This is a genomic window from Marinobacter pelagius, from assembly GCF_003315345.1.
Lineage (GTDB): Bacteria > Pseudomonadota > Gammaproteobacteria > Pseudomonadales > Oleiphilaceae > Marinobacter > Marinobacter pelagius_A.
Genome location: NZ_QNRO01000004.1, coordinates 57,672 through 115,342 on the forward strand (window position 1 = coordinate 57,672; position 57,671 = coordinate 115,342).

Below are 57,671 nucleotides of genomic sequence, written 5' to 3' on the forward strand. Positions count from 1 at the left end.
GATCACCGGCTACAGCCGGGATGAAGTGCTGGGTCTGAATCCGGGAATCCTCAGCTCGGGCCGGCATTCGGCGGAGTACTACCAGTCCATGTGGCGATCCATCGAAAAGACCGACCACTGGCGGGGCGAGATCTGGAACCGGCGCAGGAACGGCGAGGAATTCATCGAACTGCTGTCCATCAGCCGGGTTCACCTGGACGAGCCCGGGCAGTATTACCATGTGGCGGCCTTCTCGGACATTACCACCCTGAAGAATCACGCCCGGGAACTGGACCGAGCCGCCAACTACGACGATCTCACCGGTCTGCCCAACCGCCAGTTGCTCGAGGAGCGCCTGCGTTCGGCCTGCAGCCATGCCGAACGCCATGGCCGGCGGCTGTCGGTGTGCTGCCTGGATCTGGACGGGTTCAAGGTCATCAACGATCGTCTTGGCCAGAGCGCCGGCGACCAGGTGCTATGTACCCTCGCCGAGCGGCTGACCCACACCCTCCGCAGCGGCGATACCGTGGCCCGGGTCGGCGGCGATGAATTCGTCCTGTTGCTGCAGAGCGACAACACCAACGCGGTTTACCATCGCATTCTGTCCGCCATCGGCGAGCCGGTAGCAGTCGGGGGCGAGCAGGTAACCCTGACCGCCAGCCTGGGCATCACCCGTTACCCGGAAGACCAGGCCGACGCCGAAGGCCTGATTCGCCACGCCGACCAGGCCATGTATTCGGCCAAGGAAAAAGGCCGCAACCAGTTCCATTTCTTCGATCCGGATCTCGATCAGCACCGGCGAAAACGGCGGCAACAACTGATGGAGTTGACCCGGGCCCTGGAGAACCAGGAATTCGAGCTGTACTTTCAGCCCCAGGTCCGGATGTCGGATTATTCCCTGGCCGGGTTCGAGGCCCTGATCCGCTGGAACCGACCCGAATCGGGACTGGTCAGCCCGGGCGAGTTCCTGCCCTATGTGGAGAACAGCCACCTGGAAGTGCCCCTGGGCCAGTGGGTCCTGAAAGAAGCCATCCACCAGCTGAACACCTGGCAACAGGCGGGTGAGGATCTGACCGTCAGCATCAACATCACCGCCCGACATCTGCTGGACCGGAGTTTTGCCGACTACCTGGAAAGCTACCTGCACAGCCACCCGGAGCTGGATCCGGCCCGGGTCACCCTCGAAGTGCTGGAGTCCACCGCGCTGGAGGATACCCAGCAGGCCAATCACGTACTGACCCGGTGCCGCAGCCTCGGCCTGCAGGTGGCCCTGGATGACTTCGGTACCGGGTTCTCCTCCCTGAGCTATCTGCGGACCCTGCCCATCGACCTGATCAAGATCGACCAGAGTTTCGTGCGCAACATGATGGACAGCCCCAGTGACAAGGCCATCGTCGAAAGCGTGATCTTCCTGGCCCAGCGCTTCGAACATCCGGTGCTGGCCGAAGGAGTGGAAACCGGAGACCAGGCCCGCACCCTCGCCCGGATGGGCTGCAACCAGATCCAGGGCTATGGCGTTGCCCCGCCCATACCCGCCGGAGCAGTTCTGGAGTGGGCCAAAGGCTGGGGCGCCCGGAAACAGCGAGGACTGGACCACGACCCGCTCACCCTGGGCGACGGTATTTAAGGCAACGGGCACTAGGGCCGGTAGCGGCGCTGATCCAGAGTTGTGAGCCGGTCCGGATGGAACACCATCAGGCCGGTCACGAAGGTGCCGTTGACGAAGCCTTCCGGCAGCATGATCAGGGGCAGGTAGCGGAGGTACCCGTGGATCAGCTCGTCGAAGGTATAGACCCCGCTGGACCACAGCATCAGGCACATCACCACCCCGGCCGCAGCTACTGCCAGCCCGGCCCCGAAGAATCCGCAGAAGAAAATATAGGCGAAGAAATTGCGGAAGTTGCGGCGGCGCTCCCACACCATGATCCCGTGACTCACCAGCGCTGGGACCATGACGGTCACCAGCCCGTTGGCCGCGAACATGATGACCGGTTCCCGCCCCGTAATCACGGTAATCACCAGCGCCAGAAGACCACTGAATACCGCCAGTGCCCAGCCCAGCATCAGGGTGATGACGGTAATGCCGAAGATATGGATCGAGAGACCGGGCGAGATTCCGGCCCTCAGTTGCCACAGGAACCCCAACGCCACGGCGGCCCCGAAGAAAGAATGCTGGAGGGCATTATCTCTCCGGAAAGCCCCCCAATCGACAGTGCGGGCAGCCGCCGCCAGGATCAGCAGAAACAGCACTGCGGTAACCAGCCATTGGCCGGTTGATAACAGGTTTTCCGTCATCCCCATGGCAACCACATCCCCGGACAGTCAGTTCAGGACAGACACTGGGACAATGATAACGGGTAAGCCCGCCCTGTTACCAAGGCGGGCTTGATTCAGGCAGTCTGAGCCACCGGCTGCCGGTGATTGGTGAGTGTGGTCCAGGCATCGAAGGTACTCAGGAATACCTCGCCACTGAGGTGGGCCAGGAATTCTGTATCCCTGAGCCGGTCCATCACCGGGCCCTTGACCTCGGACAGGTGCAGCCGCACTCCGGCATCCTTCAGACGCTCGTTGATGGCCTCGAGGCTTTCCAGGGCCGAAGCATCGATCAGGTTCACCGCCGGGCAAACCAGTACCAGCTCCCGGAGTTCCGGCTCCCGGGTCACCAGATCCATGACGGTCTCCTCCAGGAACCGGGCATTGGCGAAATACAGGCTTTCATCCACCCGCAGGAAGGTCACTTTCGGGCACAGCTGCACATCATGGCGCAGAACATTGCGGAAATGCTCGGTACCCGGAACGCGGCCCACCACCGCACTGTGGGGCCGGCTGGTGCGATACAGGAACAGGCCGATGGACAGCGCCACGCCGGCGATGATGCCCGCCTCGACGCTGTGTGCCAGAGTCAGCAGGATGGTAGCCAGCATGGCACCGAAATCGGTGCGCGAGTAGCGCCAGGTACGGGACAGCGCCGGCAGGTCGATCAGGGTGGTCACCGCCACAATAATAGTTGCAGCGAGGGTGGCCTGAGGCAGGAAGGCTATCGCCGGCGTCAGGAATAGCGTAGCCAGGGCAATACCGATGGCGGTGTAGGCGCCGGCGGCCGGGGTTTCAGCACCGGCGTCAAAGTTGACCACGGACCGGGAAAAACCGCCGGTGACCGGCATGCCACCCGAGAAGCCGGCACCGAGATTCGCGGTGCCCAGCCCGATCAGTTCCTGGTCGGGGTCAATCCGTTGGCGACGTTTGGCGGCCAGGGTCTGACCCACCGACACCGATTCGACAAAGCCGACGATACTGATCAGCAAGGCGCTGACCGCCAGTTGCGACCACAATCCGGTATTCATGGGCGGCATGGTGAATTCCGGCAACCCGGAAGGCACCTCACCCACCAGGCGCACCCCTTTCTGGTCCAGCTGGAGGTACCAGGCCACCAGGGTAGTCACCACCACCGCCAGAATCGGGGCCGTTTTGGTCAGGATATCCGCCAGCCTGGGCTGTATCCCGAACTTCATCAGCAGCGGTTTCAGATGCTTGCGCGCCGCCAGCAGGAACACCAGAGCACCGACACCGATGGCCAGGGTATAGAGGTTGGTGGTACCAATCGAGGTCAGCAGAGACTCTACGATCTCCACCAGGTTATGCCCGGAGGCCTGGATACCGAAAATATGCTTGAGTTGGCTGGCCGCAATGACGATACCGGAGGCGGTGATAAAGCCGGAAATTACGGGATGACTCAGAAAGTTGGCCAGGAACCCCAGCCTGAGCACCCCCATCAGGGTGAGCATCAGACCGGACATCACCGCCAGCAGCACCGCACCCGCCACGTAGGCGGCGGTACCGGCCTCGGCAATGGGTGCGAGGGCCGCGGCGGTCATCAGCGAGGCTACCGCCACCGGGCCGACCGACAGGGTCCGGCTGGTGCCGAACACGGCGTAGATCACCAGCGGCAGGATACTGGCGTAAAGCCCCACCTGGGCCGGAAGCCCTGCCAGCAACGCATAGGCCAGGGACTGGGGAATAAGCATGACGGTGACGATGACCGCGGCCACCAGATCACTGGTGGCCTGATCACGACCGTACTGGGGTGCCCATTGCAGAATGGGCAGGTACCGCTTGATCAGATTCATGCGGTGCTCAGAACAGGTTGACCGGAACTTTCAGGTAGACCTGCCCGTTATCATCGGCCGGGGGCATGTGACCGGCACGCATATTGACCTGTACCGACGGCAGGATCAGCCGTGGCATGTCCAGGGTCGCGTCCCGCTCCGTGCGCATTTTGACGAAATCGTCTTCACTGACCCCTTCATGCACGTGAATATTGGCTTTACGCTCCTCAGCCACCGTGGTCTGGAACAGGAATTCGTCACGGCCGGGCGCACCGTAGTCATGGCACATGAACAACCGGGTTTCCGGAGGCAACGACAGCACTTTCTGGATGGAGCGGTACAGCGTGCGGGCATCGCCACCGGGGAAATCGCAACGGGCGGTGCCGAAATCCGGCATGAACAGGGTGTCCCCGACGAAGGCCGCATCACCGATCACGTAGGTCAGGCAGGCCGGCGTGTGACCGGGAGTGTGCAGAACCCGGCCTTCCAGGTTGCCGATACGGAAAGTGTCGCCCTCACGGAAGAGTTGATCGAACTGGCTGCCGTCACGGGCAAACTCGGTACCGGCGTTGAAGGCCTTGCCGAAGATCTCCTGGACATCGACGATCTTCTCACCGATACCGGTCTTGCCACCGAGTTTCTCGTGCAGGTAGGGCGCCGCGGACAGGTGATCGGCGTGCACGTGGGTCTCGAGGATCCACTCCACCGTCAGGTCGTTGTCGCGGACATAGCGGATGATCTCGTCCGCGGAACGGACGTCCGTGCGGCCGGCGGCGTAGTCCAGATCCAGGACCGAGTCCAGAATGGCACAGGCCCGGCTGTCCGGATCACGGACCACGTAGCTGAAGGTATTGGTAGGTTCGTCGAAGAAATTCTGGACGACGGGATTGCTCATGACACTCACCTCGTACATCGATCCTTTTGGTTTTGATTCTAAGGATATACTAAAACGTAATATTGGGTGAAATGCCAATTTATTCTATGGGATTCTTCCCTGATAGCTTCCCGGAGAACATCTGCCCCCGGGATCTTCTCTGCCGTTCAGAGCACCTCCAGCTTGCTCCGGATCTCCTTCCGGCGACCGGCATCCGCCAGCGGTCGATTCGGACGTTCGGGGGCATTAAGCGCCTTGTGGAGATATTCCCGCGCCCGCTCGGGCTGATCCTGCTCGATCAGGAAATCACCATAGAAGTAGTTCGGGTCGATGCCATCGGGGTTCAACTCCAGGGCCTTGAGCAGGTATTTGCGGGCCTTGTCATCATCCCCGAAACCCAGAGGCCAGCCCGGCACCTTGTAGTAAAGACTTCCCAGGGAGGTATAGGCCGAACCCTCCAGCGCTGCCGGATCAATGTCCAGCGCCTTTTCCAGAGATTTCCGGGCGTCCTTGACCAGACCCAGAGCGCCCAGGCCGCCCTTGGCACCAGCGTAGGTGCTCAGCACGATGCCTTGCCAGATCAGGGGTTCGGCACGGTCAGGATAGGCGTCAACGAGAGCCTGTGCCTGATTGGTCAGGTCCTCGAAGGCCTTTTCCTTTTTATCTTCTGGCAACTGGTACTGGATTTCCGCCCAGCGGGCCTGGATACCGGCCAGGTCGGAGTCGAGACCGCCCGCCCAGACCGGCGCGGCAATGATCGACGCCAGCAAAAGGATCATCCACTTCATGACAGTACTCCCGAATTCAGAAAACGCCGGATCACCGGCAGCTGTTTCAACATGGCCTTGTCGACGATCCGCGGCAGGATACCGTTGATCACCACAAAGAGTTTTTCCGGCCAGCCCAGGAACCGCCGGCGATCGTCGTTTTCCATCGCCTTGAGAATCTCGGCCGCGACTGCCTCGGGGGCATCCATGGTGTTACCGAGCACCCGGTTCAGCTCGTTGACCTGTTCCGGGTTCATATCAGTTGCAGTGGCCCGGGGCGCGACATACAACACCTGCACCGGGGTATCCGCCAGCTCCCGGCGTAGCGCTTCGGTGAAGCCACGCAGCCCGAACTTGCTGGCGCAGTAGCCGGTATAGCCCGGGAAGCCGATGCTGCCGAAGGTGGAGCCGACAAACACCAGAGCCCCGTAGCCGTCCTTCTCGAACCTGGGCGCAAAATGCCGCGCCACCAGCATGGCCGAGCGCAGGTTCACGGTGAGCTGGGCATCCAGTTCACTGACGGCCATGGCTCCGAGAGCGGCAAAGCGGTTCTGACCGGCGCAGTGGATCACCCCATCGATATCCGGATAGGCCTCGCTCAGGCGTTCCAGCTGCTGATCCAGGTCCTGAGCGGCAAGATCCAGGTGCACTGCGGATACTCCCTCCCGGTGACCCAGCCTGTCTGGCTGTCGGGACGCGACAATGACCCGGGCGCCAGCCCGGACCAGCGGGTCCACCAGCGCCTTGCCGATACCTCCGGTTCCACCCAGCAGGAGGAACACCCGATCATGCAGCCTCATGGCGCGACTCCTTGCGACCAGCCGGCAGCGGAATGCTGTGCAGCATGTCACCATAGAGCCGGTACACCATACGGGCGGCCTCGATGATGGCCTGCTGGTCATCCGGATCGGTGATCTCGTTCATCAGGCCGCGGAAGAACTCGAAGTGCTCCTGGTCCAGTGCACCGTGGGAATACAGGTAGCTGAACGCCGCATCGGGCAGACCCAGCTGTTTCTGGATAGCTTCACCCAGCGGCGTAGCCAGTTCGATGGAGGTGCCTTCCAGTACCTGGACCATGCCGAAGAACGCCGCCGGGTTGCCGCGATGGATCCGGTCGTACAGGTACGCAACCATCAGTTCGATGGAGGTGTCTGGGGCGCCATAGCGAATGGCGTCCTTGTCCGCGCCACAGGCTTCGAGGTCATTGAGGATCCACTCGTGGTGACCGTATTCCTCCTCGATGTATTCCACGAGGGCCTTGCGGACAAATTCCAGGCGCTCCGGCAGACGGCCGCCACAGGCCATCATCAGCGGCACCGTATGCTTGACGTGATGATAGGCCTGGGTCAGGAACCAGGTGTAGCCGGTCAGATCGAAGCGGCCCGCACGGATGGCTTCAATAACCGGTGCGCTCGTCACATGGGCCCGTGCTTCAGCGGTTTCGGATTGCAGACGATCGAAAAATGCCATGACAGTGTCTCCTGGCGTGTTTGATGAGGTTGAACGGGTCGTAGAAAGGTTCATGAAAATGGGAAAGGCACCGGCCAGCAGCGCGGGCAGGTCCGACTGAATTTTCTGGCGCATGGGCCGACCGTTGGCAGTGACGTGCCCCTCGGCATGGGTCAGGAACTGACGGCGGATGTATACCGCCGCCAGCCGGGCATAGTCGGGCAGACTGGCGTTGAGTCCGGCCAGTGCCGAACGCAACTGCTCCGGCGAGCGGCCATCGCGGATCACGATCAGAGCGCTGGGATTGGGGTCCCCGTCACCAAACACCACCGCCTGCTGGGCGCCCAGGGCCTGGATCAGTTCACTCTCGAGCCACTCGGGGCTGATGTTGCGACCAAAGCTGGTGATGAGCAGATTCTTGGCGCGACCATTCACCGTGAGGAATCCCTCCGGGGTCAGGGCACCGAGGTCCCCGGTGTCGAGCCACTCGCCGCCCTCGGGCTCATCGCCGAGATACCCCAGGTGGGTATTGCCACGAACCAGGATGTGGCGGTCCGGATCCACCCGGACCTCGACGTGGGACAGCGGCTTTCCGACGGCACCTTCACATTCGTCGCCGGGAACATTCAGCGCAACCACGGAACTGCACTCCGACAGCCCATAACCCTCATACAGAGGCAACCCGACAGCCCGGCCACGGGCCAGCAACTCCGGTGACACCCGCCCACCGCCCACCGCGAGGAACCGGAGAGACCGGCTCTCGAGCTGCCCCTGTTCGGCGGCGGCCACCAGCGCCATGGCCAGTTCCGGCACCAGAATCAGTGACTGCGGTTCGCTTCGGTTGATGCCCGCCACGAGGCGCTCCAGGTCCAGGCCACTGCTGCCGTTCATTCCCAGGGTCTGCAACGGTGCGACATTCACCGTGGCTCCCATCAGCAACGGCAGATAAACGCCGGCAATATTCTCGAGCAGAGTCGCCAGTGGCAGGATGCACAAATGCTGCTGCAACGGCACATCCGCCAGCCGTGCTTTCAACGCGAGGGTTGTCGCCGCCATCTGCGCCTCGGACAGGCAGACACCCTTGGGTGTGCCGGTGCTGCCAGAGGTGAAAGTGATCTTGGCGGTTGCTTCCGGCATCCACGCCCCGGCGCCGGTTACCGGCAAATGCCGGAGCCAGACGCCATGGCCGATGTGTTCACCGAAAGCTTCCTGTTCGCCGGAGAGAAGGCAGTCCAGACCGGCCCGTTCGATCAGGTGCGCAGCCTGGGCTTTGGAGAAGAATACCGGCACCGGCACGCACACCACGTCTGCCAGCAGGCAGGCCAGGTCGGCCAGAATCCAGGCCGGGGAGTTGTCCCCACACAGGCCAACACGCTGCACGCCCAACCGGCGCAGCTGATCGGCCAGAGCCCCCGCCGCTTGCAGCATCTCGCTGTAGCTGAAGCCCGAGTCCGGGCCCTGGAGGGCGATACGGCCGGGGTGAAGCATCGCCTGCTGCTCGAGCAGGTCAGGCAAGACGGCCATAGGCTCCTCCCGCTACGATGTTGGCATCACCAGCACCCCCGGTTACCGGCTGAATCAGACGCATAAGGCCCGCCTGGCGCATGGCGGACATGCCCTCCGCAACGTTAACCGCCATTACCACCGGGTGGTGGTCGTAGTACCGGCCCCAACCGGCGCCGCTGTCGGGCAACCGGGCCGGATCGGCGTTGGCCAGCACCTGGGTGCCGATACCGAGCCGGTGAAAACTGTTGCGCAGCTGATCGGTGCCGGTGCACACCACCCACTCATAGCCCGCTGCGTTCAGCCAGACCGACAGGGACGCGAACAGGTACCGACTTACCCCCGCCTCAACCCCGGCAAGGTGGGCAATTTCCGCAATCTCCTGGCGCTCGGTGCCTGGTAACGGCATCACCGCTTCCACCGGAACCGACAGGTAATCCTCCAGGAACAGGCGTTCCCGGCCGGCATTCCTCACACCCACTGCTGCCAGCAGCGAGCCCTGGGCCGTGGTCAGGGCCAGCAACTCCGGAATACGCAGGGCGGGATCAGCGCCATAGGCCTGCATGAACCGCCTGCGAATGAAGCCGGCCACCGTCTCCGCCATGGCTGTCTGAGGTGCAATCCGGCTTAACCATCGACCGGCACAACGGATGACCGGAACCACCTCCCCGGAATCCGGGGGACAACAGGTGGACATCGTCAGCGGGTCTGTCATAGGTGCTCTCCAGCAGAATTCGGGCGCAATGGCCACTGAACATGACTGCCAGAGTAGAGAGCGAGGCTTAATTGAGCCTTAAGCCAATATCGCAGAATTCTTAAGCCGACCTTAAGGTTTTACCGGTCCGCCGGTTAAGGCTCGCTTAAGAAAGCATGCGTAAAGTGCCGTGGCAATTGCCGGACAGGATCTAACGCACTATGAAGCCAGCCAAACCGCAGACAGATCGATGGCAGAGGCCGCTCCGGTTTCTGGCCGGAGGCGGCTTCGCGACCTTGGTGCACTGGCTGACGATGTTGATGCTGATCCAGTCAGGTACCGACGCCCGGGTCGCCACCGCGACCGGTGCCACGGCCGGACTGGTCATCAATTACCTGGCCCAGTACCACTACACCTTTCAGTCCCGGCTGCCTCACCGGAGGGCGTTTTCACGCTATCTGGCCAGTGCCGGCCTGGGATGGAGCCTTAACCTGGCAGGTTTTTCGGCCATCTACGCCGTAACAGGCGCAGTCCTGGTTTCCCAGGCTATCGCCACAGCTACTGCGACCGCTGCCAATTACCTGCTTGCCGAGAAGTTTGTTTTCCAGGGGGAATCAACCGATGACATCCACTAATCCGCAGCTCAGTGTTGTGGTGCCGGTTCACAACGAAGCCGATGTCATTCCGACGCTGCTGAACCGCCTCGTGCTGGTGTTCCGCAAGCTGGAAATGACCACGGAGTTGCTTTTCGTGGACGATGGTAGCCGCGACAACTCAGTCGCACTGCTATTGCAGGCACGGCGACGGTACCCGGATATCAGGGTGCTTCAGCTTTCCCGCAATTTTGGCAAGGAGGCAGCGGTAACCGCCGGACTGACCCATGCGAAAGGCGACGCCGTGATTCTGATGGACGCCGACCTGCAGGACCCACCCGAGCTGATCCCGGACATGGTGGCGCAGTGGCGCAAAGGCACCGACGTTGTCCTGATGAAACGACGTTCCCGGGCCGGAGAGAGCTGGCTCAAGCGCGCGACCGCGTCCTTGTTCTACCGACTGATCAATCGTATCAGTGACGCCCCCATTCCCGTGGACACCGGGGATTTCCGGCTGATGAGCCGGCGCACCGTGGACGCCTTGAACCAGCTGCCGGAGCGCAATCGCTACCTCAAAGGCATGTTCGCTTGGGTTGGCATGCCCACCGTCACCCTGGAGTTCGACCGTGACCCGCGTCTGGCGGGTAAAACCAAATGGAATTACCTGAAACTGGTGCACCTGGCGATGGAGGGTATCACCTCGTTTTCCACGCGCCCGCTGCGCATTGCACTGGTCCTGGGTCTGCTGGCTGCGGGCGCCGGCGGCCTGTTCGGCACCTGGGAGGTACTGAAAGCACTGGTGCTTGGCATCTCCACCCCTGGTTATGCCTCCATGATCGCCGTCGTCACCTTTCTATCCGGGGTGCAACTGCTGTGCGTCGGATTGCTTGGTGAATACGTGGGCCGCATCTACATGGAAACCAAGCAACGACCGGTCTTCATCCTCGCGGAGGACAGTGACGACCGGATCCGGGATTATCAACCAACGCTGAGAGTGGCGGGGGAGAGCAACGGACAATGACCAGAACCATCAACACCCTTCTGTGGCTGCTGATCACCGTGCTGGCCATCCGGCTGGGACTCACAGCCATACTGCCCTTTGCCGATACCACCGAACCACGGTACGCGGAAATCGCCCGGATCATGGCAGAGACCGGTGACTGGATTACCCCCTGGTTCGATTATGGTGTGCCCTTCTGGGGCAAACCACCCCTGTCGTTCTGGACCCAGGCACTGTCCTTCCAGCTGTTCGGAGTCACTGAATTTGCCGGCCGGCTGCCCTCCTGGCTCGCCAACGCCGGAGTCATCTACCTGGTATATGCCACGACCAGATCGCTGCACGCCGCATCCGTTACCGATGCGGCGCGGGTCAACGGCCTGTGGGCCGCTATCATCTATAGCACCACCGCACTCGGATTCCTCAGTGCCGGGACCGTAATGACCGATTCCTTCCTGGTACTGGCCACCACCCTGGTGATTGCCAGCCTGATCATCCGGATACAGGGCGGCGGGGAACTCTGGGCTTGGGCCTTTTTTATCGGTCTGGCCCTGGGCCTGCTGGCAAAAGGCCCACTGACCCTGATACTGACCGGTGCTCCGGTATTCGTCTGGGTCGCTCTGACCCGCCAGTGGCAGGTCCTGTGGTCAAGCCTGCCCTGGGTTCGCGGGACCCTGCTCATGCTCCTGCTGGCCCTGCCCTGGTACATCCTGGCGGAGCTGAAAACACCCGGGTTCCTGGATTACTTCATCGTCGGGGAACACCTCAAGCGCTTTCTCGTCAGTGACTGGCAGGGCGACCTGTACGGCAACGCCCATGACTTTACTCGTGGCACTATCTGGCTCTACCTGATCCTTGCCAGCTTCCCCTGGGGCGTCATCGCGCTGGTCGGCTGGGGGCTCTCCCGCCGGCGCGGAGCCCGGCCAGACAATACATGGCAGCCGCAGCGTCGCGGTCTCAGCGGCCTGATCCTGGCAGCGGCCCTGACACCGGTGGTGTTTTTCACCTTTTCCGGCAACATCCTGTGGACCTATGTTCTGCCGGGCCTGCCATTCCTGGCCATCCTGACATCCGCCCTTTTCAACGGTACAGGCAGGCAATCCGTGCAAAGATATGCCCTCGCGGCAGTACTGCTGGTACCCGTAGTAGGGACTGCAACCGGCAGCTGGTATGCCCTCAATCCGGACCAGCTTAAAACCGAGAGGGAGCTGATCGCACGGGTGGATGCCCTGCCCGGCGTTTCGCCCGATGATCTGTTTTACCTGGACAAAGCGCCCTTTTCGGCCCGTTTCTACAGTCACGGCGAGATCCGGACCATGACTCGCGAGGCCCTCGAACGCCGGCTTTCTGAAGGCGCCGGAGTCAGGCCGGTTTTGCTCGCGGTGGACAACCGGAACAACCCCGTGATCAAGACCCTGGAGACAGAGGCGGAAGCCATTGACCACAGTAGCCGCTATACCGTGTTCCGTCTGGCGCCGGCTCCGTCCCGGACTGCGGACTCGGATTCCATCAGGAAAGAGCGGCAAAGCAGCTGAGATCCTTTACACTCTTCTGAACCTTTTTTCGAAACGGATTCTGTTCGATGCGCATACTGCTGGTAGAAGATGACCACCCGCTTGCCCGCACCATGCTGGACATGCTGCGGGAAGACCAGGACACCGTGGACTGGCTGGATGATGGCCAGCAGGCACTCAACGCCCTGGCCGAGGAGCATTTCGATCTGGCCATACTGGACCTGACCCTGCCACGGGTGGATGGTCTCGATATCGTCCGGCGTACCCGGCAACGGGGCAACCAGACGCCGATTATTATCCTCACCGCCCGGGCCGACCTCACCGAGAAGCTGCAGGGGCTGGATGCCGGTGCTGACGACTACCTGACCAAGCCTTTTGCGATGGCAGAGCTGAAGGCACGCATCCGGGCCGTCACCCGCCGGGGGCGGACTGACAGCTCATCCGCCGGGCTCCGTGTTGGCCGTCTGACCCTGAACCCGGACACCGGACACCTCGCTATTGACGGAGACAGCGTCACCCTGCCCCGCAGCGAATTCCAGATCCTGCACTACCTGATGCGCCATCCGGATCAGGTTGCCACACGACGACGGCTTGAGGAGCAATTGTACGGTTGGGAGCAAGGTGCAGAGAGCAACGCCCTGGAAGTCCATATCCATCACCTCCGACGCCGGGTTGGCAAAGCGACCATCCGCACCGTGCGCGGCGTCGGCTACCTGCTCGACAGCCAGGCGGCGGGAGAAGCTCAATGTCCCTGACCCGTACCCTGACGTTGTTGATCACCACCACCGTGCTGTTCATCGCGCTGGTGGCCGCGGGATGGAGTTATCTGGAAAGCGATCACGAACTGGAGGAACTGTTTGACGCGGAACTGGCTCAAAGCACCCGAATCGTGCAGGGTCTGGTTCAGCATCTGGCGGATACCCAATCCCTCGATCAACTCTCGTCGATTCTGGAAGAAACGCTCCGGCTACCTGACAACGGCGTTCCCGACGCCGAGCTGGACAGCGATAATGACGAGATCCTGCCTGGCGGGATCGGGCACAAATACGAGAAAAAAATTGCCTTTGAAGTCTGGTCACAACAGGGCAATCCGTTGCTTGATACCCTGACTGCAGACGACAGCCTGGGCCTGGATCCCGGTTACGCCTGGGTCGAGTCCTCCGGTCATCGCTGGCGCACCTTCACACTAAAGGATCCGGCAACCGGATTCTGGATCCGTACCGCCCAGCGCGAGGACATCCGTCAGGAACTGAGCCAGGAACTCGCCCTCGGCAATGTCCTGCCCCTCTTGTTGGCGCTGCCACTGATGGTGCTGGCCGCCATTTCAGCCATTCAGTTCAGCTTCCGCCCCCTGCGCCGGCTGGAAAAACCGGTGCGCAACATGGCCCCCGAGCGCATCCATCCCCTCGATGACCGTCAAGCGCCCCGGGAAGTGGTCGGTCTGGTTCAGGCAGTCAATGGGCTCCTGAAGCGGCTGAACCAGGCCCTGGAGCGGGAACGGAGGTTCTCCGCCGATGCCGCCCATGAACTGCGCACCCCATTGGCGGCTCTGCGTCTGAACCTTGAAAGACAGGCCGAACGTCACCCGGGTGAATTCGACGAACTCACCGCCGCCGTTGACCGGATGGTGCACCTGGTGGAACAGATGTTATTGCTGAGCCGGGTCGACGCCGGTACCGACTTCGTGCCGGAGGACCGCAACCTGGCCGAAATTGTGGAGCAGAGCATCGCCGACGTGGCACCACTGGCGCTGAAAAAGCAGATCGAGCCGGAGCTGGATAATGAGTGTGTGCTGGCGATGGTGTCCTGCCACAGCGCCCTGATCAACAGTCTGATGCGTTCACTGCTCGCCAATGCGATCCAGTACAGTCCCGAACACACCACCATTACCACCCGCCTCACGCCCTCTGGCAACGGCTTTCATATCGCGGTTTGTGACCAGGGACCGGGCATTCCGCCGGAAGAGCGGGAGCGCGCCCTCAGCCGGTTTGTCCGGCTGGACCAGCGGCTTGGTGGCGGCGCGGGGCTGGGGCTGGCCATTGCCCGCCGCATTGCCGAGCTCCATGGCGGCCAACTGACCCTGAGCGACCGGCCGGACGGAAAAACGGGCCTGTGCGTCAATATCTGGCTGCCGGCAAAATCTGCCTCTGAAGATACGGGGTTCCGGGATCAAAGGCCGTTGGCCAGCCGTTGATTGAGGGTCAGTTGTCCACCGTAAACGAGACAATCCGGGACAGATGACTCACCGGCAGACCGGTCTCCCGGTGCCACCGGTTGAACGCTTCCTGAACCTGGGTCAGACCTTTCTTGCTGGTTGGTGAGGCATCGAGGATACCGGCGCGGGTCAGTGCCGTGACCACATCCCGGGACAGGATGAAGCCATCCCAGCCGACCCGTCGGAGAAAGTACTGGGCGGTATTACCACCCAGACGGGCACCGTTGCGTTTGAGCCATATGAGCAAACCGACCTGATCGTCCTGGGGCCATTGAGCCAGGAAGTTGCCGAAGCTGCCGTGATCCCGCGCGGCGTCCATGATCATCCTTGCATTCTCCGGCACGGTCCGGATTTTCTGCATGTTGCGCACGATGCGATCATCGGCGGCCAGCTCCTCCAGTACTTCCGGCGGCACCTGCTGCCAGTAGGCCGGCACAAAGCCATGAAACGCCGCTTCAAAGTCCGGCCATTTGTTCTCGATAACCCGCCAGACAAAGCCGGCCTTGAACACGCACCGGGTCACCTCGGACAGGTAGCGATCATCACCGGTGGCTTCCAGCACACCCGGCCCCGGCAGTTTCGGCAACCGTGCCTTCAGGGCCTGTTCACCACCCTTGCGCATCAGTGCCTGGTCATGGAACTCCGAGAATGGCGGAATCTTTGCGGTACTCATTGTTGTCACACTCAACGGGGAAATGATGGTCAGGAACGAACCGGCACGAACACCGGGGCGCCGTCGACTTCGACAGTCATCAGGGTCTGGTTATACAGGCTCTCCAGCGCCGACGGTACCAGCATTTCCCGGGCCGGTCCCCAGCATGCCTCACCGGAGGGATACATCAACAGCAGATGATCGCACCAGCGGGCGGCCAGGTTCAGGTCATGCAGGCACATGAACACCGCCCGGCCCGCTTCGGCATGCCCGGAAAGCAGGCGCATCACCGCCACCTGATGATGCAGGTCCAGGTGGTTACTCGGTTCGTCCAGCAGCCATATATCGGGCGCCTGGGTCATCAGGGTGGCAATGGCAACACGCTGGCGCTCACCACCGGACAGGGTACTGACCAGCCGGTCCCGAAGGTGCCCGACATCCAGTGCCTGCAATGCCCGTTCGGCAATCGCGATGTCCTCGCCGCTTTCCATTTGCCAGGAAGACAACCAGGGGTGGCGGCCGATCAGGGCGGTCTCCAGTACTGTCGCCGGGAAGCCATCCTGCCGGTCCTGGAACACCAGGCCCAGCTGCTGTGATACCGACTTCCGTTTCAACGAACCCAAAGCCCGGCCATCCAGCAGGACCTCGCCACGGTGGGGCGCCCGCAGTCCCGCCAGCGTATGCAGCAACGTTGTCTTGCCCACGCCGTTGGGACCCAGCACGCCCCAGACCTGACCGGGCTGGACCTCCAGGTTCAGGGGAGATCCCGGGGCGCGGCCGGGGATATCGATGATGAGGTTGTCGGTGGTCAGCGCAGTCATTACCGGCTCCGGTACAGCAGATACAGAAAGGTGGGAACGCCAATCAGGGCGGTGATCACACCCACCGGCAACTGCTCCGGGGCAATCACCACCCGGGCCAGGGTGTCCGCCAGCACCAACAATGTGCCGCCCGCCAGCGCACAGGCCGGCAATATCATCCGCTGGTCATTACCCAGCGCCAACCGGAGCATGTGCGGCACCACCAACCCGACAAAACCGACCGCCCCGGCCATGGTCACGGCGGTGGCGGTCAGCAGGCTGGCAACCAGATAGATCAGCCACTCCAGCGACCGGACCGACACCCCGAGGGCCGCCGCCTGCAAGGATCCCCGGGCCAGAACGTTGAGGCTTCGGCCCAAGGGAAACACCAACAGGCAGACCAGAACCAGCACCGCCAGGCCCGGCCAGGGTTGGCCGGCATGGGACAGATCCCCCATCAGCCAGTACAGCATACCCGGCAAACGACTCGCCGGTGACATGGCCAGGATCAGGGTAATCATCGCGCCCCAGCCGGCGGCCACCACCACGCCGGTGAGCAACAACCGTGATGGTGTCCAGCTGCCGCTGCCATGGGCCAGGCCAAACACCAGCAGGGTTGCCAGCATGGCGCCGGCAAAGGCAGACCCTGAAATGAGGAATCCGGCTGCTCCGGCCAGCATGGCCAGTAACGCGCCCACGGCGGCGCCACCGGAGAGGCCGAGCACGTAGGGATCGGCCAGGGGATTACGGAGCAACACCTGCATCAGGGCACCGGCCACCGCCAGCAGGCCGCCAGTGGCAAAAGCGCTGAGGGTTCGTGGCAGCCGGAGATCCAGAATCAACGTCCGGTGTAGCTCACTGCCGCCACCGACCAGCACCGACAGGGTATCCCCGATGCCAAGATCGGCACTGCCGACGCTCACCGAAACCAGCATGGCGGCCAGCGCCACCAGTGCCAGCGCGGCCAGCGGCCGGAAAAGATCAGAGACGGGCACGAGCCTGCTCCAGGATGCCACATAACTCCCGGGCACCTTCCAGCATGCGGAAGGTGGGACGTTGCAGAAGCGACGGGGACACAAGGTAGAGATTATCGCGGGCCACGGCAGTAACAGATGGAAATCTCTGCCAGCTTGCCAGCCAACCGCGATCGGAGTCACCGCGACCGGCGGTGACGATCACCTCCGGCTCGGTAGCCAGCACCGTTTCCACGGAGATCCGGGGTACCAGCCTGGGCAGATCGGCAAACACATTGGTGCCGCCGCACAGAGCAATGGCCTTGCTGATCAGCTCGTCGCCGTTGATGGTCATCAGCGGCTGGTCCCAGACCTGGTAGAACACCCGCACCGAAGCTGAGTCCCGGTAGGTTGCCTGCAGCGTGGAAATACCTTGCCGGAACTCCGCCGCTGCGCGCTCGGCAACCGGCGTATGGCCGGTCAGCCGGCCCAGGCTTTCCACGGCCCGGGCGATGTCCTCGAACTCCCGGGGGGCGAGCCAGAACACCGGTACACCCAGCTTGGCAAGCCGGTCCAGCTGGGCCCGGGAATTGCCGTCGATCCAGGCCACCACCAGATCCGGCTTCAGGCTGACGATGGCTTCGAGGTCGAGGCGATTGCTGTCGCCCACCTGCGGCAGCTCCGCCGCCGGCGGCGGATAATCGCTCCAGGCACTGACGGCGACCACCGAGTCGCCGGCACCGGCGGAGAACAGCAGTTCCGTGGCGCCCGGAGAGAGAGAAACGACGCGCTCGGCCGGCTCAGGCAGGCAGACGTTCCGATCAAGAGCATCCTCGGAGCACACCTGCGCCGCAGATAAACCCCCGGGCACCAGAAAAAGCGACGCAAGAAGACTAATTACAGCTTTGCGTATACGCATTGATCGTCAAGTCCCCGAGCCGAGAAAGCCGTTACCGAACAAAGTCGTATCGAACGGAAAGTAACGCCGTTCGTCCTGCACTGATGTAATTACGGCTGCCGTCGTACTGAGCCAGCGCATACTCATTATCCAGCACATTGTCGATGGAAGCCGAGATCTGCCAACCTCCGTCGAAACTTATACCTGCTCGCACATTCCAGACAGCATAGCCGGGGATCCGGATACGACTGAACACTTCATCAAACCGGTGGCTCTCAGCCCGGACACTCGTTCCTGCATACCAGCGACCAAAGTCCTTATCAACATCAACTCGAATGCTCTGCTCGGGACGGCGAATCAGTTGAGAGCCATCCTCCCGATTGACGAAGTCACCCAGGCTGGCTACTGCTTTCGTGCGCCAGCCATCCCGTTGCCATCCAACCAGAAGCTCCATACCCTTTAGCCGGGCCTTCTCTACGTTGAGTGGCTTCCCAGCCTGACTGTCATAAACAATCAGGTTGTCGACCTCGCTGTGATAAATCGCTGCATCCCAAAACCAGTTCTGGTAGTTACCTTCCAGGCCAGCTTCAAAACTAATCGACTCCTCGGGTGCGAGATCGGGATTACCGAACCCGAAAGGGTAATAAAGGTCGTTGAATGTCGGCGCCTTGAAAGCAGTTCCCGAACTCAACCGAATACGGTGATGGGAATCAAATTGGTAGCCATATGCGACACCCCAGGTTTCATGAGTTCCATAGGCTTCGTTGTCATCACGTCTTGCGCTCAGATGCAGGTCCGATGGCCCGAAGGTCAGAAGGGCCTGGCCAAATAAGGCATCATTGGCCCGGCTCGTCTCGACATAATTGGTCGAAGCTTCAACCTGGTCGGTCATGGTCTCGGCACCGACAACGAACTCGTGTACCCCTGCAGTCAGCCAGTTTTCAATACGGGATGTGCGGGTTTTGGTCGTGACCTCAAAGGGAAAAGCACCGTAATCGTCAAGGACATCCCTCGCGTCCGAAAATTTCAGCGATGTGCGCCAGTTCTCCGTAACCGGGACGTCAACTCCAACCCCGGCGACTTGAAGCACAAAGTCGTTGTAACCACCCTCATACTCTGCGGAGCCCTCGGCACCAAGATATGTGACATTGGTGCGAATACCATTGGTGAATTCATGGCTGGCGCTAAAAGTCCCCGAATTACTGTCGTAGGGCTTATCCTCACCTCCTTCGATAACTGGAGCGCCTTCTGTGCGAAAGCGGTTAACCCCGACATTCAGCGCGCTGTGGTCATCTATGGAAGAAAAGCCCGCCGAATAGTTTTGCGTATCCAGATTGCCAGCACTGGTCTCCACCCAACCCCGGGTTCCTTCACTCTCGGGCATCGTAAAGGCCTGAACAACGCCACCCATGGCATCCGAGCCATACAAACTGCTGCTGCTCCCCCGGACAATCTCCACTCGGCTGATCAGCTGGGGGGGCAGAAACTGCCAGGCAGGAGAACCGGTTGTTGCTGATCGGATGCGAATCCCGTTTACCAGGAGCACCGTGGCATCGGATTCATGGCCCCGAATAAAAACCGTAGTCTGTTTTCCCAGCGCACCATTACCGGATATCGCAATGCCCGGCTGGGAAGCCAGTACATCCTGGAACTCCAGTGGTTGCCACTTATCGATCTCTCGCTCACTGATTTCAGCGACAGAAGACAGGCCTTCACCAATGGTTTCAGGCCCCACTGTGGCAGTCACCACAATCGGATCAAGCGCCTCATCGTCCGAGGACTGGGCGGAAACCGCCATTGGCAATGCAGCGATGGACACACCGGCCACCACGACAGGAAAAGGAAACTTCAACATAGGGTTTTCTCCGCAAACCGCGCGCACCCGCACGGGAATCAGGTTTCGGTTGCGGAAAAGACATGGGGCAGGCGGAGACGGATTGGGACTGGAGCTACCGGAATTCGCCCACCCAAGCCGCCCACCGCAACTCCTGGTGTTTTTCCAGGCCGGTCTCCGGGCTTGCAGGCGGAACCCAAGTGGTTCCCGGACAATCACCTTCCCATGCCAGAGGCACAGTGGCGCATTTGATTGCCGTTTTCCTGCTTACCGTTGCGGGGGCAGCATCGGAATTGCCCTGGCGAACCAGGCTCACCGATTTCCCGTTTCACCCGTCGCGCTTCGCGACGGACACCTGAAAAAAGTGCGGCAAGGCTAGCAACCCTCCGCAAAGTGGTCAACGAAATCTATCAAAGGCTGTCGTGGCCAGCTCCTCTGCCGGTTGCTATAGTCCTTGATTAACAATAACTTTCAGACTTCATCCAGGGCGCACCAGGGAGCAATATGCAGGCGGAACTCATTGATATCCGGAACCACATGGCCCAGTATCCTCCGTTCGATGAAATGCCGGAAGAACTGATGGATCAGGTGGTCGGTGGCGTTGAAGTGGAGTATTTCCGTGCCGGCACCCAGATTCTGGAATTCGGACAGGACAACACCTGGCTCTACTACATTCGCAGCGGCGCCGTGGAGATTTTCCGGCGCTCTGGTGAACTCTATAACCGGATCGGCGAAGGTGACATCTTTGGCCAGTTCGGCCTGTTAATGAACAAGACCGTGCGTTTTCCCGCCAAGGCGCTCGAAGATACCCTCGTCTACCGGATCCCCGAGGCCACATTCCAGTACCTGTTCGAGAACGATGACGGCTTCGCCGACTTTGTCGAGACCGAGGACCGGAGCCGCCTGCGCTCGGCGCTGTCCCGGCGGGAGAAGTCCAACGACCTGATGACCTCCAAGGTCACCCGGCTGATTGCCCGCACTCCGGTCTCGGCGCCTTGCACGGTTCGGCTGCAGGAGGCGGCCCGGATCATGACCGACCAGGGTGTTTCCGCGCTGCTGCTGATGGACGAGAGCGGCGAACACCCCATACTCAAGGGCATCATCACCGACCGGGACCTGCGGACCCGGGCCGTTACCGAAGCCCTCCCCTCGGAAACTCCCATCAGTGACATCATGTCCGAGGGTCTCATCACCATTCGCGCCAGCGCCTACATATTCGAAGCCATGCTCATGATGCTGCACAACAACGTGCATCACCTGCCGGTCATGGATAAAGACGAGGTGCGGGGCGTGATTGCGCTATCTGACATCGTGAAATACGAGAGCCAGAGCAGCCTGTACCTGGTCAGCAATATCTATCACCAGAATGACGTCAAAGGCCTGAAGAAAATCAGCCGGGATGTGCCGGATACCTTTGTGCGCATGGTGAACGAGGACGCCAACTCCCACATGATCGGCAGCGCCATGGCCGGCATCGGCCGGAGCTTCACCCAGCGGCTGCTGGAACTCGGCGAGGAAAAACTGGGGCCACCGCCGATACCTTACTGCTTCATGGCATTGGGCTCCATGGCCCGGGACGAGCAGCTGGTGGTGACCGACCAGGACAATGCCATGATCCTGGACGACAGCTTCGTGCCCGAAGAACACGACGAATATTTCCTGGCGCTGGCGAAGTTTGTCAGCGACGGCCTCGCAGAGTGCGGCTACACGTACTGTACCGGCGAGATCATGGCCACCAACCCGAAGTGGCGTCAGCCGCTGCGGGTGTGGAAGGGCTATTTCACCGACTGGATCGAGAACCCCAAGGCCGAAGCGCTGCTGAACAGCAATATCTTCTTTGACCTGGACGGCATCCACGGCAACACCGGGTTCGCAGAAGAACTGAAAGCGCTGGTGGCGGAGAAGGCCAGCCACAGCCAGCGCTTCCTCACCCTGTTGGCGCGCAATGCCCTGAACCGCACGCCGCCTCTCGGCTTTTTCCGCACCTTCGTTCTGGAGGAGGACGGTCAACACCGCAAGACTTTCAACCTGAAACGGCGAGGCACTGCACCGCTGTCCGACCTGATCCGGGTCCATGCCCTGGCCTGCGGATCCCGGGCCCAGAACTCGTTCGAACGTCTCAAGGTCATCGGCCAGACCAAGCTGCTCTTGGAAGATGATCTCGGCAACCTGCGGGATGCCCTCGAGTTCATCTCCATCGTTCGTATCCGGCATCAGGCCCTGGCCATCGAGGATGGCCGGAAGCCCGACAATAACGTGCGACCCGAGGACCTGTCACCGTTCGAACGCAGTCACCTGAAGGACGCCTTCCAGGTGGTCAGCAACGCCCAGAAGTTCCTGCGTTTCCGCTACAACGCCCAGGTAGGTCGCAATGCCCAGTAATCCGGAAGGCCAGTCGAACACCCCGAAACCCACCTGGCCGGAGCAGTACCGGGAGCTCGCCCAACAGGCAAAGTCACCATTGCTCAAGGCCTTCTACGAAGCCGGCTGCGTCGACCCGGACATGCCGATGTCGGACGTTCCCCTGGTGGCGCTGGATTTCGAGACCACGGGACTTGATCCGAACGAACACTCCATCGTCAGTGTCGGGCTGGTGCCCTTTACCCTGGGCGGGATCCAACTGGGCCGTTGCTGGCACCAGGTGGTGCGCCCGCAACTGCCCCTGCATCAGACCTCCATCGAAGTGCATGGCATCACCCACTCCGACATCGACAAGGCCCCGGACCTCAACGAGGTATTGGACAAGCTGTTCAGCTACCTGAATGGCCGCATCCCGGTGGTCCATTACCGGGACATCGAGCGGCCGTTTCTCAATGTGGCACTACAGTGGCGGCTGGGCGAAGGCATCCGCTTTCCGGTCATCGATACCATGGCCATCGAGGCTCACCTGCACCCGGACCGGCGACCGACCCGCTGGCAACGGTTGCTGGGGAAGAAGCCGGTATCGATCCGGCTGGCTGACAGCCGTCAGCGCTACGGACTGCCCCATTACGCCTCCCACAATGCGCTGATTGATGCCATTGGCACCGCAGAGCTTCTACAGGCCCAGATTCACCACCATTTCGGACCGAACACGCCGGTCAAGGACCTGTGGCTCTGACCACACCATCAGGCGTTACCGCCGGTGACTTCGTCAAAATAGTCCCCGTAGCCTTCAGCCTCCATCTGCTCCAGGGGAATGAAGCGAAGCGCCGCTGAGTTCATGCAATAACGCAGTCCGGTGGGAGCCGGTCCGTCATTGAAGACATGCCCCAGGTGCGAGTCGGCATACCGGCTACGGATCTCGGTGCGGGTCATCCACAGTGTCCTATCCTCCTTTTCCACCACCGCATCCTCGTGAATGGGCCTGGTGAAACTGGGCCAGCCAGTACCCGATTTGTACTTGTCCCGGGATGAGAACAACGGCTCCCCGGACACAATATCGACATACAGTCCCGGCTGCTTATTATCCCAGTAGGGATTGTTAAAGGCCCTTTCGGTTCCGTCTTGCTGGGTAACCTCGTACTGGATATCCGTGAGGCGCTTTTTCAGGGTTTCCTGATCGGGCTTCTCAAAGGTTTGCGGGTCAAAGCCTTTGCCCTTGGTATCCGGTTCCATGGCTGCTGCGGGCCGGAACTTCGAGAAATCCAGCTCATAATTCTCGCCATAGACCTTCTCGATGAACTGATAGCGGCCGGAGTTGAAGGTATAGAATTTGTAGCGCAGCGGGTTTTTCTTGTAATAGTCCTGGTGATACTTCTCTGCCGGATAGAAGGTTTCCAACGGGACGATTTCAATCACCACCGGCTTGTCATAGATACCCGAAGCCTCCAGTTCCTGCTTGGCGGCCTCGGCCAGACGCTTCTGCTCGTCATTGTGGTAGAAGATCGCTGGCCGGTACTGTTTGCCCCGATCGACGAACTGGCCATTGGCGTCGGTGGGATCCATCATCCGCCACAGGCCCTGCAACAGCCCCTCGTAGGTCATCTCATCCGGATCGTAGTAGACCTGCACCGCCTCGGTGTGACCGGTGCTGCCAGAAGATACCTGCTCATAGGTGGGATTCTCGACACTGCCGCCGGCGTAACCGGAGACGGCCTCCACCACCCCGGGCACTTTCTCGTAGCCCGCCTCCACACACCAGAAGCAGCCGCCGGCAAACGTGGCCACAGCCAGGTCCGGATCGTCGGGGGCAAACTCGGTATCGTGCTTGTCTGCTGAGGCAAGAGACGTGTAAGCCCCCCCTGCCACAACCAGGGACAGCACGAGGGCAAAACCTGAGATCCTGCGTTTCATGGTGTTTCTCCTGTGATTGAAGCCATGCTGTCAGGCTAAACCTGTGACTTCACGAAATCGTTCACAGAGTATTACGAATCTATAACAGCGTGGATTTTCGAGGCATTACCTGGTTTCGGCAGCCGGCAACCAGACCTGAAACTCGGCACCGGTTGGCTCAAGGTTACGGACGTCGATGCGGCCCTTTTGAAGTTCCACCATACGACGGGCGATGGCCAGGCCCAGGCCCGCATGACCGGCATTTACTGCCCCGGTACCCTGGTAGAAAGGCTCGAACAGGTGGGTTCGATCTTGCGGGTGGATGCCGGTACCGGCATCCGCGACCGTCAGCATTACGGCATCGCCGTCCTGACGAACAGCCAGGGCAACGTCGCTGTTGGAAGGGGCGTGGGCGATGGCGTTACTAATCAGATTGTCTAGGACACGCTCAGTCATGGCAATGTCTGCCAGCGCCATGACCCCGTCAGCATGGGTAATTCGAAGCCGTACCGAGGTACGCTCCGACTCGGGCTGATGTTTCTGGACCACATCATGCACCAGTTCAGCCATCATGAAGGGTTCCGGCGACGGCTGTTTCTCCCGCGCTTCAAGCGCCGCCAACTCGAACAATTCTTCCACCAGCCGGCCCAGTCGCCAGGTTTCCGCCAGTGCCACGTCTAGGAAACGGGCTCGCTCCAAAGGCTCCAGATCCGCCTGTTTCATCTTCAGGGTCTCCAGATAGCCCTGAATTGACGCCAGTGGCGTGCGCAGGTCGTGGGAGACCTGAGCCACCATCTGGCGACGCTGGTGATCCTTTTCTTTCAGCAGGTCGACCTGGGCAGCGATACGGCTGGCCATGTGTTCAAACCGTGCCGCCAGGTAATCGATGTCGTCCCCGGCGGAGACTATGGTTTCCCTGTTCTCCGTAACCAGAACCTCGCCGTTTATTTCGAAGTTTTCCACCCGTTCGGTCAACCGGGACAGTCTCCGGGTCAGCAAGTGGAAAAACACCAACCCTGCCAGCAGACCAACGACCAGACTGATTGCCAGCGCACCCGCCCCCATCTGCAGCAACTGATTGCTATGGACCATGCTCTCGGCAAGGTCATATTCCTCGCCCCGGAGCACCACATACAGATAACCCGAACGATCATTCTCAAAGGGCACGGTGGTTACCGAAAATACCTTGCGGCGATCGTGACTGCGAGGGTCATCACCCGGCAGTGGAAACGCGTCGGGGTGCGCCAGCAAAGCCCGGATCGGCTCTAGTGACACGCGATTGCGCTTGATCTTGTTGGGGTCGGCGGAGTAGGAAAGAATCCGGCCATCCGGGCCGAGCAGGTAGATCTCGATGCCGGGATTGATGGTCATGTACAGGTCGAACAGTTCTTTCAGAGCTTCCTGGTCGAGCTGACCATCAGTCACCAGATTACGGTCGGCAACCAGATTGCGGGCCAGGTCGCGATTAAGTTCCTGATTGACCGCTGCGGTGTACTCGCGAACGGAATAAAGGCTAAGGACCGTGAACAGGCCGCCAACAATGACCAGCAGCAGAAACAGACCCAGCGCCAGCCGGGCGTAAAGTGTGCGGAACAGTGACAGGGCCATGGATCAGTCCATAAACCGGTAACCGACACCCCACACCGTCTGAATGTAACGGGGCTGGGCGGGATCGGCCTCGATCTTGTTCCGGAGCCGATTGATGTGGGTGTTTACGGTATGCTCGTAGCCTTCATGATTGTACCCCCAGACTGCATCCAGCAGCTGGGCGCGGCTGAATACCCGGCCCCGGTGGCGGGCAAAATGCCAGAGCAGATCAAATTCCCTGGCGGTCAGGTCAACTTCCCGGCCCCGGACAAAGACGCGGTGTCGCACCGGATCAATACAAAGCTCCTCGATAACCAGCTCCTCCGCCTCGGGTTGTTCTGACGTTCCCACGGACATGGCATCGACGCGCCGGAACAGGGCCTTGATGCGGGCCGCCAGTTCCGCCACGCTGAATGGCTTGGTCAGATAATCATCCGCCCCCATCTCAAGGCCCAGGACCCGGTCCAGCTCGGAACTCTTGGCCGTGAGCATCAATACCGGGACATACCCGGCGCCAGACCGGATTTCCCGGCATACCGCGAGCCCGTCCATCCCGGGGAGCATCAGATCCAGGATCACAAGATCTATCCCGCCCTGGCGGAAACGCTCCAGTCCCTCGTCGCCCCGGCCGACAAGAATGGCCCGCATGCCCAGGTCGGTCACCTGCATACGCACTAGCTCGCCGATACCGGGGTTATCCTCAATGATCAGTACGGTTCGTGTCATCTCGGCCTGGTCCTTTCACTCCATGGATACCAGTGTAGCGCCAAGAATTCACAAAACCTTCACGCAGAGACTGGCGACCTCAATTCTCCAGAAAGCCTGCCAGTCGCTCTCGAACAATGGCATGGGCTTCGGTCATGATCCGGTCGATCAGTTCGTCGCAGCTGGGAACATCGTGGATCAGTCCGGCCACCATGCCGCAACTCCAGGCCGCCTCGTCCATGCGCCCCTCATGCAGTACCAGCTTGCCCTTGGCGCCGGTCACCAGATGGCGGATATCGTCGATCTTGGTGTCGTTGCCCTTCTCGGCTTCGATGCGGATGATTTCATCCACGGCCCGGTTGCGCAGGACCCGCTCGGTGTTCCGGAGCGGCCGCATGATCAGCCGGGTCTGCAGTTCGTCCGAGTCGACGATGGTCTGTTTCACCCGCTCGTGGATCGGGGCTTCCCGGGTGGCCAGGAAGCGGGTCCCCATGTTCATGCCCTCCGCGCCCAGCGCCATGGCCGCCACCAGGCTGCGGCCATCGGCCATGCCACCGGAGGCCACGAAGGGAATGGTCAGCTCCTCCGCCGCCCGGGGCAGCAGGATGAAATTGGGAATATCGTCCTCGCCCGGGTGCCCGGCGCATTCAAAGCCGTCAACGCTGACCGCGTCACAGCCGATGCGCTGGGCCTTCAGGGCGTGGCGCACCGAGGTGCACTTGTGAATCACCTTGATACCGGCACTTTTCAGCTGCTCCATGTATTTTTCCGGGCTACGGCCGGCAGTTTCCACGATCTTTACGCCACCGTCGATGATCGCCTGGATGTATTCCGGATAGGGCGGTTCCTTGAACGACGGCAGAAACGTGAGATTGACGCCAAAGGGCTTGTCCGTCATTTCCCGGCAACGGGCAATCTCCCGTGCCAGATCTTCGGGTGTCGGCTGGGTCAGGGCCGTCAGGATACCCAGGCCACCGGCATTGGATACCGCCGCTGCCAGTTCGGCATAACCCACCCAGTGCATGCCACCCTGGATGATGGGGTGCTCAATGCCGAACAGTTCAGTAATTCTGGTCTTCATAGCAGCGTTCTCTTTTTGTCGTTAGAATGAAATCGAATTTGCATAAGAGGTTCCAGTGACAGCCAGAACAACAACCAAAGCGACACCGGCCGACGCGTTCAAACGGGCCCGGCGCATGTGGCTCAAGGGCGAGCGTATCCACCTGGCATCCCTGTCGGACGAACTCCATATCGGCCGGGCCACCCTGTTCCGGTGGGTGGGCAACAAGGACCTACTGATCGGTGAAGTGCTGTGGTCCCTGTACGAACCACTGCGCCTGGAAGCTCTCGCCACTACCCCCGGTGAGGGGGTCGATTACATTGTTGGCGTCTACCGGAAAATCAATTCCACGATCCTGCACTTCGAGCCGTTAAGGCGGTTTATCAACCAGGACCCGGAGTACGCGCTGAGAATCCTCACTTCGTCCCAGTCCACCCTGCACGCCCGGACAGTGGAAGCGAACACCCGCACCCTCAAGGACCAGATCGCACAAGGCAAGATCAACCCGCCCATGAGCGTGGACAGCCTGTCCTACTTCATGGTCCGCCTCGCGGAATCCTGCCTCTACAGCGACATCATCGGCGGGCGCGAGCCCCGGGAGGAAGAGCTGGAGGATGCCTGTACGGCGGTAAGGATTCTGCTTGGGGGCAAGGCCTAAGAAGGGGTCAGAAGAAGGCTTTCTTCAGACCCCGGGCCCGCCCCGGGTTCTGCGTGAAGTCGGGGTCTGATGAACGCTTTCATCTGACCCCTTGTTCAATCCCCGGGTTCAGCGCCCACTCCGCCTCACAGCTGCAGCGACCGCACCTCCAGAAATTCCTCCAGGCCCCACTTGCCGAACTCCCGGCCCAGGCCGGAATGGCCGAAACCGCCGAACGGTGCCAGGGCGTTGAAGGCACCACCATTGACGGTCACCTGACCGGTGCGCAGCTTGCCAGCCACCTGCTTGGCATGAGCATCATCGGCGGACCAGACCGCACCGGACAGACCATACGGTGTGCCATTGGCAATACGGATCGCTTCGGCCTCGTCGTTATACGGAATGATGCTCAGTACCGGGCCGAAGATCTCTTCCTGGGCAATGCGGCTGTCCGGCCGGACGTTGCCAAACACGGTGGCCTTGACGAAGTAGCCCTTGTCACAGCCTTCCGGTGCTTCCGGTCCACCAGCCACCAGGGTGGCACCTTCCTCGATGCCGAGCTTGATGTAATCGATCACCCGGTCACGCTGCTGGGCAGAAGACAGCGGACCCAGGCGGGTGGTTTCCTCGAGGGGGTTGCCCGGGGTCATCTTGGCCACAGCAGCTGCCGCCAGTTCACAGGCCTCATCGTGCTTGTCCGCCGGGACCAGCATGCGGGTCAGGGCGGTACAGGTCTGGCCGGAGTTGAGCAGGCAGTTGTTCACGGTGCCCTTGACCGCACCGGCGAGGTCGGCGTCCGGCAGAATGATCGATGCGGACTTGCCGCCCATCTCCAGGGCAATGCGCTTGAAATCATCGGCCGCAGCATGGGCAATCAGGTGGCCGGTACGGGTGGAGCCGGTGAAGGACACCATGCGCACGTCCGGATGCTTGATCAGGGTATCACCCACGGTCTGGCCCAGACCGCACACCATGTTGAATACACCCTTGGGCAGATCGGTACCGTCCAGGATTTCCGCCAGGATATAAGCGGTCTGGGGGGCGATTTCCGAAGGTTTGAGCACCACGGTGCAACCAGCCGCGATTGCAGGGACGATCTTCAGGATCACCTGGTGCAGCGGGTAGTTCCAGGGAGTGATACAGCCGACCACACCCACCGGTGCGTGTTGCACCTCAGAGTTGCCGGACTGTTCGGTGAACGGGAAATCCGGCAGCAGTTTCAGGTAGGTCTTGGTGACGGCCGCCGGCATGCCTGCCTGGATGGGGGTAGCCAGCTTGATCGGCATGCCCACTTCCCGGCTCACGGTCTCGGCAATCTCCGGCGCCCGCTCCTTCAGCCCCGCGTGCAGCTGTTCCAGCACTTTCAGGCGTTGCTCCAGGGTGCTTTCAGACCAGCTCTCGAACGCGGCATCCGCTGCGGCGATGGCCTGCTCCATTTCTTCACGACCGGAAGCGGGTACGCGGGCAATGACGTCACCGGTGCCGGCCTCATGGACATCGATCAGCTCGCCGCTCCAATCAACCCACTGACCGTTGATGTAATTCTTGCTCAATTCGTTCATGTTCTCCCCCTCAATCAAATACGATCACGCCACGGGCGTTCTTACCGGCCACCATATCATCGAAAGCCTGGGCAGCCTCTTCAATGGGGTAGGTCCGGGTAATCAGTTCATCCAACTTGAGTTTACCGGCCTTGTAAAGCCCCAGGATCCTGGGGAAATCGTGTTGCGGCCGGGCCGAGCCGAGCCAGCTGCCTTTCAGGGTGCGTTCATCGGCGGGCAGCGTCAGGGTGGTCAGTGACGTCTTGTCCTTTGGATCGGCAACCCCCACTACCACGGCGGTACCACCGCGACCGAGACACTTGTAGGCCTGCTCGACGACCGGGCCGGCGCCCACACATTCAAAGGCGTAGTCCACACCGCCGGTGAGTTTCTTAACCGCCTTGGCTGCGTCGTCCACCTCGTTGATGTTGACCGTATGCGTGGCACCAAATTCCCGGGCCATCTCCAGCTTCTTCGGGTTGCTGTCCACCGCCACGATCATCTCGGCGCCGGCAGTGGCACAGCCCTGGATGGCATTCAGACCCACGCCGCCGATCCCGAACACTGCGGCCCGGGAACCGGGTTCCAGTTTCGCGGTGTTGAACACGGCACCAACGCCGGTCATCACCGCACACCCGACCAGGGCGGCGTTCTGCATGGGCACGGTGTCATCCACTTTCACACAATTATCCACATGCATGGTGGCGTATTCCGCCATCACACCGCAGGCCCCGAACACGTTCAGCGACTCACCATCGGCGCCCTTGGTGCGCACGGTGCCATCCGGCAGGGTGAACATGGCCTTGCGGGCGTTCTCACACAACACCGGGCGACCCCGGACACACTGCCGGCACTTGCCACACATGGAAATGAAGGAGCTGACCACGTGGTCACCCTCCTGGAATTGGGTCACCCCTTCTCCCACTTCCACCACAACGCCCGCAGCCTCATGGCCCAGTACCAGGGGCGGCGGATAGGGGATCTTGCCAGTGGTGGCGGACAGATCACTGTGGCACACACCACAGGCCGCAATCTTGATGGTGATCTCACCCCGCTTGGGGCCTTCGACGGTGATGGTCTCGACCTGAACGGGCTGGCCCCATTCCCGGCAGACCACGGCTTTGGCTTGTCTGTCCATTGTTGTTCCCCTTTTTTGTTTAAGGAGGGGTCAGATGAAAGCGTTCATCAGACCCCGGTGGGGTTGGTGAAGGTGAAGATGGGGTCAGATGAAGGCTTTCATCTGACCCCGGATTTAACGTCAACCACTGGGGTCTGAAGAACACCTTCTTCTGACCCCGTCTTCAGGCCTCAGAACGCGTCCTCAACCATGCTCAATGCAGTCTCGTCGACCGCCTCCAAAAGCTCGGCCACATTCACCACACCCGGCAGTTCATACCGGGAAAAATACTCGCAGGCCCTGAGCTTACCCTCATAGAAGGCATCGTCCTGCCCATCCGAGCTTTCCAGGCCTTTTAAGGCCTTCAATCCCTGCCGCAGCCACAGCCAACCCACCACCACTTGCCCTAAGGCATCCAGGTACAGGGTGGCATTGGCCAGCGCTTTTTCCTTGTCGCCATTGGCTTTGACGGTATTGATGACCTTGGTTGCGGCATCAATTGCCTTTACAGCCTGCTCAAGGCGTTCGGCGCTGGATGCCAGTCGCGAATGCGCTCGAGCCTCACCAATGGTTGCTTCGATGCGATTCATCAGCTCCTGGTAAAACCGGCCATCCGCCATGGAGACCTTCCTGCCCAGCAGGTCCAGACCCTGAATGCCGTGGGTGCCCTCGTGAATGGGGTTGAGCCGGTTATCCCGGTAGAACTGCTCCACCGGGTACTCCCGGGTGTAGCCGTACCCGCCGTGCACCTGGATGGCCAGGCTGTTGGCTTCCAGGCAATAGCGGGATGGCCAGGACTTGATGACGGGCGTCAGCAGGTCCAGCAGGCCGGCAGCCAGCTCACGCTGCTCGCCGGTTTCCGCAAACTTCTTCTCGTCCACCAGCATCGCGCCCTGCAGGCACAGCGCCAGGCCACCTTCCACGTAGGCCTTCTGGGCCAGCAGCATGCGCCGGATATCGGCGTGGCGGATCAGCGGCACCTGCGGACTTTGCGGGTCTTTCTCACCAATCGGGCGACCCTGCCGCCGCTCCCGAGCGTACTCCAGGGCATGCAGGTAGCCGGTGTACCCCAGCATCACTGAACCCAGGCCAACCCCGATCCGGGCCTCGTTCATCATATGGAACATGGCGGCGAGGCCCTGGTGTGGCTTGCCCACCAGGTAGCCAACAGCCCCATCCTGCTCGCCGAAGTTGAGCATGGTGGAGGTGGTGCCGCGATAGCCCATCTTGTGAATGAGACCTGCCAGGGCCACATCGTTGCGCTGGCCCAGTGAGCCATCCTCGTTCACCAGGATTTTCGGCACCAGGAACAGGGAAATGCCCTTCACGCCCGGTGGTGCATCCGGCAAGCGGGCGAGCACCATGTGGATGATGTTCTCGCTCAGCTCGTGATCACCGCCGGAGATGTAGATCTTGTTGCCGAACAGCCGGTAGCTGCCGTCGGCCTGGGGCTCGGCACGGGTACGAAGATCGCCGAGAGACGAGCCCGCGTGGGGCTCGGTCAGGCACATGGTGCCGAAGAACCGGCCCGCGAGCATCTGGTCGGCGTAGCGGCTCTTCTGCTCCTCGCTGCCGTGAGCCAGGATCAGGTTGGCGGCCGCAATGGTCAGGCCGGCGTAGCCCTGGGTACCCACATTGGCGCCCTTCAGCAAACCAACGCACATCTGCGCCACCGCTGCCGGCAGCTGCATGCCGCCCCGTTCGTAATCCTGGCTGGCTGCCATCAGGCCGGTACCCTTGAGCACATCCAGAGCCTTGCGGACTTCCGGTCGCATCTCTACTCGGCCGTTTTCAAAGGTGGGTTCTTCCTCGTCCACCAAGCGGGCGTGCGGCGCAAATTCCTCCGCCGCCACCTTCAGGGCCAGGTCCAGCGCCGCCTGCAGGGTCTCGCGATTATGCTCCGAGTACCGTTCAAACCGCAGCACCTGCTCCACGTCGTGCAGCTCATAGAGCTGGAACGCCAGATCCCGGGTGTTGATGATTTTCTGCTGCATGGCGACGCTCCCCCGGATTACACCACTTCAAACAGACCGGCAGCACCCTGGCCGCCACCGATGCACATGGTGATTACCACGTACTTGGCACCGCGACGCTTACCTTCGATCAGGGCATGGCCGGTCTGACGAGAGCCGGTAACACCGAAAGGATGACCAATGGAGATGGAACCACCATTCACGTTCAGCTTCTCCATGGGAATGCCCAGGCGGTCACGGCAATACACCACCTGGGATGCAAACGCCTCATTGAGTTCCCACAGGTCAATATCGTCCATTTTCAGGCCGGCACGCTCAAGCAGACGGGGAATGGCGAAAACCGGACCAATGCCCATCTCATCGGGCTCGCAGCCGGCCACGGCGAAACCACGGAAGATCCCCATGGGCTCGATGTTGTGCTTCTCGGCGTAGGTGCTGTTCATGACGGTACACACCGACGCACCATCAGACAGCTGGCTGGCGTTACCGGCGGTGATGAACTGGTCCGGCCCACGCACGGGTTCCAGGCCAGCAAGGCCTTCGAGGGTTGTGTTCGGACGGTTGCACTCGTCACGGTCCAGGGTCACCTGCTTTTCGCTAACCTCGCCGGTTTCCTTGTCCTTGACCAGCATGGTGGTGTCGAACGGCACGATTTCATCGTCGAACTTGCCGGCTTGCTGGGCGGCCGCTGTACGCTGCTGGGAGATCAGGGAGTACTCGTCCTGGGACTCGCGGCTGACGTTGTAGCGCTTGGCCACAATATCCGCCGTCTCGATCATCGACAGGTACAGCTCAGGCTTGTGCTTCATCAGCCAGTCATTGGTGGCATGAAAACTGTTGATCTTGTCGTTCTGCACCAGCGAGATGGACTCGACGCCCCCCGCGACCATCGCCGGCACCTTCTCGGACACAACGCGCTGGGCGGCAAGGGCAATGGACTGCAAACCGGAACTGCAGAAACGGTTAATGGAAAAACCGGCGGTGGTCACCGGAAGGCCGGCGCGAATGGCCGCCAGGCGGGCAATGTTCCGGCCCTGGGCACCTTCCTGGAAAGCAGCACCCATGATGACATCTTCAACAATGGCCGGATCAATGCCGGCTCGCTCGACCGCATGCTTGATGACATGGCCGGCCATGTCCACGCTGTGGGTGTTGTTCAGGGAGCCCCGGTAGGATTTACCAAGGCCGGTGCGGGCGGTGGAGACGATGACTGCTTCGGACATGATTGTGTTCCCTTGAAGGAGGGGTCAGAAGAACGCGTTCTTCTGACCCCGGAGTTTGGGTGAAGGTAGGGTCAGATGAAAGCTTTCATCTGACCCCGTTTTCATGAGACTCCGGGGCGGGGCCGTGAACCTGGGGTCAGAAGAAAGCTTTCTTCTGACCCCGTCTTCAGCCCCACCCCGCAGTCAGATCAAAGGTCGCCGAATTTCTTCCCTTCGCTGACCAACTTCTCCAGCAACGCCGCCGGCTGCCACTGCTCACCACCGACGGTGTCCTGGTACTTCTTCACAGCGGCAAGAATATTGTCCAGACCTTCCTGATCGGCCCAGAACATGGGGCCGCCGCGGTAGGCCGGGAAGCCGTAGCCGTAGATCCAGACGATGTCGATGTCGATAGGACGGTCGGCAATGCCCTCTTCCAGGATCTTGGCGCCTTCGTTGATCATCACGTACATGCAGCGCTCGAGAATTTCCTGGTCGCTGATCGCGCGCGGGGTAATACCCTGCTCCTTACGGAACTCCTCGATCAGCTGCTCCACCTCAGGATCAGGAATCGGCTTCCGGCTGCCTTCTTCATATTTATAGACGCCCGCCTGGGTCTTCTGGCCAAGACGGCCCTGCTCCGCCAGCTTGTCCATCCAGCTGGCCGGGATATCCTCACCGGCCTTGCGGCGCTCTTCACGGATGCGGTAACCCACGTCGATACCGGCCAGATCCGACATGGCGAACTGGCCCATGGGGAAGCCCAGGTCGGTCAGGACCTTGTCCACCTGCTGCGGAGTGGCGCCTTCGTCCACCAGTGACATGCCCTCGGTGCCGCGCTTGTGCAGCATCCGGTTACCGACAAAGCCGTAGCAGTTGCCGACCATGACGCCCACTTTCTTGATCTTCTTGGCGACCGCCATGACCGTGGCCTTCACTTCATCGGAGGTCTTGGTGCCACGCACGTTTTCCAGCAGCTTCATGACGTTGGCCGGGCTGAAGAAGTGCATGCCCACCACGTCTTCCGGACGCTTGGTGGCGGAAGCGATCTCGTCGATGTCCAGGGTGGAGGTGTTGGAAGCCAGAATGGCGCCCGGCTTGCAGACTTCATCCAGCTTGGCAAAGATCTCCTTCTTGATGGCCATGTTCTCGAACACCGCCTCGATCACCAGGTCAACATCCCGGAAATCGTCGTAGGTCAAGCTCGGAGTAATCAGGGCCATGCGCTGCTCCACCTGCTCCTGGGTCAGCTTGCCCTTCTTCGCAGAGTTCTCATAGTTACGGCGGATGATCGCAAGACCCTTATCGAGCGCCTCCTGTTTCACCTCGACGATGGTGACCGGAATGCCCACGTTGGCAAAGTTCATGGCGATGCCGCCACCCATGGTGCCGGCGCCAATGATACCGACGCTCTTCACGTCACGGACCGGGGTGTCCTTGGGCAGACCCTTGACCTTGGAGGCTTCACGCTCGCCAAAGAACGAGTGAATCAGGCCCGCGCGCTGGGGCGATTCCATGCACTCCATGAACAGTTCACGCTCACGATTCATGCCTTCCTCGAACGGCAGGTTAAACGCGGCTTCCACGGCATCGACACACTTGAACGGGGAGAACAGGCCGCGAGCGCGCTTTTTCAAACCTTCGCGGAACTGGTCGAAGACATCGCTGCCCTTTTCCGCATCGATCTTGTCGGTGATGTCACGCACCCGGCGTACCGGCTTGCCTTCATCCGCGATCTTCCGGGCAAACGCCAGGCCCACGGCACGGATGTCGTCGCCCTCTTCCACGGCATCGACAATACCCAGGGCCAGGGCGTCCTTGGCACCGACGAACTCACCGGTGGTAATCATTTCCAGCGCCTTCTGGGCACCGGTCAGGCGCGGCAGCCGCTGGGTACCACCAGCCCCCGGCAACAGGCCGAGCTTCACTTCCGGCAGGCCCACTTTGGCGCTGCTCAGGGCCACCCGATAGTGGCAGCTCAACGCGGTTTCCAGACCACCACCCAGCGCGGTGCCGTGAATTGCTGCAATCAGGGGCTTGTCACTGTTTTCAAAAGTATTGACGACGTTCGGCAACGACGGCTCCTGCATCGGCTTGCCGAATTCCCGGATGTCGGCGCCGGCAATAAAGGTGCGACCTTCGCACACCAGTAGCAGTACCTTGGCGTCTGTGTCCTTCTGGCCTTGCTCCAGGGCTGCAAGCAGACCCGAGCGAACAGCGTGGCCGAGGGCATTGACCGGCGGATAATTCACGGTAATAACGCCGACACTGCCTTCCCGGTTATAGCTAACGACCTCAGACATATTCTCTCCTCGCCTTAATTGAAATGACATTTTAACTAGCGAAACATGCGTACGATTTAATACAAGTTTCTGGTTGGTTTCAACCGTCCATTAAACTACAGACACAAAAAAACCGCAGAATTTCTTCTGCGGTTCGGGTTACCTCCACAACTCGTGGAGGTAACCAGATCAAGCATTCAGCCATTCGCTGTCGGAATTCATCCGCGACAGTGTGTTAGATGGCAACGCAACTCTGAACAACTATTGGCAGCCGGGGGGCACCACACCACCCTTGCCTCTGGCCACAGAACATCCGAACCCCGGGCCTCTACCGGGACCATTGTCCCCGATCACTGGCTCATTCTCGGATGGTGCATCCGGCACTGTTATGGCAAAGTCATTTGCATCGGTGTACCAAACCCTCGCATAGCGAGCGTCGGAGGCAGGCTCACCTTCCGGCAGTGGATCAGCGGTATTGAACTGTGCCCAGCTCGCATAAAGCGTATCACCTGCGGGCGTCATCACCAGACTGGATTCCTCTGCAGACACATTGGTTCCAGTGGTCAACCGGTCGAACTCGTTACAGAAGGTTGCAGTACAACCACTGATAAGCACATCTTCACTGCTTGCGACCTGATAATGGTCTCCGAAGTTGATACCTCGGCCATAGAACAGATCCAGGGCTTCCGCCTCACCTTCTTCAACCGTTGTGTTGTCACCGGTCTCGTAGACGACAAAGAACCTGGAAGGATTGAATACATCCGAGTCCGGATCGGTAGCACCTTCAAGTTCTGACTCGATAGACGGCATGGTGGGAGGATCCGGCGCATAGCGGGGATCAAGGATCGTAAACCGGTAGGTAGACGTGCCATCCGCGCTTTGCAGCTGGGAAACGTTCCGAGCCTGCTCCGGCGCGCCAGCCATGTAATCTGTGCAGACCTGGGAATCACCGGCAGCATCTTCTCCGTCACGCATGAACTCGCAAGTGCGGGTACCGGCGCCACCCCAGTCTGCTGGCGTAGTGGTCCAGGTACGACCGCCATCGAATGAGCGACGAATGTACAGGTCGTAACGATCAGAACCGACGGCATTACGCTTCCAGTTCGGTGACCAGGCGTACATCACCACCGCCAGATCACCCCACAGGTAGCCACGATGGCCCTTGGCAACGTCCAGCGGGTTGTACCAGGACTGGTCATCCAGATTGCTTCCCAGGAGGTCTTCTGTGCAGTCGGGAGAACCGGGACACTGAATCCAGGTAGCCACTTTGTCGAAGCCAACCTGGTCTTCAGGATCATCCGTCGCAATACCATCTTCTCCAACGGTCGGACAGACCCCATCACTGGTGTCATTGTCACCCCCACCGCCGGATGCACAAGCGGTCGGAGTCACGCCCGACACGTTGACGGCCGGATCCATACAGATCCCTTTCGGATAATAGGGGTTCGATCCGTCATTGAACAAACGGAATCCACACACCATGTTCGAGAAGTCGTACGGATTCTCAGAGGCACCGGCATTAACAATGCGCCGGGCCATAATGTCTGCCGGCCCCCCCTGCTGCAGCAATCCCTGCTTGAACATTGGCATGGCCGTGAGCTGGGTTCCACTCTCAACGGCGGTCTCAAGCGGCTGAACCAACAAGCTTCCGCGCCGGGCAATCTCAGTGCGATAGATTTCAAAGTTGTAGTCGCCACCGCTTCCAACAAAGTTCCACATATCCGCAGTATCCATGGGCGGATAGGTCAGACCGGTACGCCAGTCAACCTCGGGCTGGTTCAGTAGGTTACCCTGGCTGACGAGGTTCCTGACCAGGCTGGTCTCGGAGGTGTCCGCGCTGGTGTTCGGCTTACCCATGTCGAAGGAAAAGTACCAAACGTTCTTGCCCAGGTCCGCCACGACGCAATTCTCGTCATTGTCGACATCCTCACAACGGACGGTCGGATTATCGACCTGGTAACCAAAGCGCCCGAGCCCCTTGCTCTCCTCAGCAACCACGACCACCCAGGCTCCAATGGTATTGCCTTGCGCATCCTTGCGAGCCTGCAACGACATACGAGCGCGGGTCGCCGCTGTGTTGGCAACGTTCGGAATACCGTCTTCACTGACACAGATGTCGGTACTTTGATTATTCTGCCCCGTCGGGATGGAAACCGTATCAACACATTGATCTTTCAGTGCAAACACCGGCCCAAGTGTGCAGTACAAGTCATCTTCAACGTCCGCATTGCACCGGGCATTGTTGGTAAGCCGCATCGGAACGGCGAACGGGACATAGGGCTTGGGCTTCGCTGCATCTGCTACCCAATACTCTTCCAGAGTTGAGTTCCCACCGTCTGCCGTAATCACCGTATCGAAATGCTCGTACGGCAGGAACGAATACCAGATATCCGTCTGATTGGAGCCGATGGCTCCACTCCACCCCTCACCGGGTCCCTCACCCTGTCCCGGCTGCAGTCCTGCGGGATCCTCCTGCCAGGTGATGGCGACACCGGCGCCCTCGACCATCGCGATTTCAGCACGGTTTACATCGCGACGCCCGGAAGTGAGTCGCTCTGGCTTGTACCAGACAATGTGACTGGCTTCCTCTACATCTGCGGTACGGGGGTCGTCCTGCTCAAGCATGACCCCACGAGCGGTCCAAAGGCAGTGGTAGGGCACCTCACCAACTGAGGGATAATCATCTGAGTAATCAACCGTTCCCTGTGAGCCCGCGACACCAAACACGTCTGTCAGGTAGAGGTCCGTTAACAGATCGACGCCAAGATCCGTGGCCACGGTAGGGATGTCGCGAGTATATTCACCATCCCCATCAACCGCGTAGGCTGGCGATCCCGTCTCGCAATAACGGCTTTGCCAGGCTACTGCGATCTTATTTCCTGCTACGGCGTGAACGATGTTGGTTACATCGCCCGGATATCCTCCTGCGAGATCCACGATTTTGTCCGCAGATTCCGACAGATTTGTCGTTTTCCAGGTGTTTCCGTCATCAAAACTGACAGCTGCGTATGCATCACGCTTGCCTTTACCCGTAAATCCTCCGGCATTTTCGTCGCCAACCGGCTCTGCACCTTCCACCGGTCCATACAGGAAAACCCCAACCAGAGGTTTGGCGACATCACGAGTCTTGAGGGTAGTGCCGTCAATGGCATTGTACGAAACAGTGGTAGCCTCGCCTGATGAAGTCTGCGCTGGTACGTAAGTACGCAAATACTTGATGAATGCGTGCTCAGCTTCTGGCGGAATCCCATTAAGAAGCTCAGCATCGAGATTGATGTTCTGGGACATGCTTTTGGATAATTGCTCGCCGACTTCGGCCAGCGCCGGCAGTGCCACCCAAGGACTGGCCACCAGCGCCACAGAGAGCGCCATCCTTTTGATTTTAAAAACCATTCCTAACTCCTTGTCCAGAAGGGACGTTCTTGTAATGCCCTATTCCTTGAACTGCAGGAAACCGATGTTTCGTTCTCGAAACACGGTTTAGAATAGTACTGAGACACCAAAAGCAATAAGCTTATTTCGATTATTTTTTATACAATTTTGAGCTTAAAATCGTCTGATTATCGACGCTTTGAACTTAATGAGAAGGTTTGAAATTAAAGCCCGCGACAGACTTTACAAGCAGGTATAAAAGTGGAGGAGATTCGTTTCAGAGCGCGCGCCAATTCAATGACTGAAAACACGCTGGCAGGGAGGGGGAGCAGAGCCCACTCAAAGAGCGGACCCTGAGAACTGGATACTCAAACGCCCAGCGACTCAATATCACCCGCCAGCATCGCCAGCTGATGGGCAATGGAACCACGAAGCTTCTCACCAGGCACCAGGTAGGATGGCGCGGCGCAAGTCAGCGCCATGATAGTGCCATCCTGCAGATGAATCGGCACGCCCGCGGAGTTGATGTTTCGGTCCCACTCACCGAGGGACAGGCAGAAGCCATGCTCCTTGTAGTCCTTCATGGCCTGTTCCAGACCTTCTTTCTTTTCCGGCCAGGCATCGCCGTACTTGTCGGCCATGGCCTCGTCGATCATGGTGCGGGCCTTGTCGCTGATGGCGCAGTAGTAAGCACGACCGGCGGAGGTGGTGGCCATGGGCAGTTTCAGGCCGATCTCCATGCGCAGAAGCGAAGCCTCCGGCGGCAACCGGTTTTCCACGTAGATCATATGCAGGCGGTCCCGGCAGGTCAGGCCAACGGACATGTTGGTCTGGCGGGCAAACTCGTCCATGTACGGCTTGGCCAGTTGACGCACCTTGAGGTTGGACACGTAGGCATAACCCAGAGCCAGTACCCCGGAGCTGAGCTGGTACTTTTCCAGCTGGGTGTTGTAGCTCAGGTAACCGAGCTTGGTGAGGGTGTAGGTCATCCGGGACACTGTCGGCTTGGGCAGGCCGGTGATGCGGGCAATATCCTGGTTGCCGAGGATAACCGACCCCTGGCTGAACGCACGGAGCACATCCAGGCCGCGGGACAGGGCCTCGACAAACTTGCGGTCCTTTTCCGGCTTGACCGGCTCGCCATCACCGGATGCAACTCTCAATTCCGGTGAATTTTGTTTTGTTCTTGCCATAGTGGGGCGTCCTCCAACCGCGTCGCCTGCTCCGGTGTCCGGGGTATCAATCTGATGAATGACTAAACATGCGCCATTTTAATCGCTGAGCAAATCAAGTACCAGAAAGTCTTTTCAAAACCCGTGCCAAATATGAAACACTCTCAGGTAATGTTTCAAAACAAAACTCGCAGGGCGATACCAGATACCGCCTTTACGCGTTTTGCTCGATATCTTATTCTGCATTGCAAAACAAGTTAGCAGTGTAAATTGCCAGTTACGACCCCGGAGGCGAAATGAAGGTTCTATTTGTCGCAGGTGACCCCAAGCCGGAACGCTGGACAGTTCCCATCAAGGAGCTGCTGCCGGAGGCGGAGGTTCACGTCTGGGACCCCGAGGGCCCGGCTGTCGATGCCGACTATGCCATCGTCTGGCAGCCGCCGGCGAGACTGTTCGAGCGGGAGAAGAAGCTCAAGGCAGTGTTCAACCTCGGTGCCGGTATCGACGGGTTGCTGAAAGTGCCCAACCTTCCCACAGACCTGACTGTGGTGCGCCTGGAAGACGCCGGCATGTCGGTGCAGATGGCCGAGTACGTGCTGCACCAGTTACTGGAAGCCAGCCGTGGGATGGAAACCTATCGGGAGCAGCAGCGCCAGGGCATCTGGAAGATTCATCGCCCGATCAAGCGCAGCGAGTGGCCCGTGGGTGTCATGGGGCTCGGGCATATCGGCAAGCGGGTGGCGCGTACCCTGGCGGATCTGGACTACCGGGTGAATGGCTGGGCCCGGAGTGAGCACGACCTCAACGATGTCAGCACCTATGCCGGTGCGGACCAGCTCGGTGAATTCCTGAAATCCACCCGGGTTCTGGTCAACACCCTGCCCCTGACCGATGAAACCCGGGACATCATCGACTATGAACTGCTGAGCCAGTTGCAGCCTGGCGCGGTGCTGATCAACGTTGGCCGGGGCGAACACCTGGTCGAGGACGACCTGCTGAAAGTCCTGGACGAGGGCAAGCTGGTCCGGGCCTCCCTGGATGTGTTCCGCAAGGAGCCGCTGCCCGAGGGGCATCCGTTCTGGCAGCGCCCTGAAATCACCATCACCCCGCACATCTCCGCCAGAACATTGCGGGATGCCACCCTGGAACAGATTACCGGCAAGATTCGGGATCATGCCCGGGGCCTGCCCATTACCGGGATCGTCGATACCAGCCGCGGTTACTGATCTGAACGGCCGGCACCGATCATGACACGGTCGGTGCCAGCCAGGCCACCAGAGCCGTCAGCACCAGCAGCAGGGGGATGGCGATCAACACGAACCGCCCATTCCAGCGAAACGCCACAACCCACCGGGATACCTGGCCAAACCGGGAAAGCAGCATCACCGAGGGACCAAAGGGCGAGAGCATCATGGCCAGGGAAAAGCCGATCACCAGGGCCACGGCCACCGGCAACGGATTCATCCCGCCAGCCACCAGCTCCGGCAGCAATCCGGCCTGAACACTCAGCACTGTGATCGGAATGACCCCGATCATGGAGAACATGGGCATCATCAGCATACCCAGCACCGCCAGCAGGAAAACACCGCTACCGCTCTGGAGCAGGCCGGCAAGCGCATCGGCGGGAATCACGGCTGACAGGGCCACCCCGAGAATGGCCGAGGCCGCAAAAATGGCCATTTCGTTGTTCATGGTCCACACCTGCTCCGCACCCTCCTGCAAAACCGGTAACAACTTCCAATCCTGCGCGAGCATGTAAAGCACGGTCACGGAAGGTACTGTCAGCATGGCTGCCACCGATACCTTGAGGCCGGTACTCGCCACCAGGGCCGCCATCACCGCAAAGACCACCAGAATGAGCACCAGCAAACGCCCTGTGCCCGCCGGCCAACCCTCGAGGGCCATTCGTTCACTGCTGACCCTGCGGAACCGGCGCTGCTCCAGCACCCAGCCAACGGCCACCAGTACCAGCGCGGCAATCACTCCGAATGGCAATAACAGTGACCAGCTCAGCTGGGGCAACTCGCGGGTAAGGATGGCCACCGCCACACTGGTCGGCGCGACCAAAGGCACCAGGGCAAAGCCCCGGAGGGCGCTGATCAACACACTGCGCAACCACTGCAAACGTGATTCACCGGTGATGCCGCGCTCACGCAGGGTCTCCGAGAGCGTGCCACAGAGCAGGCTCATCATGCCGAAACTCAGCACCGAGGCGATGCCGCAGCTGACCAGGGCGTATTTCGGATAGAGCCAGCCTGGCCGGCCGCCGAGCAGCACATCGTGGATCCGGCGCAGCACTTCGAATCGGCGCACCAGGCACTGCATCATGCCCAGGCTGCCGAGGAACGCCGAATAGAACGCCGCATCCGAGGCCGCTTTCATCAGCTGATCCGTCCCCAGCGCGCCATAGCTGGCGAGGCCACCGAGCACCGCAAGGGAGAGCAACAGTAACATACGGGCATAACCCTGCAGGCGCCCGGCACCGATCAGGAAGGCAGCCACAAAGATACTGCCGGCAAACGCGCTCAACTCGCGGTTGCCGAGGCAGATGGCGACCAGTTCGGTCAGCGCCGCCAGCGATACCAGCCATTGCAGAATCGTGTTCATAGTCGCCCCGACCAGCGACGCTTGATCACTGCTTGCATTTCCATAATACCCGGATTAGTCTTTTGCCATTCATTTACAAAACTGTGTTTCGCTAAACGAAACTATATTAACACACAACGCCGGGAAATCTCATGACCGGGCTTCCCGCTCATTGCCTGCAGGAGAATACGAATGGCTTCCGCACCCTGGAATGACCTGCTGAATTTCGACGCACAACTGGACGAGACCGAGCGTCAGGTCCGCGACAGTATCCGCAGCTTCTGTGACCAGCAGCTGATGCCGGGCATCATCGAAGCCAACCGGCACGAGAAATTCGATCGCAACATCTTTAACCAGATGGGTGAACTGGGCATGCTCGGCGCTACCCTGCCGGAAGAGTACGGCGGCCCGGGTCTGAACCATGTCTGCTACGGCCTGATCGCCCGGGAAGTGGAGCGAGTGGATTCCGCCTACCGTTCAGCTCTGAGTGTGCAGTCTTCCCTGGTCATGTACCCGATCTTCTCCTACGGCAAGGAAGCACTGAAGCAGCGTATCCTGCCAAAGCTGGCTTCCGGGGAATACGTGGGCTGCTTCGGCCTGACCGAACCCAACCATGGTTCCGATCCCGGCGGCATGGAAACCCGTGCGAAAAAGGTCGACGGCGGTTATCTGCTGAGTGGTTCCAAGACCTGGATCACCAACTCACCCATTGCCGACATCTGCGTGGTCTGGGCCAAGCTGGACGGCAAGGTGAACGGCTTTGTCATCGAACGGGAAGGTGCCAAGGGACTGGACACCCCGAAGATCCAGGGCAAGTTCTCCCTGAGGGCTTCCGATACCGGCTCCATCTTCATGGATGAGGTGTTCGTGCCCGAGGAAAACCGTCTGGACGTGGAAGGCCTGAAAGGCCCGCTGAGCTGCCTGAACAAGGCCCGGTTCGGCATCAGCTGGGGTGCCCTGGGCGCGGCGGAATTCTGCTGGCACGCCGCCCGCAACTACACCCTCGAGCGCAAGCAGTTCGGCAAGCCCCTGGCCGCCAACCAGCTGATCCAGAAAAAGCTGGTGGATATGCAGACCGAGATCACCATCGGCCTGCAATCCGTACTTCAGCTCGGTCGCATGATGGACGCCGGCATTGCCACTCCGGACGCGGTGTCACTGCTCAAGCGCAACAACTGCGGCAAGGCCCTGGACATCGCCCGGGTTGCCCGGGACATGCATGGCGGCAACGGCATTGCCGACGAGTACCACGTGATCCGCCACGTCATGAACCTGGAGGCGGTGAATACCTACGAGGGCACCCACGATGTGCATGCCCTGATTCTTGGCCGGGGCCAGACCGGGATTCAGGCGTTCAGCTGAATCGCGGTCTCCACCGGCAATACTGCCAGCAGGTCGGCGCACAGATCGCAGGCCGGCTGGCAGCACTTCTGGACGGAGTGCGCCATGAACGCGGCGGCTTCGGCATGGTTGCAATGACTCAGCCTGCCGCTACAGATCGCCACATGGCGATACAGACCTTCTACAGCCTCGAGGCGGGTATCATAGGGTCCGCGCTCGGGGATCTCCCGGGTCCGGACGTACCATTTGCCACGGCGGTACACGAGGCGGTTATCGATCTCGAGCAATCCTATCCGGGTCAGAATATCAATCACCTGAAAAGCCTCCATAAGACCTCCCCGGCGTCTGGCCGGAGAGGTGGGTCTCATCCCATCGCCACCATTTAACGGACACCCGCGCGCCGGAGCGCAGCTGGCGTGTATTCCCGGGAACTGCGTTCGGTGCCGTACTCGTAGGGATTGTCTTCCTCGTTCGTCAGACCCATCACGAGGTACCGGCCAGAGAGCAGGTCGTACAGGGTTTCGAAGGCATAGGCCGGGATCTTCGCGTCGTAGATCTGCATGGCATGGGCTTCGGCCACCCGCCAGAGATTGCCCTTGCCGTCGTAGTGATCGACCACGGCAATCTGCCAGGTATCCTCGTCGATGTAGAAATCCCGGACCTGATAGATATGACGCTCGCCGTCCTTGAGGGTGGCGCGGACATGCCAGACCCGGTGCAGTTCATAGCGGGCCAGGCTCTGGTCCACATGGCCTGGCTTGATGATATCGGTGTAGCTCAGATCGGCACTGGCGATCCGGTAGGAGTTGTACGGGATATACAGCTCCTTCTTGCCTACCAGCTCCCAGTTGTACTTGTCCGGTGCGCCGTTATAGAGATCCAGGTTATCCGAGGTACGCTGACCATCGGCAGCAGTGCCCGGCCCGTCATAGGCCACATTGGGCGCCCGGCGCACGCGGCGCTGCCCGGAGTTGTACAGCCAGGCCCGGCGTGGCTCCTTGACCTGGTTGATGGTCTCGTGCACCAGCAGCACGTTACCGGCCAGGCGTGAAGGCGCGGTGATGGTCTGCTTGAAGTAGAACATCACGTTGGGATCTTCCGCCGGGTCATAGTCCTGCAGCGCTACCCGTTCGGTGAAGGATTCGGTGAACTTCACCGGGCTGAAATCACCATTGGGCTGGGGCGTCACCTGGGCCACGTTGCGGGTGAAGGAGCCGCCCCGATAACGGGTGATGTGATTGAAGATCGCCTCCAGTCCATTCTGTGGAATGGGGAACGGAATGGCGGTCTGGTAGTTCTGAAGGCCATTGCCGCTTTCCACCAACTCCACCGAGGTGGCGTTTTTCTTGCTCTTTGCCTGGATAAACTCCGGATAGGTCGCTGTCCGCCGGGTTTCGTATACCGGCATGAAGTAGTCGTCGTACTTCCTGATCATGGCGACCTGGCCGGGGGTCAGGTTGTCGCTGTACTGGTCCACGTTGCTCTGGTCAATCCGGAACAGCTCCTGATCGCCCGGGAAGGGGTCAACGTAGCGTCCATCGCCCTTGTATCCGGCCGGCGCTTCGGTCAGCCCGCCGGTCCAGGCCGGGATCTCGTCGCCATTGCCGGCTTTCTCGGCGCCGATCGGGGTCAGGGTGTCACCCAGTTTGGAAGCCTCTTCAGCCCCCACTGCGGCCCCCGCGTTGGCGGAGGCCATCATCGCTGCGGTTACAGCTCCGTAGATCAGGGTTCTTGTGGTCTTCATGTTGTTCACCTTTAAAGTCACGTGTTGTTTCAGAATGAGTAGGAAACGGAAGCGGCAACGAAATCCCGGTCATTGGTCTCGTTGTAATCGCCGCCGAAGTAGGTGGTGTAACTCAGGGATGCCTTGTAGGAATTCTGATAGGTGGCATCGAGGCCCAGGCCCACGGACTTGTTGCCTTCCTTGAAGTTGCCGCCCGGATCCGGCGCATAACCCTTCACGTCGTGGGTCAGGAACAGCTTCGGACGCAGGTTGACCCCGGCAAAGGCGCTCGGGTAATCCCAGACAAACAGGGTCCGATAACCCCAGGAAAAACTGGTGGTAAAGCCGTCGCCGCCGCAGTTGGTGGGGTTGATGTTCAGGCGTGGAACGTCATCGGTGCCCTGGCTGCAGAAATCACCCGTGAAGCTCTCACCATCCAGAGGTACCGGACCAACACCCCAGATACCGGAGCGGCCATAACGGGCCTCGGACTTGTCCGGAAGGTCGTGGACATAAGTGGCGCCGACTTCGCCAACGATGATAAAGCGGGCCGCACCCATCACCCGGTCAATGAAGTGGATGAAAGTCGCCTGGGCCTGGGACACGCCGAACCGGTCGTATCCCTCCACGGCCTTACCAGCGTAGTTGTAGCCTTTCTCGATTTCCCGCTGCTCAAGCTTGCTTATGACCTGGCCGTCCGGGCCGCGCTGCTGAAGGCCCCCGTAGATCAACTCAAAGGTATTCCACTGGATCGGCATGTTGGGACGGTAGCTGTATTCCGCCCCAAGAGAAGTCCCGGTGGGAAGCGTGGTGTTGACGCTTACACCGAAAAGCTCGATGTCCTGCGGGTACTCAATGAAGTAGCTGGGGAAGCGCGCATCCGGAAGGGTGGGGTCCCGCATCTGGGTTTCATCGGCATCGGCGGGGTTATTCACCACACCGCTGATGTAGGGCAGCCGGCTGTTATAACGGGTATAGAAGAAGCCCAGTTCGGCGCCCAGATCGGTCATGTACCACCGGGCAGCCATACCATATTGGTCGGTGTCTCCCGGTTCCTTGTCACCGATGCGCGGGGCGACAAAACCCTCCTCCAAGGCCTGGGAGTCAGGCACCTGGCCAGCCAGCAATACCGGGCCACAGCCGTCAGCCGCCACATCCGCGCTGGAGAAAAAGGTGCCGCAATCATCAATGCGGAACGGCTCCCACTCCGTCTGCACGAATGCCTCCAGCGTGACCTCCGGCGTAATCCCGACTGAGCTGTACAGCATTTCCACCGGCAACAGCACGTCCTTCAACTCTGCACCCGGGGCGCGGAATGCGGGCACGTCAATGGGGTTGACCGCATTGATACCACCGAGGATGAACGTACTTTCGCCCCAATTCACCACCTGCCGGCCATAACGGACGGACACCGGGGTATCCCCGAAATACCAGTCGGTGAACACGTAAGCGTCCAGCAAATCGGCCCCGGCGGCATTGTCCAGGGCCTCCTCGTTGAGCTCCCGGCGCTGGCCGACCGGATCCACCGCCCGTGGGTTATCCTTCAGTTCGTAGTCGTAGTAGTAAGTGCCACGGACCAGGGCGCCGACCCGGGTTAGGGTATCGCTGTCTGGTGCGTAATCCAGGAACAGCTCCGACCGACCCCGCAGAATCTGGGAATACGGTTCACCCTTTTCGAAGTTGAGGTTGCCATCGTCAAAGTTGTTGGATGAGGCACCGGTGTTGCTGAACGCAAATTCCGGCCCCAGGTTGCCCTGGGAGATCAGGTCCTTGTCCTGATCCTCAAGGCGGTAGGCCATACCCGCTGTGAGCGTCGTGCTGAACGAAGCGTCAATTTCGTAGATGCTGAAGTCGAATGCCAATGCAGTCCCGGAAAGACCGGCAAGTTGCATGGCCAACGCGAGCCGCAGCGGTGTATGCAAGGTCGGTTTTATTGTTTTCATTGCGTGTTACTCCGCAAGTTTCAGGCAAAGCCTCCCCGTCTGGCGAGGCTAACGCCATGTTTTAATTGATATTATTTGAACACTTGGGCACCACCCGAAGGGGTGCCCGCCGATAGCATCAGGTCACAGGCCGAGCACTCCGTCGAGAAGTCCGCCACCGCCGTCACCACCATTGTTGGGGGTATCGCCGGCGTCGGTGTTGCCACCGCTGTCGGTGCAATCGGTACCGCTGGTATCGGCATCCTGGACCACGCAGGGGTTGATCACGGCCACCGTTCCGTCGGTGAACAGCTGCAACATCTGGGCGGTCATTTCGTCAAAGACCGCGCGGGAGGAGAAAGGGTCGGCCTCTTTCTGACCCGCGGAAATCGGGTTGCCGTGAGAGCCTTCCAGGTAGCGGGTGATCAGCGGCAGACCGTCGGTCTGAAGCGGGGTGGATTCCGCGCCCATGGCTGCGGCGAGGGGATCAGTTCCCGCCAGAGGCATGTTTTCGCCCTCGATTACGAAGCCTGTTTCCGGAAGCGTGGTGGACAATGGTCCCAGCGGATACAGCACCGCATCTGCGGCATTGGGTACGGTATCGTCCGTCGGGCGATCAGGGTCATCGGGAACGCCGGCAATCTCGGTCAGCAGGATCGGTGCTTCCTTATAGAGAGGTGCGAAGGCCACCGGATCCGCCGAATCGAGCAGGCCCTGGAACACATTGAAATAGATATTCAGCTCCGTACGGCCCTGGGTCAGCAGGCCGTCCGACGCTTCATCCAGTCCCGGCAGCACTCGCGGGGCCACCGACTGGGAGTTCTCTACCAGGCGCCCGAAGCTGCCACCGGTATTGAACAGGTTGGCGGCCAGGATCGGATTGAGATTATCGTTGCCGGCTTCGATGGCGGCGTTATTGACGTGGGGAAAGGCTGCGCCGCCCATGCCACTGAGGGAATGGCTCAGGAAATAGACCCGATCCGGATCCATATTGAGGTCCTGTGGACAATCGGCGCAGGCGGCAATGGCATCTTCGATTGCCTGCAACGATGCATTCACGTTAAGCAGGTCCAGGGCGCCCTGGCGCATGTTGTCCCGGGTATTCGCGTAGTTGGCAAAGTTCAGGAACAGGCTGCCGGATTCCGGTGCCTCCAGCTGGCTGGCCGGGACAGGATTGAGGTCGGCGTCGGCGGCGAATCCGAAGTGGCGCTCCGTGGCATCGGCAGAAGCTCCCGCCTGCTCGCTGATCGGATTCAGACCCACAAAGCCTTCCCCGAAGATGCCGTGCAGGGGCTGGTCGATGCCGATGGTCACGAAGCAGTCGTAACTGTTACCAGGATCTGCACACAGCAGGCCGGCTGCCGTTGCCAGAGGCAGGGTGGCAGAGCGGTCCGTGGTCACCGCATGCTGGTAGATGATGACCGGGTAACCATTTGCGGGAATACCACCACTCAGCGTCAGGAAAGTCGCGTTGTTAGTGTCCGGTGCCGTGATCACGATGGGTACCGTTGTATCCGCGCTCTTATCCGCGAATGGGAAACGATAGGTGATCCGGTCCGAGGGCGCGCCGTCGAGGCTGTCGTTACCGGAAAAATCAGCTGGCAGCCAGCTTTCGGAGGTCAGCACTGAACCATTACCGTCCTCCGGCACAGTCTGGAAATACGGCAGGGTGATTTCACCCTCGTAGACATGGACATTGAGAGGCGTGCCTTGGATTTCCTGGGCCAGCGCCGGATTCACGTCACCACCGTCACGCTGGCTGAACACACGCACCTCTCTGGGTTTCGGTGTATCCACAATGGTTTCCGCAGCGGCAGCCAGCGTCTGGGCGTCGGATTCGATATCCATGCTCAGGTCGGTAGCAACCGCGGCAGCAGTCTGTAAGGTATTGGCTAAGCGTCGATCGGACAGCGGGTCGGAAACCAGGTCCGCGTAGAGAACGGTCATACCGTTATCCCGGGCCTCGGTCAGGAGCGTGGCCAGCTCTTCATCGTAGAGGCGAAAACCGGTGTCCGTCAGTGTCTGGTAGATCTGGCTGTTAAGCGCTTCCTCATCGGACGTTGCGCCCTCGCCCAGCGTCTGGTCACTGAGGTTGTAAAAACCGTCCAGCAACCTGTTCAGGGCCTGCTGGCGTTGGGCGACCGACAGAACAGAGCGGTAATAGGTGACCGGTGCTGCATTGGCCAGCAGAACATCATCCACGGCGGTCGTGGTAATCGTGGTCGAGTAGGTAACGTCCTCAAAGCTCTGGGCAAAGCCCGCCGATGCAGCAACCTCGCGCTTGAAGTCAAAGTAGTCTGCGGCGAGCTGACGCGCCGGCAGCATGGCATCGCGGAACGGCTGGAAGGCCGCATTGGACAGAGTGCGCTCCGGATCGGCAACGCTCTGGAAAGTGGGTGAACCAACCAGTGGCTCGCCGTCGGCATCAACGATATCGTTGGTCAGCGCCAGAACGTACTGGGTCTTTTCTGCCAGCGGCTCCAGGGGCAGGACCCGCACCAGGTTGTTCTGGCCCCCGTCGATATCCAGCAACTCCACCCGGAACCTTTCGCGAAGCAGATCGCTGAAGATGGCATCGGCTTCGGCAGTGTTGCCCTGCTCCCGGAGCCTGAGTGCCTGGCGGTAGCGGATAGCCGGTGTCAGTCCGGCAACTTCGGTATCCAGGACTTCGATGGTATCGCCACTGGCGTATTCAACCGCGAAGAAAAACACGTTCTGATCCGGGTTAGGAACCACTTCCCCGTCCACCTCAACAAAGTCCCGGGCATCCAGGATCTGCTGGCTATCGAGGCTGGCGCTGATCTTGATATCAACGGGTGCCAGCACCGAGCTGCCATCCAGGAAGCCGATGCCGGTGGTTACCGGGTTAGCCGGATCGGTGCCATCGAGCATGGTGCCGTCGTCCACCTCACTCAGATAGAACAGGGCATCGCTCGGGATGGGAAACTCGGTTTCCAGTGGATCGAATAACGGGTGAACGCCACGTTCTATCAGGTTGCTGGTGATGCGGTAATCGGGATCGGCGTTCTTGCTGGTCTGGCTGCTGCCGTCGAGACAACCGGACAAACCCAGTGTCGTAGCCGACAGCGCAGCAAGGCATACGGTGCGAATCAACATGTTTCGTTACCTCTGTTTTTTTGTAGTTCGACGGTCCCTCGCCTTTAGTTGCCCTCAACGGAGGTCTAATTGCAAAGGTTCCAAAACCAGAGGCACTTTTTTGTCATTTCAGCCAAAAATTATTACAAACAGTTGATATTAAAACCGAAAATTTATATTCAATTTTTTACAAACGGACATACCCCAGCCAGAGGTGCGCTGGTACCATTTAAAAATGCGACAAAAACCATAAAACTCACGCAGCACGAACCACGTGCCGGGTGTTTTCAGGGGTACCCGCTTGGCCTTACTTTCATTTCGCCAATCAAAATCGAAACGCTTCGACCGTCTGGTTCAGCCCCACCTGAAGACGATGTTCACCTTTGCCTACCGGTTAACCGGTCGTGAGCACGATGCCGAGGATCTGGTCCAGGACGTGGTGGTCAAACTCTATCCGCGCCTGGACGAGCTGGAATCCGTGGACCACCTTCGACCCTGGCTGCACCGGGTGCTTTACCGGCATTTCGTCGATACAATCCGTAAACGACCTGCGGGACGGGAGATCAACACCAGCGCCCTGGATCTCCATGACGAGCAGACACCGTTTCTGGAGACCCGGGTTGGTAGCGAGCCAGACCCGCTGGCGAATGTGGAATGGGATATCCGCAGCCAAACCCTGAAACGGCTGTTGGGAGAGCTTCATCCCGATCAGCGAACCCTTTTGTTACTACACGACGCCGACGGCTGGCGTCAGGAAGACATCGCAGAGGTACTCGACGTGCCCATCGGCACCATCAAATCCCGGCTTCATCGGACCCGCGCCCTGCTCCGCACAAAATTGCAGGAAGAACTGGAACCTTTTGAGCAGCAACTCCGTGGACTCAAATGAGGTAGATGCGATGAACTGCAAACATTTTCTGCAAGACGTGGACGCGATGGCAGCCGGAGAGCTCTCCGAGCCGGTGGAGCTGGAGATGCGCCGGCATGCCGAGCGCTGTGGAGCCTGTGCACGAGCCCTGTCTTCGGCCGCGCTGATGATGGAGGAGGTGGCCCGGGAACGGGCGCCCGAACCGGACCAGGGTTTCGAGGCGCGAATGCTGGCGGCAGCGAAGCGAGGCGAACAGCCATCAGCGAAACGCTCCTGGGCAATACCCGCCTGGGGAGGTGCCGTAGCGGCGGCACTGGTGGTCGGGATCTTCATCGGTAGCGAGTTTTCTGCACCGCAACAGCAGGCAAGTCCGGTAGCGGACTCCAGCACGACCACCGTTCAGGAAGTTGCAGCTACGGGAGATCAGAAGACCGTCCGGCTCGCGTTCACCTCCACGGAGGCAGTGGACAATGTCACTCTGACCCTGGAACTGCCTCCGAATATGGAGCTGGCGCCCTTTCCCGGTCGTCATCGCGTAAGCTGGAAGGTGAACCTGAAGCCGGGGGATAACCTGCTCGCCCTGCCCCTGAACATTCTGTTCCCGGGTGAAGGCACCCTGGTGGCCCATCTGGATGACGGCCGCAAGCGCAAAACCTTCCGTACCGACATTGGCACGACAATGGAGCCATCTTCATGAGGTCAGCATTATTCTTGCCACGGCTGGTGGCGGCCATGTGCATGGCGCTCGGGCTCGCCGGGATGCCAGCATTGGCAGCCGCGGAAACCGACTTCGAAGTCACCATGAGAATGGTCGAGGACGAGGACGTCCTGGATTCTTCCTTCGTCCAGGAGATGGAGTTGCCTGACTCCGTCAACGAACTGGATGTTTCGGAGATCCAGAGCGACGCCAGAGAGCTGGAGGAGACGCTGGCCTCAGAATCGAGAGAGACCCGGGATGCTCTGGACCTGGAACTCCCCGGAGAAGAGGACCCGACACTGCCTGTGATCGATCTGCCTGGGACGGACCTGACGGACCCGGAACTGCCCATTGGCGACCTCCGCGATAAGGACCTCGACCTGCTGGACACCGGCAACAACCTTGTGGACAAGAGCGAAGACCTGCTGGATAACACAAGCGGCAACTAGTACCTGATTTTCTGCTCCTCCCTGAGGTAAGCTTACCCCTGATGCGCCGGTTTCTGTTCCAGCTTCAAGGGTATTGTGCTTGCTGCTTCGTCCCGTACACCTTTTGCTTGTCACCTGGCTAACCATACTGTCTCCGGTTTCTGCGGCCGATGCCAGCCCGAAAGCGGCTGAACGCTTCCGGGCAGGTATTGCCGCATTCAAGGCCGGAGACCTGGATCAGGCCAGAGTACTCCTGGAATCCGCCGCCAGCCTTGGCATGGAGTCCCGCGCCCTCATCTACAACCTCGGCGTCCTCTACTACAAAACCGGAGATTTCCCCAACGCTGAACACATGTTCCGACAACTGACCGAAACCGGCCAGAGGAGCCTGGCGTTCTACAACCTGGGACTCATCGCTCTCGCCCGCGACGATAAAGCCAGCGCCAGAACGGCCTTTCGGGAGGTAGTCGACACCGGTGATGCCGACAACCTGACCCAACTCGCTGCAGCCCAACTGGACCGCCTGGGCGCGCAGACTCCCCTGCCTCCGTGGCAGGCCCTGGCATCCCTGTCGGCGGGCTATGAGGACAACATCGGTCTGTTTCCCGATGAGGCCGCCACCACAATCGAGGACAGTTTTCTCGAGTCGGTGGCGGCAGTGTCCGGCTACCTCCACCGACAGGGAAAACACGGTTTCAGGTTGCAGGGCCAGGCCTATGCCCGGGAATACGACTCAGAGGATGAGTTCAACTCCCACCTGGCGCGTCTGGATACCAACTGGGAGTATCGACTGGATGACTATCGGCTTTATGCCGGAGTTGGCGGCGACAAACTCTGGTACGGCGGCAAGCCCCGTGAGGAAAGAGCCAGGATCTCGACCGGACTGAGCACATCCGCGTGTGCTATCGCTGCGGAGCGCGCCCAATGCTCGGTGTCGGCCCGCGCGGAGCATGTTTCGGCAACTTCCCGTTACGATGCTTACGACGGCCGGCACTACCGACTGGATGCCCGTTACCGGGCACGGCTCGGCAACTGGGGCGGCGGACTGCGGTATTACCTGGATTACGACGACCGTCGCAACCTGGAAACCGAGTGGGAGTACTTCAGTGTATCGCCCCTGGGCCAAACCCTGGAAATCAGCACCAGCTACTACCCGATCCCGGCACTGGAAGTCGGCGGCGTGTTGGGCTACCGCTACAATTTTTACCGGAACGCCCATCGCCTGAGCGTGCCCGAGGGTACCTGGATTATCAACCGGGTGGATCAGCGTCTGTCATTGGGCGTGAATGCTGACTACCGGATCAACGATACCTTCTCGGTGGTGGCCGGTTGGCGGGGCGTCCGGAATGAAAGCAACATTCCCCGCTACGAATACAAGCGCAGCACGGCCACCCTGGGGGTCACCGTGCTGCTGTGAGCCCTTCGGGACTCAGACTCAGTGGGCCTACTCGATATCCACCAGCACCTCACCGGGCACGACCCGATCGCCCTTGGCGATAAACACGCCCTTGACCGATCCGGCAATGGTCGCCTTCACCTCGGTTTCCATCTTCATCGCTTCGATGATCAGCACTGGGTCGCCGGCCCGCACCTCGTCACCCTCCTTGACCATGACATCCACGATGTTGCCGGGCATGCTGGTGGTGACATGGCCCTCTTTGGTGGCCGTAGCGCGGCCGCCGCTGGAGCGGGCGCCCTCGCCATCCTCACCCAGCGACGCCAGATGGATTTCCTCGGGTACGCCATCCACGGTCATGTAGAAGCGGCGTTCGTTCTCGCCGGAAGGGTTGGCACCGGTTACGTGGATATCGTAGCTCTCGCCATGAACGGTGATCTTGAACTTGCTGGACACACCGCCGGCGGACTGGCCGGTGGGGATGGGTTCCAGCGGCTCAGGCTGCAGAGTGCCGTCGCGACGCTGCTCCAGGTAGGCTTTCGCCTGGTCCGGGAACATGGCGTAAGTGAGCACATCTTCTTCGCTGGTCGCCAGTTCCCCCACCTGTTTGCGCAGTTCGTCCAGCTCCCGTGGAATCAGGTTGGCCGGGCGCTCCTCGATCAGCTCCTCGTTGCCAACGGCGCGCTGCTGGAGGGCCTTGTCGACCACCGCCGGCGCCTTCCCGTACCACCCCTGCAGGTACTTTTTGACTTCGTTGGTGATGGACTCGTAGCGCTTGCCCGCCAGCACATTGATCACCGCCTGGGTACCGACAATCTGGGAAGTCGGGGTTACCAGCGGCGGATAACCCAGGTCCTTGCGCACCCGCGGAATTTCCTCGAACACGTCCTGGATTCGATCCAGCGCACCCTGCTCCTTCAGCTGGTTGGCGAGGTTCGACATCATGCCACCGGGCACCTGGGACAGCAGCACGGAGGTATCGACACCGTTGTAGTCGCTCTCGAACTGGTGATATTTCTTCCGCACCTCCCGGAAGTGGCGGGTGGCCTTGTCCAACAGCTCAAGGTTCAGCCCGGTTTCAAGCCCGGCATCGTGCAGCGCCGCCACCAGTGACTCCGTGGGCGGATGGCTGGTACCGCCGGCAAAGGCCGAAAGCGCGGTATCGATATGGTCAACGCCGGCTTCCATGGCCGCCCACTGGCACATCGGCGCCATGCCCGAGGTGGCGTGGGAATGCAGGAAAACGGGCAGATTCAGGGTCTGCTTCAGCTTGCCCACCAGTTCGGCGGTTACCGCCGGCGTCAGGAGACCGGCCATGTCCTTGATGGCAATGCTGTCCGCACCCATCTCCGCCATGGCTTTGGCCTGCTCAAGGTAAGCATCTGTGCCGTGCACGGGGCTCACGGTATAGCAGATGGTGCCCTGGGCGTGTTTACCGGCTTTCTTCACAGCCTTGATGCTGGTCTCCAGGTTACGCACATCGTTCAGGGCATCGAAAATGCGAAATACGTCCATGCCGTTTTCCACCGCCTTGGCGACAAAGGCCTCCACCACGTCATCGCCGTAATGGCGATAGCCCAGCAGGTTCTGACCACGCAGCAGCATCTGCAGACGGGTGTTGGGCAAAGCCTTGCGCAGGGTGCGTAGCCGCTCCCACGGGTCTTCCTTCAGGAAACGTACGCAGGCGTCGAAGGTAGCACCACCCCAGCATTCCAGGGACCAGTAACCGGCCTGATCCAGCCACTCACAGGCCGGGAGCATGTCTTCGGTGCGCATGCGCGTGGCAATCAGGGACTGGTGGGCATCCCTGAGGATAACGTCGGTAATATGAATCTTGCGCTTGGTCATTTGGATCTCTCCGATGTTCTTTTACAGGCCCGCCTGGGCCGCAATGGCGGCGGCAATGGCTGTGGCGATGGATTCAGGGCGGGTCTTGGTGCTGTACTCGAGCAACTGCGGATTACGCTCGACAAAGCCGGTATTGAAATCAGCGGCCTGGAAATCCGGATGCTCCAGAATCTGCTTGTAGTAGGGAATGGTGGTCTGGACACCGTAGATGCCCATGTCTCCGAGAGCCCGGCGCGACCGGGCAATCAGCTCCGGCCAGCCCATGGCCCAGACAATCAGCTTGGCGCACATGGAGTCGTAGTAGGGTGGGATCTCGTAGCCGGTGTACATGTTGGCGTCTGTGCGAACACCGGGACCGCCGGCGGAGTAATAGCGGCTAATCCGGCCAAAGCTTGGCAGAAAGCCGTTCTTCGGGTCCTCTGCGTTGATACGGAACTGGGCCGCGAAACCGCGATAGCTGATGTCCTCCTGCTTCAAGCCCAGGGGCTCGCCCGCAGCAATACGGATCTGAGCCTTGATGATGTCCACCCCGGTAATTTCTTCGGTGATGGTGTGTTCCACCTGTACCCGGGTGTTCATTTCCATGAAATAGAAACTGCCATCGTGATCCAGCAGGAACTCCACGGTACCGGCATTGACGTAGCCGCATTCCTTTGCGACCCGCTTGGCCAGGTCACCGATGTATTCGCGCTGGCTCTCCTCCAGCTGCGGTGACGGCGCCAGTTCGATCAGCTTCTGGTTGCGGCGCTGGATCGAGCAGTCACGCTCGTACAGATGCACGACGTTGCCATGGGTATCGGCCAGAATCTGCACCTCGATGTGACGGGGCTCAATGATGCACTTCTCGAGAAACACCTCGGCGCTGCCGAAGGCCTTGGTGGCCTCGGAAATCACCCGCTCGTAGTTCTGGCGCAACTCCTTCTCGTTATCGCAGCGGCGGATACCGCGTCCGCCACCTCCGGAGGTGGCCTTGAGCATAACCGGGTAACCGATGTCAGCGGCCTGGGTAACAGCGTCCTCGACATCTTCCAGATTG

45 protein-coding genes and 1 riboswitch (2 of these 46 cut by a window edge) are annotated in these 57,671 nt (G+C 60.3%); of the genes, 15 read left to right on the forward strand and 30 right to left on the reverse strand.

Going from position 1 to position 57,671, the window contains the following annotated elements; translation table 11 throughout:
- Positions 1-1,606, forward strand: the 3' portion of a protein-coding gene (locus DET50_RS19710) for a putative bifunctional diguanylate cyclase/phosphodiesterase (protein ID WP_113861842.1). Its footprint begins 512 nt before the window's first position; the window shows 1,606 of its 2,118 coding nt (coding positions 513-2,118); its start codon lies beyond the left edge, outside the window; it ends in the stop codon at positions 1,604-1,606.
- Positions 1,607-1,617: 11 nt separating this feature from the next.
- Here the strand turns inward: DET50_RS19710 and DET50_RS05330 are convergent, their stop codons facing one another.
- From DET50_RS05330 to DET50_RS05360, 7 genes are all read right to left on the reverse strand, one after another.
- On the reverse strand, positions 1,618-2,280 hold the full coding sequence (locus DET50_RS05330) for an energy-coupling factor ABC transporter permease (protein WP_113861843.1): 663 nt from the start codon (positions 2,278-2,280) through the stop codon (positions 1,618-1,620).
- Between the two features lie 89 nt (positions 2,281-2,369).
- On the reverse strand, positions 2,370-4,106 hold the full coding sequence (locus DET50_RS05335) for a SulP family inorganic anion transporter (protein WP_113861844.1): 1,737 nt from the start codon (positions 4,104-4,106) through the stop codon (positions 2,370-2,372).
- Positions 4,107-4,113: 7 nt separating this feature from the next.
- Entirely contained in the window at positions 4,114-4,980 is an 867-nt protein-coding gene (locus DET50_RS05340; RefSeq protein ID WP_113861976.1) for an MBL fold metallo-hydrolase, read from the reverse strand.
- Between the two features lie 146 nt (positions 4,981-5,126).
- Entirely contained in the window at positions 5,127-5,747 is a 621-nt protein-coding gene (locus DET50_RS05345) for a tetratricopeptide repeat protein (RefSeq protein ID WP_113861845.1), read from the reverse strand.
- The gene (locus tag DET50_RS05350; protein WP_113861846.1) at positions 5,744-6,526 is read right to left on the reverse strand and encodes an SDR family oxidoreductase; all 783 of its coding nucleotides are present in this window, start codon (positions 6,524-6,526) and stop codon (positions 5,744-5,746) included. The genes DET50_RS05345 and DET50_RS05350 overlap by 4 nt, the downstream gene beginning before the upstream one ends.
- Positions 6,513-8,699 (reverse strand): AMP-binding protein, encoded by a 2,187-nt coding sequence (locus DET50_RS05355; protein ID WP_113861847.1) that lies wholly within the window; start codon positions 8,697-8,699, stop codon positions 6,513-6,515. The genes DET50_RS05350 and DET50_RS05355 overlap by 14 nt, the downstream gene beginning before the upstream one ends.
- The gene (locus tag DET50_RS05360) at positions 8,683-9,393 is read right to left on the reverse strand and encodes a thermostable hemolysin (RefSeq protein ID WP_181799934.1); all 711 of its coding nucleotides are present in this window, start codon (positions 9,391-9,393) and stop codon (positions 8,683-8,685) included. The genes DET50_RS05355 and DET50_RS05360 overlap by 17 nt, the downstream gene beginning before the upstream one ends.
- A gap of 200 nt (positions 9,394-9,593) precedes the next feature.
- On the opposite strand from DET50_RS05360, the gene DET50_RS05365 reads away from it, so the two are divergent.
- Genes DET50_RS05365 through DET50_RS05385 form a run of 5 tightly spaced genes read left to right on the forward strand, consistent with a single transcriptional unit; the run spans position 9,594 to position 14,670 of the window.
- The gene (locus DET50_RS05365; RefSeq protein ID WP_113861848.1) at positions 9,594-10,007 is read left to right on the forward strand and encodes a GtrA family protein; all 414 of its coding nucleotides are present in this window, start codon (positions 9,594-9,596) and stop codon (positions 10,005-10,007) included.
- Positions 9,994-10,986, forward strand: coding sequence for a glycosyltransferase family 2 protein (locus DET50_RS05370; protein WP_113861849.1), 993 nt, complete (start codon positions 9,994-9,996; stop codon positions 10,984-10,986). Before DET50_RS05365 ends, DET50_RS05370 begins: the two co-directional genes overlap by 14 nt.
- A complete protein-coding gene (locus DET50_RS05375; RefSeq protein ID WP_113861850.1) occupies positions 10,983-12,497 on the forward strand; it encodes an ArnT family glycosyltransferase in 1,515 nt (504 codons plus the stop codon). The genes DET50_RS05370 and DET50_RS05375 overlap by 4 nt, the downstream gene beginning before the upstream one ends.
- A gap of 47 nt (positions 12,498-12,544) precedes the next feature.
- Positions 12,545-13,231, forward strand: a complete 687-nt coding sequence (locus tag DET50_RS05380; RefSeq protein ID WP_113861851.1) for a response regulator transcription factor — start codon at positions 12,545-12,547, stop codon at positions 13,229-13,231.
- Entirely contained in the window at positions 13,222-14,670 is a 1,449-nt protein-coding gene (locus tag DET50_RS05385) for an ATP-binding protein (RefSeq protein ID WP_113861852.1), read from the forward strand. Before DET50_RS05380 ends, DET50_RS05385 begins: the two co-directional genes overlap by 10 nt.
- Before the next feature lie 7 nt (positions 14,671-14,677).
- Here the strand turns inward: DET50_RS05385 and DET50_RS05390 are convergent, their stop codons facing one another.
- From DET50_RS05390 to DET50_RS05410, 5 genes are read right to left on the reverse strand one after another with little or no spacing between them, the layout of a single operon-like run.
- Positions 14,678-15,364 (reverse strand): DNA-3-methyladenine glycosylase I, encoded by a 687-nt coding sequence (locus DET50_RS05390; RefSeq protein ID WP_113861853.1) that lies wholly within the window; start codon positions 15,362-15,364, stop codon positions 14,678-14,680.
- A 29-nt stretch (positions 15,365-15,393) separates the two neighbouring features.
- Positions 15,394-16,164 carry an ABC transporter ATP-binding protein gene (locus DET50_RS05395; RefSeq protein WP_113861854.1) on the reverse strand — a complete coding sequence of 257 codons (771 nt, stop codon included), beginning with the start codon at positions 16,162-16,164 and terminating at the stop codon, positions 15,394-15,396.
- Positions 16,164-17,078, reverse strand: a complete 915-nt coding sequence (locus DET50_RS05400) for a FecCD family ABC transporter permease (protein ID WP_113861978.1) — start codon at positions 17,076-17,078, stop codon at positions 16,164-16,166. Before DET50_RS05400 ends, DET50_RS05395 begins: the two co-directional genes overlap by 1 nt.
- A gap of 46 nt (positions 17,079-17,124) precedes the next feature.
- Positions 17,125-18,015: a cobalamin-binding protein gene (locus tag DET50_RS05405; RefSeq protein WP_113861855.1), complete on the reverse strand. Its 891-nt coding sequence runs from the start codon at positions 18,013-18,015 to the stop codon at positions 17,125-17,127.
- Positions 18,016-18,046: 31 nt separating this feature from the next.
- On the reverse strand, positions 18,047-19,849 hold the full coding sequence (locus tag DET50_RS05410) for a TonB-dependent receptor domain-containing protein (protein ID WP_113861856.1): 1,803 nt from the start codon (positions 19,847-19,849) through the stop codon (positions 18,047-18,049).
- Between the two features lie 130 nt (positions 19,850-19,979).
- Positions 19,980-20,202, reverse strand: a riboswitch (cobalamin riboswitch).
- Between the two features lie 130 nt (positions 20,203-20,332).
- Between DET50_RS05410 and DET50_RS05415 the strand changes: the two genes are divergently transcribed.
- Both DET50_RS05415 and DET50_RS05420 read left to right on the forward strand, forming a co-directional pair.
- On the forward strand, positions 20,333-22,210 hold the full coding sequence (locus DET50_RS05415) for a DUF294 nucleotidyltransferase-like domain-containing protein (protein ID WP_113861857.1): 1,878 nt from the start codon (positions 20,333-20,335) through the stop codon (positions 22,208-22,210).
- The gene (locus DET50_RS05420) at positions 22,200-22,928 is read left to right on the forward strand and encodes a 3'-5' exonuclease (protein WP_113861858.1); all 729 of its coding nucleotides are present in this window, start codon (positions 22,200-22,202) and stop codon (positions 22,926-22,928) included. The genes DET50_RS05415 and DET50_RS05420 overlap by 11 nt, the downstream gene beginning before the upstream one ends.
- Before the next feature lie 8 nt (positions 22,929-22,936).
- Here the strand turns inward: DET50_RS05420 and msrB are convergent, their stop codons facing one another.
- The 4 genes from msrB to DET50_RS05440 all read right to left on the reverse strand — a co-directional run bounded on the left by msrB (position 22,937) and on the right by DET50_RS05440 (position 27,455).
- Entirely contained in the window at positions 22,937-24,103 is a 1,167-nt protein-coding gene (gene msrB, locus DET50_RS05425; RefSeq protein WP_113861859.1) for a peptide-methionine (R)-S-oxide reductase MsrB, read from the reverse strand.
- Positions 24,104-24,208: 105 nt separating this feature from the next.
- A complete protein-coding gene (locus tag DET50_RS05430; protein ID WP_113861860.1) occupies positions 24,209-25,690 on the reverse strand; it encodes a sensor histidine kinase in 1,482 nt (493 codons plus the stop codon).
- A gap of 3 nt (positions 25,691-25,693) precedes the next feature.
- Positions 25,694-26,395 carry a response regulator transcription factor gene (locus DET50_RS05435; RefSeq protein WP_113861861.1) on the reverse strand — a complete coding sequence of 234 codons (702 nt, stop codon included), beginning with the start codon at positions 26,393-26,395 and terminating at the stop codon, positions 25,694-25,696.
- A gap of 79 nt (positions 26,396-26,474) precedes the next feature.
- Positions 26,475-27,455 (reverse strand): NAD(P)H-dependent flavin oxidoreductase, encoded by a 981-nt coding sequence (locus DET50_RS05440; protein ID WP_113861862.1) that lies wholly within the window; start codon positions 27,453-27,455, stop codon positions 26,475-26,477.
- A 55-nt stretch (positions 27,456-27,510) separates the two neighbouring features.
- On the opposite strand from DET50_RS05440, the gene DET50_RS05445 reads away from it, so the two are divergent.
- Complete coding sequence (locus tag DET50_RS05445) at positions 27,511-28,092, forward strand: QsdR family transcriptional regulator (protein WP_113861863.1); 582 nt, start codon at positions 27,511-27,513, stop codon at positions 28,090-28,092.
- A 125-nt stretch (positions 28,093-28,217) separates the two neighbouring features.
- Here the strand turns inward: DET50_RS05445 and DET50_RS05450 are convergent, their stop codons facing one another.
- The 7 genes from DET50_RS05450 to DET50_RS05480 all read right to left on the reverse strand — a co-directional run bounded on the left by DET50_RS05450 (position 28,218) and on the right by DET50_RS05480 (position 40,751).
- On the reverse strand, positions 28,218-29,633 hold the full coding sequence (locus DET50_RS05450) for an aldehyde dehydrogenase family protein (protein WP_113861864.1): 1,416 nt from the start codon (positions 29,631-29,633) through the stop codon (positions 28,218-28,220).
- A 10-nt stretch (positions 29,634-29,643) separates the two neighbouring features.
- Positions 29,644-30,750, reverse strand: a complete 1,107-nt coding sequence (locus DET50_RS05455; RefSeq protein WP_113861865.1) for a zinc-binding dehydrogenase — start codon at positions 30,748-30,750, stop codon at positions 29,644-29,646.
- Positions 30,751-30,920: 170 nt separating this feature from the next.
- On the reverse strand, positions 30,921-32,723 hold the full coding sequence (locus tag DET50_RS05460) for an acyl-CoA dehydrogenase (RefSeq protein ID WP_113861866.1): 1,803 nt from the start codon (positions 32,721-32,723) through the stop codon (positions 30,921-30,923).
- A 17-nt stretch (positions 32,724-32,740) separates the two neighbouring features.
- Positions 32,741-33,925, reverse strand: a complete 1,185-nt coding sequence (locus tag DET50_RS05465) for an acetyl-CoA C-acyltransferase (protein WP_113861867.1) — start codon at positions 33,923-33,925, stop codon at positions 32,741-32,743.
- A gap of 188 nt (positions 33,926-34,113) precedes the next feature.
- The gene (locus DET50_RS05470) at positions 34,114-36,207 is read right to left on the reverse strand and encodes a 3-hydroxyacyl-CoA dehydrogenase NAD-binding domain-containing protein (protein WP_113861868.1); all 2,094 of its coding nucleotides are present in this window, start codon (positions 36,205-36,207) and stop codon (positions 34,114-34,116) included.
- A gap of 240 nt (positions 36,208-36,447) precedes the next feature.
- The gene (locus DET50_RS05475) at positions 36,448-39,579 is read right to left on the reverse strand and encodes a choice-of-anchor O protein (RefSeq protein ID WP_113861869.1); all 3,132 of its coding nucleotides are present in this window, start codon (positions 39,577-39,579) and stop codon (positions 36,448-36,450) included.
- A gap of 347 nt (positions 39,580-39,926) precedes the next feature.
- Positions 39,927-40,751 (reverse strand): IclR family transcriptional regulator, encoded by an 825-nt coding sequence (locus tag DET50_RS05480; RefSeq protein WP_113861870.1) that lies wholly within the window; start codon positions 40,749-40,751, stop codon positions 39,927-39,929.
- A 275-nt stretch (positions 40,752-41,026) separates the two neighbouring features.
- Between DET50_RS05480 and DET50_RS05485 the strand changes: the two genes are divergently transcribed.
- Positions 41,027-41,956: a 2-hydroxyacid dehydrogenase gene (locus tag DET50_RS05485; RefSeq protein WP_113861871.1), complete on the forward strand. Its 930-nt coding sequence runs from the start codon at positions 41,027-41,029 to the stop codon at positions 41,954-41,956.
- Between the two features lie 19 nt (positions 41,957-41,975).
- On the opposite strand, the gene DET50_RS05490 is transcribed toward DET50_RS05485, so the two are convergent.
- The gene (locus DET50_RS05490) at positions 41,976-43,337 is read right to left on the reverse strand and encodes a hypothetical protein (RefSeq protein ID WP_113861872.1); all 1,362 of its coding nucleotides are present in this window, start codon (positions 43,335-43,337) and stop codon (positions 41,976-41,978) included.
- 171 nt (positions 43,338-43,508) lie between these two features.
- On the opposite strand from DET50_RS05490, the gene DET50_RS05495 reads away from it, so the two are divergent.
- Positions 43,509-44,678: an acyl-CoA dehydrogenase gene (locus DET50_RS05495; protein WP_113861873.1), complete on the forward strand. Its 1,170-nt coding sequence runs from the start codon at positions 43,509-43,511 to the stop codon at positions 44,676-44,678.
- Here DET50_RS05495 and DET50_RS05500 read toward each other — a convergent pair.
- The 4 genes from DET50_RS05500 to DET50_RS05515 all read right to left on the reverse strand — a co-directional run bounded on the left by DET50_RS05500 (position 44,663) and on the right by DET50_RS05515 (position 51,419).
- Entirely contained in the window at positions 44,663-44,986 is a 324-nt protein-coding gene (locus DET50_RS05500) for a DUF6316 family protein (protein WP_113861874.1), read from the reverse strand. The two genes, DET50_RS05495 and DET50_RS05500, sit on opposite strands and share 16 nt — an antisense overlap.
- Before the next feature lie 53 nt (positions 44,987-45,039).
- A complete protein-coding gene (locus DET50_RS05505) occupies positions 45,040-46,401 on the reverse strand; it encodes a DUF1329 domain-containing protein (protein WP_113861875.1) in 1,362 nt (453 codons plus the stop codon).
- 29 nt (positions 46,402-46,430) lie between these two features.
- The gene (locus tag DET50_RS05510) at positions 46,431-48,323 is read right to left on the reverse strand and encodes a DUF1302 domain-containing protein (RefSeq protein ID WP_113861876.1); all 1,893 of its coding nucleotides are present in this window, start codon (positions 48,321-48,323) and stop codon (positions 46,431-46,433) included.
- A gap of 123 nt (positions 48,324-48,446) precedes the next feature.
- Positions 48,447-51,419: a hypothetical protein gene (locus DET50_RS05515; RefSeq protein WP_113861877.1), complete on the reverse strand. Its 2,973-nt coding sequence runs from the start codon at positions 51,417-51,419 to the stop codon at positions 48,447-48,449.
- 352 nt (positions 51,420-51,771) lie between these two features.
- Between DET50_RS05515 and DET50_RS05520 the strand changes: the two genes are divergently transcribed.
- From DET50_RS05520 to DET50_RS05535, 4 genes are all read left to right on the forward strand, one after another.
- Positions 51,772-52,287 (forward strand): RNA polymerase sigma factor, encoded by a 516-nt coding sequence (locus DET50_RS05520; protein ID WP_404932717.1) that lies wholly within the window; start codon positions 51,772-51,774, stop codon positions 52,285-52,287.
- A gap of 10 nt (positions 52,288-52,297) precedes the next feature.
- Positions 52,298-52,963, forward strand: coding sequence for an anti-sigma factor family protein (locus tag DET50_RS05525; RefSeq protein WP_113861879.1), 666 nt, complete (start codon positions 52,298-52,300; stop codon positions 52,961-52,963).
- On the forward strand, positions 52,960-53,412 hold the full coding sequence (locus DET50_RS05530; RefSeq protein ID WP_147252194.1) for a hypothetical protein: 453 nt from the start codon (positions 52,960-52,962) through the stop codon (positions 53,410-53,412). Before DET50_RS05525 ends, DET50_RS05530 begins: the two co-directional genes overlap by 4 nt.
- Positions 53,413-53,491: 79 nt before the next feature.
- Positions 53,492-54,808: a tetratricopeptide repeat protein gene (locus DET50_RS05535; RefSeq protein ID WP_147252195.1), complete on the forward strand. Its 1,317-nt coding sequence runs from the start codon at positions 53,492-53,494 to the stop codon at positions 54,806-54,808.
- A gap of 27 nt (positions 54,809-54,835) precedes the next feature.
- Here DET50_RS05535 and oadA read toward each other — a convergent pair whose 3' ends face one another.
- Entirely contained in the window at positions 54,836-56,635 is a 1,800-nt protein-coding gene (gene oadA, locus DET50_RS05540; RefSeq protein ID WP_113861882.1) for a sodium-extruding oxaloacetate decarboxylase subunit alpha, read from the reverse strand.
- A 21-nt stretch (positions 56,636-56,656) separates the two neighbouring features.
- Positions 56,657-57,671: the 3' portion of an acetyl-CoA carboxylase biotin carboxylase subunit gene (locus DET50_RS05545; protein WP_113861883.1), read on the reverse strand. It continues 407 nt past the right edge of the window; 1,015 of the gene's 1,422 nt are visible here — the last part of the coding sequence; the start codon falls outside the window, past its right edge; the stop codon is at positions 56,657-56,659.

Coding starts and splice junctions, on each gene's coding strand:
- DET50_RS05365 (WP_113861848.1), top strand. CDS start 9,594: ATGAAGCCAGCCAAACCGCAGACAGATCGATGGCAGAGGCCGCTCCGG.
- DET50_RS05505 (WP_113861875.1), bottom strand. CDS start 46,401: ATGAAGACCACAAGAACCCTGATCTACGGAGCTGTAACCGCAGCGATG.
- DET50_RS05420 (WP_113861858.1), top strand. CDS start 22,200: ATGCCCAGTAATCCGGAAGGCCAGTCGAACACCCCGAAACCCACCTGG.
- DET50_RS05380 (WP_113861851.1), top strand. CDS start 12,545: ATGCGCATACTGCTGGTAGAAGATGACCACCCGCTTGCCCGCACCATG.
- DET50_RS05335 (WP_113861844.1), bottom strand. CDS start 4,106: ATGAATCTGATCAAGCGGTACCTGCCCATTCTGCAATGGGCACCCCAG.
- DET50_RS05515 (WP_113861877.1), bottom strand. CDS start 51,419: ATGTTGATTCGCACCGTATGCCTTGCTGCGCTGTCGGCTACGACACTG.
- DET50_RS05330 (WP_113861843.1), bottom strand. CDS start 2,280: ATGGGGATGACGGAAAACCTGTTATCAACCGGCCAATGGCTGGTTACC.
- DET50_RS05465 (WP_113861867.1), bottom strand. CDS start 33,925: ATGTCCGAAGCAGTCATCGTCTCCACCGCCCGCACCGGCCTTGGTAAA.
- DET50_RS05350 (WP_113861846.1), bottom strand. CDS start 6,526: ATGAGGCTGCATGATCGGGTGTTCCTCCTGCTGGGTGGAACCGGAGGT.
- DET50_RS05475 (WP_113861869.1), bottom strand. CDS start 39,579: ATGGTTTTTAAAATCAAAAGGATGGCGCTCTCTGTGGCGCTGGTGGCC.
- oadA (WP_113861882.1), bottom strand. CDS start 56,635: ATGACCAAGCGCAAGATTCATATTACCGACGTTATCCTCAGGGATGCC.
- DET50_RS05500 (WP_113861874.1), bottom strand. CDS start 44,986: ATGGAGGCTTTTCAGGTGATTGATATTCTGACCCGGATAGGATTGCTC.
- DET50_RS05410 (WP_113861856.1), bottom strand. CDS start 19,849: ATGTTGAAGTTTCCTTTTCCTGTCGTGGTGGCCGGTGTGTCCATCGCT.
- DET50_RS05490 (WP_113861872.1), bottom strand. CDS start 43,337: ATGAACACGATTCTGCAATGGCTGGTATCGCTGGCGGCGCTGACCGAA.
- DET50_RS05385 (WP_113861852.1), top strand. CDS start 13,222: ATGTCCCTGACCCGTACCCTGACGTTGTTGATCACCACCACCGTGCTG.
- DET50_RS05460 (WP_113861866.1), bottom strand. CDS start 32,723: ATGCAGCAGAAAATCATCAACACCCGGGATCTGGCGTTCCAGCTCTAT.
- DET50_RS05455 (WP_113861865.1), bottom strand. CDS start 30,750: ATGGACAGACAAGCCAAAGCCGTGGTCTGCCGGGAATGGGGCCAGCCC.
- DET50_RS05450 (WP_113861864.1), bottom strand. CDS start 29,633: ATGAACGAATTGAGCAAGAATTACATCAACGGTCAGTGGGTTGATTGG.
- DET50_RS05495 (WP_113861873.1), top strand. CDS start 43,509: ATGGCTTCCGCACCCTGGAATGACCTGCTGAATTTCGACGCACAACTG.
- DET50_RS05415 (WP_113861857.1), top strand. CDS start 20,333: ATGCAGGCGGAACTCATTGATATCCGGAACCACATGGCCCAGTATCCT.
- DET50_RS05525 (WP_113861879.1), top strand. CDS start 52,298: ATGAACTGCAAACATTTTCTGCAAGACGTGGACGCGATGGCAGCCGGA.
- DET50_RS05480 (WP_113861870.1), bottom strand. CDS start 40,751: ATGGCAAGAACAAAACAAAATTCACCGGAATTGAGAGTTGCATCCGGT.
- DET50_RS05485 (WP_113861871.1), top strand. CDS start 41,027: ATGAAGGTTCTATTTGTCGCAGGTGACCCCAAGCCGGAACGCTGGACA.
- DET50_RS05370 (WP_113861849.1), top strand. CDS start 9,994: ATGACATCCACTAATCCGCAGCTCAGTGTTGTGGTGCCGGTTCACAAC.
- DET50_RS05530 (WP_147252194.1), top strand. CDS start 52,960: ATGAGGTCAGCATTATTCTTGCCACGGCTGGTGGCGGCCATGTGCATG.
- DET50_RS05395 (WP_113861854.1), bottom strand. CDS start 16,164: ATGACTGCGCTGACCACCGACAACCTCATCATCGATATCCCCGGCCGC.
- DET50_RS05440 (WP_113861862.1), bottom strand. CDS start 27,455: ATGAAGACCAGAATTACTGAACTGTTCGGCATTGAGCACCCCATCATC.
- DET50_RS05430 (WP_113861860.1), bottom strand. CDS start 25,690: ATGGCCCTGTCACTGTTCCGCACACTTTACGCCCGGCTGGCGCTGGGT.
- DET50_RS05510 (WP_113861876.1), bottom strand. CDS start 48,323: ATGAAAACAATAAAACCGACCTTGCATACACCGCTGCGGCTCGCGTTG.
- DET50_RS05340 (WP_113861976.1), bottom strand. CDS start 4,980: ATGAGCAATCCCGTCGTCCAGAATTTCTTCGACGAACCTACCAATACC.
- DET50_RS05400 (WP_113861978.1), bottom strand. CDS start 17,078: ATGCTGGTTTCGGTGAGCGTCGGCAGTGCCGATCTTGGCATCGGGGAT.
- DET50_RS05520 (WP_404932717.1), top strand. CDS start 51,772: ATGTTCACCTTTGCCTACCGGTTAACCGGTCGTGAGCACGATGCCGAG.
- DET50_RS05360 (WP_181799934.1), bottom strand. CDS start 9,393: ATGACAGACCCGCTGACGATGTCCACCTGTTGTCCCCCGGATTCCGGG.
- DET50_RS05355 (WP_113861847.1), bottom strand. CDS start 8,699: ATGGCCGTCTTGCCTGACCTGCTCGAGCAGCAGGCGATGCTTCACCCC.
- DET50_RS05405 (WP_113861855.1), bottom strand. CDS start 18,015: ATGCGTATACGCAAAGCTGTAATTAGTCTTCTTGCGTCGCTTTTTCTG.
- DET50_RS05375 (WP_113861850.1), top strand. CDS start 10,983: ATGACCAGAACCATCAACACCCTTCTGTGGCTGCTGATCACCGTGCTG.
- msrB (WP_113861859.1), bottom strand. CDS start 24,103: ATGAAACGCAGGATCTCAGGTTTTGCCCTCGTGCTGTCCCTGGTTGTG.
- DET50_RS05345 (WP_113861845.1), bottom strand. CDS start 5,747: ATGAAGTGGATGATCCTTTTGCTGGCGTCGATCATTGCCGCGCCGGTC.
- DET50_RS05390 (WP_113861853.1), bottom strand. CDS start 15,364: ATGAGTACCGCAAAGATTCCGCCATTCTCGGAGTTCCATGACCAGGCA.
- DET50_RS05470 (WP_113861868.1), bottom strand. CDS start 36,207: ATGTCTGAGGTCGTTAGCTATAACCGGGAAGGCAGTGTCGGCGTTATT.
- DET50_RS05435 (WP_113861861.1), bottom strand. CDS start 26,395: ATGACACGAACCGTACTGATCATTGAGGATAACCCCGGTATCGGCGAG.